Source organism: Variovorax sp. Soil_C_19, from assembly GCF_057657255.1.
In genome coordinates this window covers 109602-165137 of sequence record NZ_JBDGIV010000003.1, presented here as the reverse complement: position 1 = coordinate 165137, position 55536 = coordinate 109602, and the positions used below count along the sequence as shown (strand labels likewise).

General features: G+C 68.9%; 51 protein-coding genes (2 of these 51 running past the window's edge). 26 read left to right on the top strand and 25 right to left on the bottom strand.

What is annotated here, in order from left to right:
* Positions 1-271, top strand: the 3' portion of a protein-coding gene (locus AC3A6R_RS08145; RefSeq protein WP_487864226.1) for a DUF1161 domain-containing protein. The gene continues 83 nt to the left of window position 1, outside the view; only the last 271 of its 354 coding nucleotides appear in the window; its start codon lies beyond the left edge, outside the window; it ends in the stop codon at positions 269-271.
* Between the two features lie 36 nt (positions 272-307).
* Entirely contained in the window at positions 308-1150 is an 843-nt protein-coding gene (locus AC3A6R_RS08140) for an alpha/beta hydrolase (protein ID WP_487859533.1), read from the top strand.
* Between the two features lie 29 nt (positions 1151-1179).
* Here AC3A6R_RS08140 and AC3A6R_RS08135 read toward each other — a convergent pair whose 3' ends face one another.
* The 3 genes from AC3A6R_RS08135 to AC3A6R_RS08125 are packed head-to-tail and all read right to left on the bottom strand — an operon-like array spanning position 1180 to position 3609.
* The gene (locus AC3A6R_RS08135; protein WP_487864225.1) at positions 1180-2010 is read right to left on the bottom strand and encodes an urease accessory protein UreD; all 831 of its coding nucleotides are present in this window, start codon (positions 2008-2010) and stop codon (positions 1180-1182) included.
* Positions 2011-2044: 34 nt separating this feature from the next.
* Positions 2045-2578 (bottom strand): nucleoside deaminase, encoded by a 534-nt coding sequence (locus AC3A6R_RS08130; protein ID WP_487864224.1) that lies wholly within the window; start codon positions 2576-2578, stop codon positions 2045-2047.
* On the bottom strand, positions 2575-3609 hold the full coding sequence (locus AC3A6R_RS08125) for an ABC transporter substrate-binding protein (RefSeq protein ID WP_487864223.1): 1035 nt from the start codon (positions 3607-3609) through the stop codon (positions 2575-2577). The genes AC3A6R_RS08130 and AC3A6R_RS08125 overlap by 4 nt, the downstream gene beginning before the upstream one ends.
* A 287-nt stretch (positions 3610-3896) precedes the next feature.
* On the opposite strand from AC3A6R_RS08125, the gene AC3A6R_RS08120 reads away from it, so the two are divergent.
* Complete coding sequence (locus AC3A6R_RS08120) at positions 3897-4976, top strand: aromatic ring-hydroxylating dioxygenase subunit alpha (protein ID WP_487864222.1); 1080 nt, start codon at positions 3897-3899, stop codon at positions 4974-4976.
* A 27-nt stretch (positions 4977-5003) separates the two neighbouring features.
* Here AC3A6R_RS08120 and AC3A6R_RS08115 read toward each other — a convergent pair whose 3' ends face one another.
* Complete coding sequence (locus AC3A6R_RS08115) at positions 5004-6305, bottom strand: D-amino acid dehydrogenase (RefSeq protein WP_487859538.1); 1302 nt, start codon at positions 6303-6305, stop codon at positions 5004-5006.
* Between the two features lie 128 nt (positions 6306-6433).
* Between AC3A6R_RS08115 and AC3A6R_RS08110 the strand changes: the two genes are divergently transcribed.
* On the top strand, positions 6434-6901 hold the full coding sequence (locus AC3A6R_RS08110) for an Lrp/AsnC ligand binding domain-containing protein (RefSeq protein ID WP_487859539.1): 468 nt from the start codon (positions 6434-6436) through the stop codon (positions 6899-6901).
* Positions 6902-6963: 62 nt separating this feature from the next.
* Positions 6964-7365: an OsmC family protein gene (locus tag AC3A6R_RS08105; protein WP_487859540.1), complete on the top strand. Its 402-nt coding sequence runs from the start codon at positions 6964-6966 to the stop codon at positions 7363-7365.
* A gap of 27 nt (positions 7366-7392) precedes the next feature.
* Here the strand turns inward: AC3A6R_RS08105 and AC3A6R_RS08100 are convergent, their stop codons facing one another.
* Positions 7393-7746: a winged helix-turn-helix transcriptional regulator gene (locus AC3A6R_RS08100; protein ID WP_487859541.1), complete on the bottom strand. Its 354-nt coding sequence runs from the start codon at positions 7744-7746 to the stop codon at positions 7393-7395.
* 81 nt (positions 7747-7827) lie between these two features.
* Here AC3A6R_RS08100 and AC3A6R_RS08095 point away from each other — a divergent pair, with 81 nt between their 5' ends.
* From AC3A6R_RS08095 to AC3A6R_RS08085, 3 genes are all read left to right on the top strand, one after another.
* Entirely contained in the window at positions 7828-8736 is a 909-nt protein-coding gene (locus AC3A6R_RS08095; protein ID WP_487864381.1) for an NAD(P)-dependent oxidoreductase, read from the top strand.
* A 73-nt stretch (positions 8737-8809) separates the two neighbouring features.
* Entirely contained in the window at positions 8810-9706 is an 897-nt protein-coding gene (lpxO, locus tag AC3A6R_RS08090) for a lipid A hydroxylase LpxO (protein WP_487864221.1), read from the top strand.
* Positions 9707-9940, top strand: coding sequence for an oxidoreductase-like domain-containing protein (locus tag AC3A6R_RS08085; protein WP_487864220.1), 234 nt, complete (start codon positions 9707-9709; stop codon positions 9938-9940).
* Positions 9941-9955: 15 nt separating this feature from the next.
* Here the strand turns inward: AC3A6R_RS08085 and AC3A6R_RS08080 are convergent, their stop codons facing one another.
* Complete coding sequence (locus tag AC3A6R_RS08080; protein ID WP_487859544.1) at positions 9956-11092, bottom strand: LacI family DNA-binding transcriptional regulator; 1137 nt, start codon at positions 11090-11092, stop codon at positions 9956-9958.
* A gap of 82 nt (positions 11093-11174) precedes the next feature.
* Between AC3A6R_RS08080 and AC3A6R_RS08075 the strand changes: the two genes are divergently transcribed.
* Genes AC3A6R_RS08075 through AC3A6R_RS08055 form a run of 5 tightly spaced genes read left to right on the top strand, consistent with a single transcriptional unit; the run spans position 11175 to position 16746 of the window.
* Complete coding sequence (locus AC3A6R_RS08075) at positions 11175-12116, top strand: 2-hydroxyacid dehydrogenase (protein WP_487864219.1); 942 nt, start codon at positions 11175-11177, stop codon at positions 12114-12116.
* A 47-nt stretch (positions 12117-12163) separates the two neighbouring features.
* A complete protein-coding gene (locus AC3A6R_RS08070) occupies positions 12164-13138 on the top strand; it encodes a Bug family tripartite tricarboxylate transporter substrate binding protein (protein ID WP_487864218.1) in 975 nt (324 codons plus the stop codon).
* 4 nt (positions 13139-13142) lie between these two features.
* Positions 13143-14900 carry an L-arabinonate dehydratase gene (gene araD, locus AC3A6R_RS08065; protein ID WP_487864217.1) on the top strand — a complete coding sequence of 586 codons (1758 nt, stop codon included), beginning with the start codon at positions 13143-13145 and terminating at the stop codon, positions 14898-14900.
* A gap of 47 nt (positions 14901-14947) precedes the next feature.
* Positions 14948-15757: an HpcH/HpaI aldolase family protein gene (locus tag AC3A6R_RS08060; protein ID WP_487864216.1), complete on the top strand. Its 810-nt coding sequence runs from the start codon at positions 14948-14950 to the stop codon at positions 15755-15757.
* Positions 15758-15786: 29 nt separating this feature from the next.
* A complete protein-coding gene (locus AC3A6R_RS08055) occupies positions 15787-16746 on the top strand; it encodes a Bug family tripartite tricarboxylate transporter substrate binding protein (protein WP_487864215.1) in 960 nt (319 codons plus the stop codon).
* Here AC3A6R_RS08055 and AC3A6R_RS08050 read toward each other — a convergent pair.
* Entirely contained in the window at positions 16715-17188 is a 474-nt protein-coding gene (locus AC3A6R_RS08050) for a helix-turn-helix domain-containing protein (protein WP_487859550.1), read from the bottom strand. The genes AC3A6R_RS08055 and AC3A6R_RS08050 overlap by 32 nt on opposite strands.
* 74 nt (positions 17189-17262) lie before the next feature.
* Between AC3A6R_RS08050 and AC3A6R_RS08045 the strand changes: the two genes are divergently transcribed.
* Together AC3A6R_RS08045 and AC3A6R_RS08040 are read left to right on the top strand one after the other, a co-directional pair.
* Entirely contained in the window at positions 17263-18144 is an 882-nt protein-coding gene (locus AC3A6R_RS08045) for a class I SAM-dependent methyltransferase (protein ID WP_487864214.1), read from the top strand.
* Complete coding sequence (locus tag AC3A6R_RS08040; protein WP_487859552.1) at positions 18137-18649, top strand: DUF2938 domain-containing protein; 513 nt, start codon at positions 18137-18139, stop codon at positions 18647-18649. Before AC3A6R_RS08045 ends, AC3A6R_RS08040 begins: the two co-directional genes overlap by 8 nt.
* Positions 18650-18683: 34 nt before the next feature.
* On the opposite strand, the gene AC3A6R_RS08035 is transcribed toward AC3A6R_RS08040, so the two are convergent.
* The 4 genes from AC3A6R_RS08035 to AC3A6R_RS08020 all read right to left on the bottom strand — a co-directional run bounded on the left by AC3A6R_RS08035 (position 18684) and on the right by AC3A6R_RS08020 (position 24007).
* Entirely contained in the window at positions 18684-19451 is a 768-nt protein-coding gene (locus AC3A6R_RS08035) for an ABC transporter permease (protein ID WP_487859553.1), read from the bottom strand.
* 10 nt (positions 19452-19461) lie between these two features.
* On the bottom strand, positions 19462-20325 hold the full coding sequence (locus tag AC3A6R_RS08030) for an ABC transporter ATP-binding protein (RefSeq protein ID WP_487864213.1): 864 nt from the start codon (positions 20323-20325) through the stop codon (positions 19462-19464).
* A complete protein-coding gene (locus AC3A6R_RS08025) occupies positions 20325-21359 on the bottom strand; it encodes an ABC transporter substrate-binding protein (protein WP_487859555.1) in 1035 nt (344 codons plus the stop codon). The genes AC3A6R_RS08030 and AC3A6R_RS08025 overlap by 1 nt, the downstream gene beginning before the upstream one ends.
* A 344-nt stretch (positions 21360-21703) precedes the next feature.
* Positions 21704-24007, bottom strand: coding sequence for an NADP-dependent malic enzyme (locus AC3A6R_RS08020; RefSeq protein ID WP_487864212.1), 2304 nt, complete (start codon positions 24005-24007; stop codon positions 21704-21706).
* A 239-nt stretch (positions 24008-24246) separates the two neighbouring features.
* On the opposite strand from AC3A6R_RS08020, the gene AC3A6R_RS08015 reads away from it, so the two are divergent.
* Positions 24247-25581 (top strand): NAD(P)/FAD-dependent oxidoreductase, encoded by a 1335-nt coding sequence (locus AC3A6R_RS08015; RefSeq protein WP_487864211.1) that lies wholly within the window; start codon positions 24247-24249, stop codon positions 25579-25581.
* Positions 25582-25599: 18 nt separating this feature from the next.
* Here the strand turns inward: AC3A6R_RS08015 and AC3A6R_RS08010 are convergent, their stop codons facing one another.
* The 3 genes from AC3A6R_RS08010 to gcl are packed head-to-tail and all read right to left on the bottom strand — an operon-like array spanning position 25600 to position 29140.
* On the bottom strand, positions 25600-26511 hold the full coding sequence (locus tag AC3A6R_RS08010) for a 2-hydroxy-3-oxopropionate reductase (protein ID WP_487864210.1): 912 nt from the start codon (positions 26509-26511) through the stop codon (positions 25600-25602).
* A gap of 32 nt (positions 26512-26543) precedes the next feature.
* Positions 26544-27332, bottom strand: a complete 789-nt coding sequence (gene hyi, locus AC3A6R_RS08005) for a hydroxypyruvate isomerase (RefSeq protein WP_487864209.1) — start codon at positions 27330-27332, stop codon at positions 26544-26546.
* 14 nt (positions 27333-27346) lie between these two features.
* A complete protein-coding gene (gene gcl, locus AC3A6R_RS08000; protein ID WP_487859560.1) occupies positions 27347-29140 on the bottom strand; it encodes a glyoxylate carboligase in 1794 nt (597 codons plus the stop codon).
* A gap of 112 nt (positions 29141-29252) precedes the next feature.
* Here gcl and AC3A6R_RS07995 point away from each other — a divergent pair, with 112 nt between their 5' ends.
* A complete protein-coding gene (locus tag AC3A6R_RS07995; RefSeq protein ID WP_487864208.1) occupies positions 29253-30155 on the top strand; it encodes a LysR family transcriptional regulator in 903 nt (300 codons plus the stop codon).
* 4 nt (positions 30156-30159) lie between these two features.
* On the opposite strand, the gene AC3A6R_RS07990 is transcribed toward AC3A6R_RS07995, so the two are convergent.
* The 5 genes from AC3A6R_RS07990 to AC3A6R_RS07970 form a co-directional block, all read right to left on the bottom strand.
* Positions 30160-31671: a carotenoid oxygenase family protein gene (locus AC3A6R_RS07990; protein ID WP_487864207.1), complete on the bottom strand. Its 1512-nt coding sequence runs from the start codon at positions 31669-31671 to the stop codon at positions 30160-30162.
* An 8-nt stretch (positions 31672-31679) separates the two neighbouring features.
* A complete protein-coding gene (locus tag AC3A6R_RS07985) occupies positions 31680-32117 on the bottom strand; it encodes a DUF2141 domain-containing protein (protein ID WP_487864206.1) in 438 nt (145 codons plus the stop codon).
* A 163-nt stretch (positions 32118-32280) separates the two neighbouring features.
* Complete coding sequence (locus AC3A6R_RS07980) at positions 32281-33351, bottom strand: AI-2E family transporter (RefSeq protein WP_487859564.1); 1071 nt, start codon at positions 33349-33351, stop codon at positions 32281-32283.
* A 57-nt stretch (positions 33352-33408) separates the two neighbouring features.
* Positions 33409-34122, bottom strand: a complete 714-nt coding sequence (locus tag AC3A6R_RS07975; RefSeq protein WP_487864205.1) for a GntR family transcriptional regulator — start codon at positions 34120-34122, stop codon at positions 33409-33411.
* Positions 34123-34127: 5 nt separating this feature from the next.
* A complete protein-coding gene (locus AC3A6R_RS07970; RefSeq protein ID WP_487864204.1) occupies positions 34128-35462 on the bottom strand; it encodes a C4-dicarboxylate transporter DctA in 1335 nt (444 codons plus the stop codon).
* Between the two features lie 429 nt (positions 35463-35891).
* On the opposite strand from AC3A6R_RS07970, the gene AC3A6R_RS07965 reads away from it, so the two are divergent.
* The 5 genes from AC3A6R_RS07965 to AC3A6R_RS07945 are packed head-to-tail and all read left to right on the top strand — an operon-like array spanning position 35892 to position 41067.
* Positions 35892-37979 (top strand): TonB-dependent receptor, encoded by a 2088-nt coding sequence (locus tag AC3A6R_RS07965; RefSeq protein ID WP_487864203.1) that lies wholly within the window; start codon positions 35892-35894, stop codon positions 37977-37979.
* Between the two features lie 19 nt (positions 37980-37998).
* A complete protein-coding gene (locus AC3A6R_RS07960; protein ID WP_487859568.1) occupies positions 37999-38289 on the top strand; it encodes a DUF3649 domain-containing protein in 291 nt (96 codons plus the stop codon).
* Positions 38290-38295: 6 nt separating this feature from the next.
* A complete protein-coding gene (locus AC3A6R_RS07955) occupies positions 38296-39918 on the top strand; it encodes a PepSY-associated TM helix domain-containing protein (RefSeq protein WP_487864202.1) in 1623 nt (540 codons plus the stop codon).
* Complete coding sequence (locus AC3A6R_RS07950) at positions 39915-40199, top strand: DUF3325 family protein (RefSeq protein ID WP_487864201.1); 285 nt, start codon at positions 39915-39917, stop codon at positions 40197-40199. The genes AC3A6R_RS07955 and AC3A6R_RS07950 overlap by 4 nt, the downstream gene beginning before the upstream one ends.
* Before the next feature lie 10 nt (positions 40200-40209).
* Entirely contained in the window at positions 40210-41067 is an 858-nt protein-coding gene (locus tag AC3A6R_RS07945; protein ID WP_487864200.1) for an aldo/keto reductase, read from the top strand.
* A gap of 28 nt (positions 41068-41095) precedes the next feature.
* Here AC3A6R_RS07945 and AC3A6R_RS07940 read toward each other — a convergent pair whose 3' ends face one another.
* From AC3A6R_RS07940 to ppc, 5 genes are all read right to left on the bottom strand, one after another.
* Positions 41096-42592: a nucleobase:cation symporter-2 family protein gene (locus AC3A6R_RS07940; RefSeq protein ID WP_487864199.1), complete on the bottom strand. Its 1497-nt coding sequence runs from the start codon at positions 42590-42592 to the stop codon at positions 41096-41098.
* Positions 42593-42750: 158 nt separating this feature from the next.
* The gene (locus AC3A6R_RS07935; RefSeq protein ID WP_487864198.1) at positions 42751-43506 is read right to left on the bottom strand and encodes a GntR family transcriptional regulator; all 756 of its coding nucleotides are present in this window, start codon (positions 43504-43506) and stop codon (positions 42751-42753) included.
* A gap of 49 nt (positions 43507-43555) precedes the next feature.
* On the bottom strand, positions 43556-44293 hold the full coding sequence (locus AC3A6R_RS07930) for an aspartate/glutamate racemase family protein (protein ID WP_487864380.1): 738 nt from the start codon (positions 44291-44293) through the stop codon (positions 43556-43558).
* A gap of 32 nt (positions 44294-44325) precedes the next feature.
* Positions 44326-45819: an NCS1 family nucleobase:cation symporter-1 gene (locus AC3A6R_RS07925; RefSeq protein WP_487859574.1), complete on the bottom strand. Its 1494-nt coding sequence runs from the start codon at positions 45817-45819 to the stop codon at positions 44326-44328.
* Between the two features lie 247 nt (positions 45820-46066).
* Positions 46067-48934, bottom strand: a complete 2868-nt coding sequence (gene ppc, locus AC3A6R_RS07920; protein WP_487864197.1) for a phosphoenolpyruvate carboxylase — start codon at positions 48932-48934, stop codon at positions 46067-46069.
* A gap of 145 nt (positions 48935-49079) precedes the next feature.
* Between ppc and hemC the strand changes: the two genes are divergently transcribed.
* Genes hemC through AC3A6R_RS07900 form a run of 4 tightly spaced genes read left to right on the top strand, consistent with a single transcriptional unit; the run spans position 49080 to position 53119 of the window.
* Positions 49080-49943: a hydroxymethylbilane synthase gene (gene hemC / locus AC3A6R_RS07915; protein WP_487864379.1), complete on the top strand. Its 864-nt coding sequence runs from the start codon at positions 49080-49082 to the stop codon at positions 49941-49943.
* A gap of 7 nt (positions 49944-49950) precedes the next feature.
* Entirely contained in the window at positions 49951-50730 is a 780-nt protein-coding gene (locus AC3A6R_RS07910; RefSeq protein WP_487859577.1) for a uroporphyrinogen-III synthase, read from the top strand.
* On the top strand, positions 50727-51830 hold the full coding sequence (locus tag AC3A6R_RS07905) for a uroporphyrinogen-III C-methyltransferase (RefSeq protein ID WP_487864196.1): 1104 nt from the start codon (positions 50727-50729) through the stop codon (positions 51828-51830). Before AC3A6R_RS07910 ends, AC3A6R_RS07905 begins: the two co-directional genes overlap by 4 nt.
* On the top strand, positions 51830-53119 hold the full coding sequence (locus tag AC3A6R_RS07900) for a heme biosynthesis HemY N-terminal domain-containing protein (RefSeq protein WP_487864195.1): 1290 nt from the start codon (positions 51830-51832) through the stop codon (positions 53117-53119). The genes AC3A6R_RS07905 and AC3A6R_RS07900 overlap by 1 nt, the downstream gene beginning before the upstream one ends.
* Before the next feature lie 100 nt (positions 53120-53219).
* Here AC3A6R_RS07900 and AC3A6R_RS07895 read toward each other — a convergent pair whose 3' ends face one another.
* Positions 53220-55536, bottom strand: partial view of an Rne/Rng family ribonuclease gene (locus tag AC3A6R_RS07895; protein WP_487864194.1) — the 3' portion only. The gene runs 938 nt beyond the window's last position; only the last 2317 of its 3255 coding nucleotides appear in the window; the start codon falls outside the window, past its right edge — the gene reads right to left on this strand; its stop codon occupies positions 53220-53222.

Sequence of the window (55536 nt, the reverse complement as noted above, 5' to 3'; positions counted from 1 at the left end):
CGAAGCGCTGCGCGCGCAGATCGAATCGAAGATCGCCGCGGCCGGCGTGGCGCGCTTCTCGGTCGTCACCCTCGATTCCGATGCGCAGGCCCCCGGCCAGGTGGTCGGCAGCTGCGAACTCGGCAGCAAGAAGATCGTCTACCAGCGCGAAAGTGCATCGGTAGCGGCTGCGTCGACACCAGCGGCTGCGCCATCGCCGTCGAACGACGAAGCGATCCTGACGGAGTGCAAGGACGGCACGGTGTCGGTCGGTGGCGATTGCCGCAAATAGGCGGCGCCCCCCCTGCATCTCTGGAGCAAACCCCCCTTGTTGTCACGCCAAAAAGCCTTCCGCATCGCACTCTCGGCCTCGGCCGCTACCCTGGGCGCCATCGCGGCCTACTGGACGCTGCTTGCCACGCGGCAGGGGCACATCCTCTTTCACGCCCGCAAGCTCCCGGTGGTCCATTTGTCGGACGCGTTCTCGACCTATTCACACACCGTGCCCGGGGGCATGGTCCGCGGCTACGTCTATCACCCGCAGGGCGAGGCTGCGCTGAAGGACCTGTTCATCTATTTCGCGGGTCGCGGCGAAGACGTGCGCGCGACCGCGCAGGCGCTGCACTGGCTGCCCGAAGGCTTCGGTTTTGCGGCGGTCAACTACCGCGGCGTGGCTGATTCCCAAGGCCATCCGTCGGAGATCGCATCGGTCGCCGACGCGGTGCAGTTCGCCCGGCACCTGCACAAGGCCTTCCCGGGCGTGCGTCTGCATGTGGTGGGGCGCAGCCTCGGCACCGGCGTGGCGATCCAGCTCGTCGCGCACCAGGACCAGTTCGCAAGCCTGCAGCTGGTCACGCCGTACGACTCGATCCTCGAGGTGGCCAAGCGGCGCTTTCCGCTGGTGCCGTTGTCGCTGCTGCTGCGCAACCGCTTCAACTCGCTCTCGCACTGCAAGGAAGTGGCGGCCAAGACGCAGGTCCTGCTGGCGGAGCGCGACGACGTCGTGCTGCCCGAGCGCTCGCAGAAGCTCATCGCGGCCTGGCCGACGCCGGTTTGCGTGCAGACGGTGCCGGGTTCCGACCACCACAGCATCATGCGGCTCGAAGCGACCTGGCTGCACCTCATCGACTTTGCGTTGACCGCGATCATCCCCGAGCCCAAGGCGGCATAGCCAGGCGCAGGCGCTTCGGGGGAGCGTCTTCAAGTGCTCCAGATGCGCGGCGAGCTGGCGGGCAGGCGCCAGAGTTCGGCGCGCCATGCCTGCCACACCTGCCGCAGCAGCTGCATGGCGGGCTCGACCACCGGCGCGAGCACGCGCAGCACCACGACTTCGGCATGCGGGCTTGTCGCGCCCGCGCTCTCCTGCAGGCCGCCGGCGTCGATGGCGGCGCGTGCGAGCGCCAGCAGCGCCTCGCGCCGCGCGCGGTCGGCCGGCGTGCCCGCGACGAAAAACAGCGACGCGATGCAGCGGTGGCCGCCGAAGCCCAGCGGGCTTTGCAGCAGCCGCTGATCGGCCGCGTCGATGCGGCCGCGCTCGAGCCACACGCCGGGCACTTCGATGTGCTGGAGGTAGCTGCCGCGTTCGAACGGCTGGCCGGCGTTGGGCAGGCCGAGGGCCGTCACGTCCCAGCCGATCATCTCGGCACCGGGAGCGGCCTCGATGACGAGCCGGTTCTCGGCCTGGCAGCCGCTGTAGCAGATCGCCTCGAGCGGCAGCCATTCGAGCCGCGCACCCGGTGCGAGCCGGATGCGCGTGCGCTGCAATGCGAGCTCGCCCTCCGAGCGGTAGAAGCGCGAGGCGCCCGGTGTGGTGACGAGGCCGTGGCTCCCGTCGGCCGCGTCGATCTCGATGTCGAGCGTGTCGCCGCCGACCAGCCCGCCCGGCGGATGCACCAGCACGTTGTGGCAGACGGCATCGCCTTCGGGGTAGAGGCTCTGCAGGATCCGCAGCGGTCCGTCATGGCGAAAGCGCGCCACGCTGCGCGCGGCTTCCTGCCGGTAGTCGAGATGGAGATGGGCGTGCCAGGGCATCCAACGAGTCTATGCGGGCGCGCCTTCCTTGCCGCTATTTCCAGGCACCGTCGTGGGCGGCGCTTGCTTCGTCGACCAAGGCGGGTCCGATGCACTCGATCGGGTGCGGCGAAGCGCGGAACACGTCGCGGCACGAGAGCTCGGCGTCGCGCTGGTCCTGCCGCTCGCCGCGGAACGCGCGAAGCCGTTCGGCATCGATGCCGAACACCACGCGGCCGATGTTCGACCAGAAGATCGCGCCCGCGCACATGACGCAGGGCTCGCCCGACGCGTAGATCGTGGCGCCTGCCAGTTCCTCGCGCGTGAGGCCGCGCCCCGCGAGCGCGCGCAGCGCGTTGACCTCGGCGTGGGCGGTGCAGTCGCCGGTCTCGCTGTTGCTGTTGGCCGCCTCGGCGAGCACCTCGCCGTCGGCCGAGACGATCACCGAGCCGAACGGCCGGTTGCCGCGGCGGCGCGCCGCATGCGACCAGACGATCGCCTTGCGCAGGTAGCGCTCGTCGCGTTCGTCGAGCGTGGCTTCCTCGGGAAGCGCGGTGTGGGTGGTGGTGGTGAGATTGCTGAAGTTCATGCCTTGGGAAGGTTGCGTTCGTTGCGCGATGGCAGCATCGACGTGTTGAAGATGGCGTCGGACGCGGGCTTGACCTTGAGGCCGAAGACGTCGACGACCTGGTCGACCTGCTGCTCGAGCGTGAGCTTGCGGATGTCGCCGAGGCCATGGCTGCGCGCGTCGGCCGCGCCCACGTACTGCGCCGTGACGCCCCAGCGCGTGAGTTCGATCTTCTCGTCGAGGATCGGTTCGCGTTGGCGCATGGCGGCGATGCTGGGCGCTGGATTGGCGAAGGTCTCGACGATGGCCTGGTTGGTCGCGCGCAGGAAGGCCGCGACCACCCCGGGATTCTGCGCGATGAGGTTGCTGCTCGCGAGGATCGCGTTGCCGTAGAGGTCGACGCCGGCGTCCGAATACTTGAGCACCGAGAGTTCGTCCTGCTTCATGCGCGCGAAGAGCGAGATCGCCGAGTCGTGGAAATAGGTGGCGGCATCGACGTCGCCGCGCACCATCACGTTGTCGCGCGCCGAGAAGTCGGTGGTCTGCCACTGGAAGGCATCGCTTCGCATGCCCTGCCTGCGCGCCACCATCGGCCATGCGCGGCGGGTGGCCTCGACGGCGGCCGCGGCCACCTTCTTGCCGGCGAGGCTCTTGAAGTCGCCGGTGATGCCGCGGTCCTTGCGGCCGATGATCACGAAGGGTGCACGGTTGTAGTACTGGTACACGGCCTGCACCATCGGGGTGCCCGGATTCTGTGCATTGAACTCCACCAGCGAGCTGATGTCGCCGAGGCCCATCTGGTACACGCCGCTCGCGATGCGCGTGATCGAGGCAACCGAGCCGGCGCCGGTGTCGATGGCTACGTCGAGGCCTTCGTCGCGGTAGTAGCCCTTGCTGTGCGCAAGGAAGAACGGCGCAGTCTGCCCGTTTATGCGGAAGTCGAGCGTGAACTTGATGGGCGTGAGCTTGTTGTTGCTGCCCTGCGCGAACACGCGAGGGGCAGCGACGCTGGCGGCGGTGGCTGCTGCGGCAAGAAAGAGTCGGCGTTGCATGGTGGGGCTCCGGGGTCGGTCGTCTTGTGATCCCTCCCGCGGTGGCAGGGAGGCCTCGCAAGAGCAATTTCCGGGCGGGCGCACGTGAATGGTGCGTGCGCTGCTGAACGCTTCTACTCTTGCAATGGCTATTGCACGACGCATGCCAGCGCGAGCCTTCCCGAGCGGGCACAATGCGGGCGCGCAACTTGCAAGGCTGGTCGCGCAGAGTAGAAGCGTTCAGCCTCGCGGCGGGAAATTGCTCTTTCAGGTTCGTCCGTACCCACGTGCAACAGAAGGAGTCCCGCATGCTCGTTTCCCGACAACCCGTCTTCCGCAAGTTCTGGCATGCCGTCATGCCGCTCACTGAACTTGCCACCGGTCCGAAGCCATTCAAGCTGCTGGGCGAGGACATCGTTCTCTTCATCGACGCCGAGGGCCAGCCCGCGGCACTGCGCGACCGCTGCTGCCACCGCACCGCCAAGCTCTCGAAGGGCTGGTGCGTCGACGGCGAAGGCAAGGCCTGCGGCCAGGGCGCGATCCAGTGCGGCTACCACGGCTGGACCTACGACCGCAGCGGCCAGGTGATCCGCATTCCGCAGTACGAGCCCGATCGCAAGATCTCGCCCGAGTACCGCACCACCGCCTACCGCTGCACCGCGCGCTACGGCTATGCCTGGGTGGCGCTGGAGGAGCCGGTCGCCGACATTCCGGCGATCCCGGAGTTCGGCGATCCGGGCTACCGCACGATCTTCCAGTTCTACGAGGAATGGCAGACCAGCCCGTTGCGTGCGCTCGAGAATTCGTTCGACAACTCGCACTTCAGCTTCGTGCACCGCGCCACCTTCGGCGTGGCCGCGAGCCCGAAGCCGAGCCGGTACGAACTGGTCGAGAACGAGGGCGGCTTCCATGCCGAGACGGTGATCGAGGCGGCCAATCCGGCCAGGTTCCATGCGATCAGCGGCGTGACCGACGCGATCACCACGCGCCACATGCGCAATGCCTACTTCATGCCGTTCTCGCGCCGCCTCGACATCGAGTACCCGAGCGGCGTGCGCCACATCATCATCAACTGCTTCACGCCGATCGACGACACGCGCATGCAGCTGTGCCAATGGCTGTTCCGCAACGACGCCGAGGCCGACTGCCCGGCGCAGATGCTGATCGACTTCGACGAGGAGATCACGCGCGAGGACAAGGACATCCTCGAGTCGACCGACCCCGACGCCGTGGTCGACACGCGCCGCCGCGGCATCGAGTATTCGATGGACTCGGACCGGCCCGGCATGCTGATCCGCAAGCACCTGATGCAGCTGCTGGCGCGGTTTGGCGAGGCGGAGGTGTACCGGGGAATTGACCAGGCGGTGGTGGTGGCGAAGGCTGCCTGAAGCCCGTACCCGGGCAGCCCGCTTTTCTCAGGCGACTGCAGTGGCAGGGCGCCTGCTCCCCATGCGTGCCGAACCCGCCTGGTAGCGGTCCATCGCAAGCCCTTCGGTGCGGATCTCGGGGCGCTGGCCCGTCACGATGTCGGCAATGAGCTTGCCCGAACCGCAGGCCATGGTCCAGCCGAGGGTGCCGTGGCCGGTGTTGAGGAACAGGTTGGCAAATCGCGTGGCGCCGACGATCGGCGTGCCGTCGGGCGTCATCGGGCGCAGGCCGGTCCAGAAGCTGGCGCGCGGCAGGTCGCCGCCGGGGAACAGGTCACTCACCACCTTCTCGAGCGTGGCGCGGCGCGCGGGATTGAGCCGCAGGTCGAAGCCGCCGAGCTCGGCCATGCCGCCCACGCGGATGCGGTTGTCGAAACGCGTGACGGCCACCTTGTAGGTCTCGTCGAGCACGGTCGATTGCGGCGCCAGCGCCTCGTCGACGAGCGGCACGGTCAGCGAGTAGCCCTTGACCGGGTACACAGGGATGTCGAGGCCGAGCGATGCGAGTGCGGGGCGCGAGTAGCTGCCGAAGGCCATCACGTACCGGTCGGCCGTGAGGATCTTGCCGGCCGTGGTGCGCACGCCCGTGATGCGGTCGCCCGCCATCTCGAGCGCGGCCACTTGCTGGCCGAAGCGGAAATCGACGCCCAGGCCGCGTGCGATCTCGGCCAGCCCGCGCGTGAAGAGATGGCAGTCGCCGGTCTCGTCGTTGGGCAGGCGCAGCCCGCCCGTGAGCCGGTCGCGCGCGCCGGCGAGGGCGGGCTCGACGCGCGCGAGCGCATCGCGTTCAAGCAGCTCGTAGGGCACGCCGCATTCCTCGAGCACCGCGATGTCGCGCTGCACCGCGTCGAGCTGCGCCTGCGTGCGAAAGAGCTGCAGCGTGCCGCCGGTGCGGTGCTCGTAGGCGAGGCCGGTCTCGGCGCGCAGCTGCTGCAGGCAACCGCGGCTGTACTCGGCCACGCGCATCATGCGTTCCTTGTTGACTGCATAGCGTTCCGGCGAGCAGTTGCGCAGCATCGCCGCCATCCAGCGCAGCTGGAACAGCGTGCCGTCGGGGCGCACCGCCAGCGGCGCATGCTTCTGGAACATCCACTTGAGCGCCTTCAGCGGAATGCCCGGCGCCGCCCATGGCGTCGAGTAGCCCGGCGACACCTGGCCCGCATTGGCGAAGCTGGTTTCCTCGGCCGTGCCGGCCTGCCGGTCGAGCAGGGTCACTTCGGCACCCGAGCGTGCGAGGTAGTAGGCCGTCGTGGTGCCGATCACGCCGCCGCCGAGAACGATGACTTTCATGGGTATGTACCGGTATGAAGGTGAATAGCTAGAATTTATGCTTCAAAATGGAGTGGATTTCATCGAATTTTTGGTCTACCCAGTGAAAACAACTGCCGAAAGACGGGCAACGCCCCGCGCCAAGTGAAATGCCCGAACTCGACCGCATCGACCGCAAGATCCTCGACGTGCTGCAGCGCCAGGGCCGCATTTCCATGACCGAACTCGCCGAGCGCATCGGGCTGTCGGCTTCCCCCTGCACCGAGCGCGTGAAGCGAATGGAGCGCGAGGGCGTCATCAGTGGCTACCACGCCCATGTGTCGCCCGAGGCGCTCGGCAAGACGCTGCTGGTGTTCGTGGAGATCAAGCTCTCGGCCAAGTCGGGCGACGTGTTCGACAAGGTGCGCAAGGAACTGCTGCACATGCCCGAGGTGCTCGAATGCCATCTGGTGTCGGGCAGCTTCGACTACCTCGTGAAGGCGCGCCTCGGCGGCATGAGCGAATACCGGCACCTGCTCGGCGACATCCTCAAGAAGCTGCCGGTCGCGGCCGAGTCGCACAGCTACGTGGTGATGGAAGAGATCAAGGAAACGCTGGTGCTGGCAATGGACCGGTAAGCAGGGCTGGTGCCTCGGCGGCTACCATCGCCGGCCTGATCCAAGCACCCAAGGACCGCCCCATGAGCCTTTCGATCCGCCGCGACGGCACCACCGGCACGCGCCACATCCTCAAGATCCGCAACCACGAGATCGCCATCGATGCCTCGCCCGCGGGCGGCGGCAGCGACGCAGGCCCCGAGCCGCACGATCTCTACGATGCCTCGCTCGCGGCCTGCAAGGCGCTCACCGTGCTGATCTATGCGCGCCGCAAGGGCATTCCGGTCGAAGACATCGAGGTGGCGGTCGACCGCGACGACAGTGAGGAGCGCAAGGGCGTCTACCGCCTCGACACGAAGCTGCGCGTGAGCGGCGATCTCAGCGAGGCGCAGCGCGACGAACTGATGCGCGTGGCCGCCAAGTGCCCGGTGCACAAGCTCATGACCGAGGTGAAGACCGAGATCCAGACCGGCTGGGCCGACTGAACCTGCGCCGGCCCCGCGGACGGGCCGTCAGGCTTCGGCCGACGCGAGCTTCCGTGCCGCCGCCACGCGCTTGGCATGGCGGTCGCCCCAGTCGGCCAGCGGACCGAGCGCCGCATTCAGCGTGGCGCCGAGCTTGGTTTCCGAATACTCGACGCGCGGCGGCACCTCGCGGAACACCTCGCGCGCGACGATGCCGTCGGTCTCGAGCTCGCGCAGCTGCTGGATCAGCATCTTCTCGCTGATGCCCGGCAGCATCCGCCTGAGCTCGCCGAAGCGGCGCGGCTGCAGGTGCAGCTCCCAGAGGATCAGCGCCTTCCATTTGCCGCCGATGACCTCGAATGCGGGCCCGATGCCGCAGACGTAAGGCTTCTTCGATGCCATGTCGTTCGTTCCAATACTGCTGTTTTGGTAAGTACCTCACTTTATTGTAGGTACTTGACCGAGTGAAAGCCACATCAGACGATACACGCCTCTTCACATCGCATTGAGAAAAACGTCATGAAGCAAAAGCAGATCACCGTCCTGGGCCTCGGATCGATGGGCCAGACCCTTGCCAGCCTGTACATCGCGCAGGGCTACGAGGTCACCGTATGGAACCGCAGCGCCGCCAAGGCCGAAGCGCTCGTGGCGCGCGGTGCCACGCTGGCGCGCAGTGCGGCCGAAGCCGTGCGCGCAAGCCCGGTGGTGTTGATGTGCGTCTACGACTACCGCGCAGCCGATGCGGTCCTCGCCATGGACGGCGTGGCCGCCGCCATGGACGGGCGCCTGCTGGTGCAGCTCACCACCGGTAGCCCGCAGGACGCGAGGGACGCCGAGGCCTGGGCGCACAAGCAGGGCGCGCGCTACCTCGAGGGCGCGATCCAGGCCGCGCCAGAGCAGATGGGCCAGCCCGACACGCCGATCCTGATGTCGGGCGCCGAGCCCGTGTTCCGCGCGTCCGAGCCGATGCTCGGTGTGCTCGGCGGCGGCATCGTCTACCTCGGCGACAAGTCCAGCGCCGCCGCCGCGATGGACCTCGCCACGCTGTCGACCGTCTACGGCACGCTGATCGGCTTCGTGCACGGCGCGCGCGTGGCCGAGCACGAGGGGTTCGACGTGGCGGAGTACGGCCGCATCGTGGCGGGGATCATGTCGACCTTCGCGGGCTTCCTGCAGCACGAGGCCAAGGTCATCCAGTCGGGCGACTTCGCGATCTCGCAAAGCCCGATGCGTATTTCGGTCGAGGCCACGCAGCGCATCCTCGACACTGCGCAGCAGGCCGGCATCAACACCGAGTTCCCTGCCTTCGCGGCGGGGCTGTTGAGGCGCGCCGATGGTGCGGGGCTCGGCGGCGAGGAGTTCGCGGCGCTGATCAAGCTGCTTCGGCGCTGAAAAGGCCGCCATCGGTCGGGACAAGTGTGAAGAACTACACTACCCGCCCGCTCCACAAGACACTTTTCAACAAATGAAGTGGGTCATCCTCGCCATCTTCGCGCTCAGTGCGCTCTACGTTCACTTTCGCGGCCAGGTCCGGCACCGCTTCTTCAGGCAGCTGTCGGACCATTCCACTTTTCTCGCACCGCTGAACGTGTTCATGTACATGTTCTCGAAGGTGCCGGGCACGCCGTATCTCTCGCCCGCGCAGTTCCCCGAGATGCGCGTGCTCGAGGAGAACTGGGAGGTCATCCGCGAAGAGGCACTCGCCATGCGCAACGGCGGCAGCATCAAGGCGTCGAACCAGTTCAACGACGTGGGCTTCAACTCCTTCTTCAAGAGCGGCTGGAAGCGTTTCTATCTGAAGTGGTACGACGATGCGCATCCGTCCGCGGCCGAGCTGTGCCCGCGCACCACCGAGCTGCTCAAGGGCATCGGCACCATCAAGGCCGCGATGTTCGCCGAGCTGCCGCCCGGCAGCCGCCTGGTGCGCCACCGCGACCCGTTCGCCGGTTCGCTGCGCTACCACCTGGGTCTGTGGACGCCCGGCACCGAGGGCTGCTACATCGACGTGGACGGCCAGCGCTACCACTGGCGCGACGGCGAGGCGGTGGTGTTCGACGAAACCTACATCCACTATGCCGAGAACACCACCGAGCATGACCGCGTGATCCTGTTCTGCGACATCGAGCGTCCGCTGAAATACCGCTGGGCCAGCGCGGTGAACCGCTGGTTCGCGAAGAACCTGCTGGCCGCTGCGGCATCGCCCAACGACGCCGGTGACAAGACCGGCGGCCTCAACCGCGCGTTCAAGTACATCTACCAGGTCCGCGTGCTCGGCAAGCGGCTCAAGGCCTGGGACAAGCGGGCGTACTACCTCGTGAAGTGGACGATCTTTGGCGGCCTCGCGCTCTGGATTTTCTGGTAGGTGACTGCCCCTGTCCTCGACCTCATCGCGCCGACCGACCTGGCCAGCGCCCAGGCGCTGATTGCGCGCATCCAGTCGCTGCTGCGGGCGCGGAACATCGCCATGCGTGTGCCGCCGCCTGCGCCCACCACCTGCTGCGGCCGCGGCTGCAATGGCTGCGTGTGGGAAGGCTGGCTGGGCGCCGTCGCTTACTGGCGCGACGAGGCCTCGCTGCTGCTGCAGCAGGACGAATGACCGCGCCGCCGGCGCTCAGGTGCCGGCGATGCGCGAACTCTCGCGCACGATCAGCTGGCACGGCACGATGTGCAGCGCGGGCGGCGCATCGGGTTGCTTGTCGGCCTTCAGCTGCAGCACCACCTGCGCGGCCTTGAGCCCGATGGCATAGGGCTCGGGGCGCACCGTCGTGAGCGACGGATGCAGCCGCGCGGCGATCGGCGCATCGCCGAAGCCGGCGATCGCGAAGTCCTGAGGAAAGCGGATGCCGTGTTCCGGTGCTTTCAGGATGGCGCCCACGGCCATGTTGTCGCTGGCGAAGATCACGGCCTGGGGCCGCTCTGCCGCGCTCTGGTGTGCCAGCCGCTCCAGGATTTGGGCGCCAGCGTCGAACTCGTCCGTGAGGGTAGAGACTTCGATGTCGGGCACCAGCCCCGCGGCCTTCATGGCTTCGGCATAGCCGAGCGCGCGCTGCTGCGCGCGAAAGTCCTCGGGCGCGCCGCGCAATGCGAAGCGAATGCGCCGCGCACCTTGCGCCAGGAAGTGCCGGGCCAGCTCGATGCCGATGTCCGCATGCGGAAAGCCGACCTGGTGAAAGGGCCGTCCGGGCACCACGCCCCAGGTCTCGACGATGGGGCAGCGGCAGGCCTGCAGTAGCGCATCGGACTCCGGCGTGTGGTCGTCGCGCGTGAGGATCAGCGCGCTCGGGTGCCACCCGACGAAGGCGCGGATGGCCCTCTCCTCCAGCACCTCGGAGTACTCGGTGTTGGCCAGCAGCAGTTGCAGGCCCGACGCCTCGAAGCCGTCGGCCATGCCCTTCACGAGCGACGCGAAGGTCAGGCTGCCGGTGTTCTGCATCACGGCACCGACCACCCGGCTTTCGGCCGACGCGAGACGCCCGGCCATCTGGTTCGGCACGTAGCCGGTCTCGAGAATGATCTGGCGCAGCTGCTCGCGGACGCGGGGAGACACCTTCTCGGGCGCATTGAAGTAGCGCGACACGGTGATCGACGACACGCCCGCGAGCGCGGCCACGTCGTGGATGGTGTGGGTGCCGAGCTTGCGCCGGGGCGTGCGTGCGCGTGCCGGCGCCGACCCTTCGGCCGCACCTTCCGGCCCGCCGGGTGGCGGCTCGTGGTTTTCCCTTGATCCAGTTCGAACGGGTTGACGCATGGCTGGCGCGAAATATACAGTCGCGGCAATGTTACCGGTGACATTACCTGTTTTTCCACCGGCTCACCTGCCGATCCTCTCCATGCCCCGACCCGTTCTCCTCGTCATCATTCCGCTCCCACCCGAGCTGCTGCAGCCGCTCGAAAGCGCCTGCGAGATCGTGCGCTGGAGCGCGCTGCCCGCGCCGCTCGATTTCCTGCGCCAGCGCGGCGCCGAGGTGCGGGTCGTCATCACGAACGGGCTGATCGGCCTGCCCGCGGGCAGCGCCGAGCACCTCACGAAACTGGAACTCATCGCCTGCAACGGCGTGGGCTACGACGCGATCGACGTCGAGGGGGCACGCCAGCGCGGCATCGCCGTCACCCACACGCCCGGCGTGTTGTCGGCCGACGTGGCGGACCTCGCGCTGGCGCTGCTGCTCGCGGTGTTCCGCCAGGTGCCTGCGGCCGACCGGCATGTGCGCGACGGCGCATGGGCGCGAGGCCCGCTGCCGCTGGGACGGCGGCTCGCAGGCAGCCGCATCGGAATCGTCGGGCTGGGCAACATCGGGCGCCTGATCGCGCGCCGCTGCGTCGCCTTCGACACCACGGTCGGCTATGCCGGCCGGCGCCAGCAGGCCGACGTGCCCTACGCGTACTTCGACTCGCCCAGGGCGCTCGCCGCGTGGAGCGACGTGCTGATCGCCGCCACGCCCGGCGGCGCGGCCACACGCCACCTGGTATCGGCCGAGGTGCTCGATGCGCTCGGGCCCCAGGGCGTGTTCATCAACATCGCGCGTGGCTCGGTGGTCGACCAGGAGGCACTGGTCGAACGCCTGGTGTCGGGCGGCATCGCCGCGGCGGGCCTCGATGTCTTCGCCGACGAACCGAACGTTCCGGCGCCGCTGCTGGCCATGCCGCAGGTGGTGCTGACGCCGCACATCGCCAGTGCCACCCACGAAACCCGTCGTGCCATGGGCGCACTCGTCGTGGCCAACGTCGAGGCGTGGGCCGGGGGCAGGCCGCTGCCGACCCCGGTGCCCTGAGACCGCGCGCACCCATCCATCACCGACCCGACAGGAGCCATCGCACCATGCACCCGATCACCCGAATTGCCATTGCCGCGCTCGCCGGCGCCGCCGCGCTCTGCGCCAATGCCCAGGACAATTTCCCGAACCGTCCGCTGACCCTCGTCGTGCCGTACCCGGCCGGTGGCGTTGCCGACACCATCGCGCGCCCGCTGGCACAGGCGCTGGGCAAGCGGCTCGGGCAAGCGGTGGTCATCGACAACCGGGCCGGCGCCAACGGCAACATCGGCTCGGCCCATGCGGCCCGGCAGCAGCCGGCCGACGGCTACACGATCCTGCTCGGCTCGACGAGCACGCTGGCGGTGAACCCCCACCTCTACAAGTCGATGGGCTACGACCCCGTGAAAGACCTCCAGCCCGTGACGCTGACGCACCAGATGCCCAACGTGCTGGTGGTCGGCGCGGGCACGCCGTACAAGACCCTCGCCGATGTGACCGCCGCCGCGAAGGCCGCGCCGGACACGCTGGTCTTCGGTTCCGCCGGCAACGGCAACTCGATGCACCTCGCGGGCGTCGTGTTCCAGGAGAAGAGCGGCGCGCGACTCATTCATGCGCCGTACAAGGGTGGCCCGCCCGCGCTCAATGACGTGCTCGGCGGCCAGATCCCGATGATGTTCCACAACCTGCCCGCGGTGGTGTCGTTCCGCGAGGCCGGCAAGGTGCGCGTGCTCGCGGTGGCCGACACCAAGCGTTCGCCGGTGCTGCCCGACGTGCCGACCATGGCCGAGGCCGGCGTGCCGGGCGTGGTGTCGATCGTGTGGAACGGCCTGCTGGTGCGGCGCGGCACGCCCGCGCCCATCGTTGCGCGGCTCAACACCGAGCTGCGCGCCGTGCTCGAGTCGCCCGAGTTCCGCAAGCCGCTCGAAGCGCAGGGCTACGAAGTCCTGTCTTCCACGCCGGCCGAGTTCGAGGCGCTGCTGAAGAAGGACCTCGCCGCCATGGCCACCACCGTCAAGCAGGCCGGCATCCAGCTGGACTGAGGCAATGACCGTTCCGAAACGCAAGACCCTCGCCGAACTGCGCAGCCAGCGCTGGTTCGCGAGCGACGACATCCGCGGTTTCGCGCACCGCCAGCGCATGCAGCAGCAAGGCCTCGCGCGCGAGGAGTTCATGGGCCGGCCGGTCATCGGCATCATCAACACGTGGAGCGAGCTGTCGCCGTGCCACGCCCATCTTCGCGAGCGCGCCGCGGCCGTGAAGCGCGGCGTGCTGCAGGCGGGAGGCTATCCGTTCGAGCTTCCGGCCATGAGCCTGGGCGAGGTGATGGTCAAGCCCACCACGATGATCTACCGCAACTTCCTCGCCATGGAGACCGAGGAGCTGCTGCGCAGCCTGCCGCTCGACGGTGCGGTGCTGATGGGCGGCTGCGACAAGACCACGCCGGGGCTCGTGATGGGCGCGTTGTCGATGGACCTGCCGGCCATCTTCTGCCCCGCGGGGCCGATGCTCAACGACCGCTACAAGGGCCAGGCCGTGGGCGCCGGCACGCACACCAAGAAGTACTGGGAAGAGTACGTCATGGGCAACATCGAGCAGCCCGAGTGGATCGCGCTCGAGGCCAAGATGACGCGCGCGCCGGGCACCTGCAACACCATGGGCACGGCCAGCACCATGACCTCGATCATCGAGGCGATGGGGCTGTGCTTTCCGGGTGCCGCAAGCGTGCCGGCCATGGACGCCGGCCACACGCGCATGGCCTGGGCCTGCGGACAGCGCGCGGTCGAAATGGTGTGGGAAGACCTGCGGCCCTCGCGCATCGTCACCCGCGCCGCGCTGCTCAATGGCGTGGCGGCGTACATGGCGCTCGGCGGCTCCACCAATGCCGCGGTCCACCTGCCGGCCATCGCCGGCCGCGCAGGCATCGCGCTCGGCCTGGACGACCTCGACGAGATGGCGCGCCGCGTGCCCGTGCTGGCCAATCTCTTTCCTTCGGGCAACCGCCTGATGGAAGATTTCTTCTACGCCGGCGGACTGCCCGCGCTCCTCAACAAGATCAGCGCGCAGCTGGACCTTTCGGCGCTCACCGTCACCGGCCGCAGCCTCGGCGAGAACATCGCGGGGCGCACCTGCACCGACGACGACGTGATCCGCGACGCCGGCGCGCCATTGATCGCCGCGACACCCGAGTGCCCCGAGGCCGGCATGGCGCTGGCCGTGGTGCGCGGCAACCTGTGCCCCGACGGCGCGGTACTCAAGCCCTCGGCCGCGTCGCCGCACCTGCTGCGCCACAGCGGGCGCGCGCTGGTCTTCGACTCGAATGCCGAGATGCTCGCGGCGGTGAACGACCCCGCCCTCGACGCCGACGAGAACACCGTGCTCGTGCTGCGCAACGGTGGGCCGGTCGGCGCGCCCGGCATGCCCGAATGGGGCAACCTGCCGATCCCGAAGAAGCTGCTCCAGCGTGGCGTGCGCGACATGCTGCGCATTTCCGACTCGCGCATGAGCGGCACGCACTACGGCACCTGCGTGCTGCACGTGGCGCCCGAGTCCGCGGTCGGCGGCCCGCTCGCGCTGCTCAGGACGGGCGACATCGTGACGCTCGACATCGGCGCGAGGCGGCTGGACATGCAGGTTTCCGACGACGAGCTCGCCGCCCGGCGCGCGGCATGGGTCGCTCCGCCCCGGGCCCATGCACGCGGCTATGCACGCATCTACCAGCAGGAAGTGACGCAGGCCGACAAGGGCTGCGACTTCGCGGTGCTGGCCGGCAATGCGCCCACGGCAGAGCCGTCCATCTACTGACGCATTCCAGCGTTTTTTCCTTTTCAACCCTTCACACCCCCAGCACCATGTCCTCGACACCCGACCTGCTTTCCAATCCTTTCCGCCAGCGCCTGCAGCAGCCCGGCACGCCGCTCGGCACCTGGCTCATGTCCGGCACCGCGAGCACCGCCGAAGCCATGGGCCACGCCGGCTTCGAGTGGCTCGTGGTCGACCAGGAGCATGTGCCGCTCGACGAGCGCGACACCCTGCACGTGCTGCAGGCGATTGCCGGCACGCGCGCTGCGCCCGTGGTGCGTCTCGCGGCCAACGACATGGTGCTGTTCAAGCGCGCGCTCGACATGGGCGCGCAGAGCGTGATGGTGCCTTTCGTCGACTCGGCCGACGCAGCGCGGCGCGCCGTCTCGTACGCGAAATACCCGCCAGAGGGCCAGCGCGGTTTTGCGGCCATGTTCCGCGCGAGCGGCTACGGCACCGTGAAGGACTACGGCAAGCGCGCCAACGATTCGGTGTTCACCATCATCCAGCTCGAGACGCAAACCGCGGTGGCCGCGCTGGAGGACATCGCGGCGGTCGAGGGCGTCGACGCGCTGTTCCTCGGCCCGGGCGACCTGTCGGCCAACATGGGGCACATCGGCAACATCCTGCACCCCGAGGTGCAGGCCGTCATCGCCGACGTGGCTGCGCGCTGCCGCAAGGCCGGCATTCCGTGCGGCATCGTCGGCCCCACGCCCGAGGTGGTGGCGAGCTTCGTGACCATGGGCTATTCGTTCGTGGCCGTCGCGTCCGACATGGGAATGATGGTGCGCCAGGCCACGGCCTTCATCGACGCGATCCAGCCCAGCCTTGCGCGCGGTTTCGACAGCGCCGTGTATTGAGCCGTTCACCGAATCCAGGGAGACCCTTCATGATCTCGAAGAAATCTGCATGCGCGGCCGCCGCCACGCTCGTCCTGTGCCTGTCTGCCACCGTGCAGGCCCAGCCCGCCTACCCCTCGCGCCCCGTGACGCTCATCGTGCCCTTCGGGCCGGGCGGCACCTCCGACATCATGGCGCGCTTTCTCCAGCAGCCGCTGGCCGAGCAGCTCGGCGTGCCGGTGGTCATCGACAACAAGGCCGGCGCCGGCGGCGCCATCGGCATGACGGCGCTGAAGAATGCGCTGGCCGACGGCCACACCATCGGCCTGTCGGTCATCGGGCCCGAGGTCCTGCAGCCCGCGCTGCGCAACACCGGCTACACCCATACCGACTTCGACCACCTCTGCGGCACCTACGACGTACCGCTGATGATGATGGTCAAGCCCGATTCGCGCTTCAAGACGCTCGGCGACGTGATGGCCGCGGCCAAGGCGCAGCCCGGTGAGCTGGCCTACGGCTCGTCGGGCACCGGCACGGTGCTGCACCTGTCGATGGCAATGCTGCTCGACCAGGCCAAGGCCACCGGGCTGCACGTGCCCTACAAGAGCTCCGGCGAGATGGTGACCGGGCTGCTGGGCCAGCACGTGGCGCTGTTCAACGAGACGCCGACCGTCTCCACGCAGTACAAACTGCGCGGCCTGGCGGTGCTGGCGAAGCGCCGGCTGCCGGCCTATCCGGAGGTGCCCACCGCGGCGGAGACGGGCTTTCCGCTCGAGGCGTCGGTCTGGGGCGGCCTGATCGCCCCCAAGGGGCTCCCGGCGCCGATCCGCCAGAAGCTCGAAGCCGCATGCCAGAAGGCCGCGCACACCCAGGCCTACACCGCCAAGGCCGACCAGGCGAACACGCCGCTGGTGTGGCGCGACGGCAAGGCCTTCGAGGCCTTCGTGCAGGCCGAGCAGGCGCGTTACACCGGCCTGATCAAGAACCTCGGGCTCGCCGAGAAGCAGTAGGCACCGGCGCAGCCGGCACGGCGGGCGCTTTCCGGCGCCGCCCGCCGATCGCCCCCGATGCGGCAGCGCCCACGATGCGCCGGAAGGTGGCGCATTCCATGTGGCTCGGCGCCGGGCATACCGCCGCATGCCGCAGGCCGTCGCGCATCGCGGCCAAGCCGCGGATCGTGCGGTCGATCTCGTCCGCCTTGGCCGCGAGCATCCTTCGGTCGATGTCGGGCCGGCCGTCGGGCGCGAACATCGCGGCGATCTCGTCGAGCGAGAAACCGGCGGCGCGGCCCAGCGCGATCAGCGCCAGCCGTTCGAGCACGCGCTCGTCGAACAACCGCCGAAGCCCGCGCCGGCCGGTGGAGGTGATCAGGCCCTTCTCGTCGTAATACCGCAGCGCCGATGCCGGCAGGCCGGAACGTTGTGCCACCTCGGCAATGTCCAGATGTTTCATCCCTTGACCTCAAGTCGACTTGAGCTTGCATAGTGCAGGTTCCGCTTCTCCAAGGCAAGTGAAAGGACCACACCATGAACGACATTCCCGAGGCCGACAGCGAACAGGCAAGGCTCTGGAACGGCCCCGCGGGCCGCGCCTGGGTCGACACGCAGGAACTGCTCGACGGGCTTTTCGAACCGCTCGCGGCGCCGCTCGCCGAGGCCGTGCCCGCGGGCGCCGCCAGCCGCGTGCTCGACGTGGGCTGCGGCACGGGCGCCGTCACGCTGGCGCTCGCGCGGCGGCTCGGCGCCAGGGGGCACTGCACGGGCATCGACATCTCCCGGCCGATGCTAGAGGCCGCCCGCGCGCGCGCCGGCCGCGAAGGCCTTGCGGCCAGCTTCATCGAGGCCGATGCGCAGGCGCATGCGTTCGAGCCCGCGGGTTTCGACTCGGTCGTCTCGCGCCTCGGCGTCATGTTCTTCGGCGACCCGGTTCGGGCTTTCTCGAACCTGCGGCGGGCCGCGAAGGCGGGCGCTGCGCTGCGCTTCATCGCCTGGCGCGGCGCGGCCGAGAACCCGTTCATGACGACCGCCGAGCGGGCCGCGGCGCCGCTGCTGCCTGGCCTGCCACCGCGCCGGCCGGGCGCACCGGGGCAGTTCGCCTTTGCCGAGCGCAACCACATGGCCAGGGTTCTCGAGGACAGCGGCTGGACGGGCATCGACGTGCAGCCGGTGGAGTTCGCCTGCCGCATGCCCGAGCCGAGCCTGCCGACGTACCTCGCCCGGCTCGGGCCCGTGGGCCTCGCGCTCGACCAGGCGGATGCCGCCACGCGCGAGCGCGTGATCGAGACCGTGCGCGCCGCCTTCGCGCCTTACGTCCATGGGGTCGAGGTGCGCTTCACGGCCGCCTGCTGGCAGGTCGATGCGCGTGCGCGTTCTGCGCCGCCTGCGGTGATGAAGGTCGGCCATGCCTGAGCCGCTCGAATTCATGCTGCGCGCGCTGCTGATCGGCGGCGGCGCGACCGTGGCGATGGACGTGTGGGCGCTGGTGCGACAGCGGCTGCTCGGCCAACGCGCGCTGGACTATGCGCTGGTCGGACGCTGGCTCGGCCACCTCGCGCGCGGGCGCTTTCGCCACCATCCCATCGGCGCCTCGCCGCCGATCGCGGGCGAGCGCCTGCTCGGGTGGAGCGCCCACTACGCGATCGGCATCGCGTTCGCTGCCGTGCTGCTCGCGGTCTGGGGGCTCGGCTGGGCGCGCGGGCCGACGCCGGGGCCGGCGCTCACGGTCGGCATCGGCAGCGTGGCCGCGCCGTTCTTCGTGATGCAGCCGGCCCTGGGATTCGGCGTGGCGGCCAGCCGCTCGCCACGGCCCTGGGCGGCGCGCTGGCAGAGCCTTGCCACGCACGCGGTGTTCGGGCTCGGTCTCTACGGTTCGGCCTGGCTCACCAAAGGTTGGCGCCTGCCGCTCGCCGACTAGTGCCTGCAGCGCCCGCGGCTGCAGGGGCCGCGCGTCAGGCCTGCGATCCGCGGTGGGCCCAGCCCGTGGTGTGCTTCTCGACCACGCTGAAGAGTTCGTACATCAGCATCGCCATCGCGCCCACCACCATCAGGCCCGCGAAGGCCAGGCCCATCTGCATGGCCGAGCCGGCCGAGATCAGCAGGTAGCCGATGCCCTCGTTGGCGGCGGTCATCTCGCTGACCGTGGTGCCGACGAAGGCCAGCGTGATCGCGACCTTGAGCGAGCCGAAGAAGTAGGGCATGGAGCGCGGCAGCCCGATCTTGACGAGCACGTCCCAGCGCTTGGCGCCGAGCACGCGCAGCACGTCCTCCAGTTCGGGCTCGAGCGTGGCGAGGCCGGTGGCGATGTTGACCATGATCGGGAAGAAGCTGATCAGGAAGGCGGTGAGGATCGCGGGCCCGATGCCGATGCCGAACCACACCACGAGGATCGGCACGAACGCGGCCTTCGGCAGCGCGTTGAAGGCCGTCATGAGCGGATAGATCGCGGCATAGGCCAGGCGCGAGCTGCCGATCACGAAGCCCAGCAGCACGCCCACCACGATCGCCAGGCCGAAGCCCGCCATCGTGACCCAGTAGGTGCGCCAGGCATGGCCCGCGATGATTCCCTTGTATTCCCAGAATTGCTCCCAGATGCGCAGCGGACTCGGGAAGATGAAGTCCGACACGCCGAAGCCCGCGCAGATCACCTGCCACAGCAGGATCACCGCCACGAGCAGCAGCCAGGGCGACCAGCGTTCGAGTTGCTTGGTGTTCTTCATGGCCGCTTCCTCAATGTGCCGCCGCTGCCGCGGGGGCAGTGGCCGTCGTGCCGCCGCGGATCGCACCGATGTGGCCGCGGAGCTCCAGCACGATGTCGGTGAATTCCTTGGTGTAGGTGAGTTCGAGTTCGCGAGGGCGCGGCAGCTCGATCTCGCGCTTGACCACGAAGCGGCCCGGGCTCTTGCTCATCACGTAGACCGTGTCGGCCAGGAACACCGACTCGCGCAGGTCGTGCGTGACCAGGATCACGTTGAACTGCTGCTCGGTCCAGAGGTCGCGCAGGATGCACCAGAGCTCCTCGCGCGTGAAGGCATCGAGCGCGCCGAACGGCTCGTCGAGCAGCAGCATCTTGGGCTCGTGGATCAGCGCGCGGCAGATGCTCGCGCGTTGCTGCATGCCGCCCGACAGCTGCCACGGGAACTTGTCTTCATAACCGGCAAGGCCCACCTTCTGCAGCAGCTTGCGGGCGCGCTCCTCGTACTCCTTGCGCTTCGCCTTGAAGCTCGAGCGGTAGGGCTCGACGATCTCCAGCGGCAGCAGCACGTTGTCGACCGTGGTGCGCCACGGCAGCAGCGACGGCGCCTGGAACGCCATGCCCGAGATCTTGAGCGGCCCGGTCACGGGCTGGCCGTCGATGCGGATCTTGCCCATCGACGGCATCTTCAGCCCCGTGGTGAGCTTCATGAACGTCGACTTTCCGCAGCCCGAGGGGCCGACGATGGCGATGAACTCTCCGCGCGTCACCTGCAGGTCGATGGCTTCGACCGCGAAGTGGTTGGCGCGCAGCAGCTCCTCGTTGTAGGCGAGCCAGACGTCCTGGAATTCGACGAAAGGGGCGGCAGCGGCGGCGTTGTTGTTCGATGCGCGCGCCATCACTTGCGAAGGACCCCGCTCAACTCGGCCGCGGGCGGCAGCATCGCGGCCGTCCACACGGCTTCGGGGACCACGCGGGTCTTGGTGTTGAAGGCGTCGGACACCTGCGAGGCCATCAGCGACAGGCGGCCCGCGTTCACCGCGCCGAAACCGTCGGCGCGCGCGTCGGGGCTGTTGATCACGGTGTCGATCGCGAGCTGCAGGCGGCGCGTCTCGAGCTGGCTGTTGATGATGCCGTCGCGCGCCTTGACCGATTCGATCGCCATGGCCGGATTGGCGATGACTTCCTTCGCGCCCTTGGCAAACGCCGCGAGGAATCTCTTCACCGCCTCGGGGTTCTCCTTGAGGAGCTTCGGCGACGCGATGATCACGTTGCCGTAGAGCTTCACACCGAAGTCGGGGTAGGGCAGGATCACCACGTCGGCCGCCTTGGCGCCGCGCGCCTCGAGGTTCAGGAGCGACGTGAAGGTGAAGCCGGTGATCGCATCGATGTCGCCGCGCACCAGCATGGTTTCGCGCAACGTGGGGTCCATCGCGGTCCAGTTGACGGCGCCGATGTTGTTGGCCTTGGCGAAGATCGGGAACGCGCGGCGGCCCGCGTCGAACACCGGCGCGCCGAGCTTCTTGCCTGTGAGGTCGGACGGCTTGGTGATGCCGCTCTTCTTGAGCGCCATGACCGAAGCCGGCGTGTTGTTGTAGACCATCATCACCGCGACCGGCTTGTTCGGGCTGTCGGGGTTGTTGGCGTGGAATTCCATCAGCGCCGCGAGGTCGGCGAAGCCCATGTCGTAGGCGCCCGAGGCCACGCGCGTGACCGTGCCGCCCGAGCCGTTGCCCGCATCGATCGTCACGTCGAGGCCTGCCGCCTTGAAATAGCCCTTGGCCGCGGGATGGAGGAACAGCGCGGCCGGTCCCTCGAAGCGCCAGTCGAGCTGGAACTTGATCGGCGTCGTGGTCTGGGCCAGGGCCGGCGAAAGGCCGAGGCCGAGTGCCGAGGCGGCGAGGAAGGACTGGAGCAGTTGGCGCTTGTTCATTGCGAGATCCGTAAATGTGAATGCTTCGGCATTCAAGCAAAAACGGTGCCCGCACGCGATTGGTGCGAACCCTCTTCGGTCACGGGCGTGGTGCATGGCATGCACCGGTGCGGGGATTGCGCTGGACGATCGAAGGTGCAGGCACCAAAGCCGGGCCTCCATGGCAAACTCGCCGCCACAACAACGTCGCTGCAGCGACGGTCTCCAGGGAGGAATGCCTATGTCATCGAATCGACGGCCCGGTCGCGGCCGGTGGATGGAGCGGCCGGCCGTGCGCCGTTTCTTGTGGCGCCTGGCGCTGGGCCTCGGGGCCGTGACGCGTCAGGCGGCGCCGCGGCGCGCCGTTACTTCAACGCCGTGTTCGCCTTGGCCACAGCCAGCGCAGTCATGTTGACCACGCGCCGAACGGTCGACGACGGCGTGAGCACATGCGCCGAGGCGGCGCCGCCCAGCAGGATCGGGCCGACGGTGATGCCGTTGGCGCCCGTCATCTTCAGCACGTTGTAGAGGATGTGCGCCGAGTCGAGGTTGGGGCACACCAGCAGGTTGGCCTCGCCGCTGAGCGTGGTCTCTGGAAGCGCCATGCGGCGCACTTCCTCGGACAGCGCCGTGTCACCGTGCATCTCGCCGTCGCATTCGATGTCGGGCGCCATCTGCGCGAACAGGTCGCGCGCCAGGCGCATCTTGCGCGCCGAAGCGCGCTCGGAGGTGCCGTAGTTCGAGTGCGAAAGGAAAGCGACCTTCGGCGGCAGCCCGAAGCGGCTCACCTCCTCGGCCGCCATCAGCGCGATGCTCGCGAGCAGTTCGGCGCTCGGGTCCTCGTTGACGTTGGTGTCGGTGATGAACACCGTGCGCTTGTCGAGGGTGAGCGCGTTGAGCGTGGCAAAGCCCGGCGCGCCGCGCTTCAGGCCGATCAGGCTGCGGATGTGCTCCAGGTGTGCATCGAAGCGGCCGACCAGGCCGCAGATCATCGCGTCGGCGTCGCCCAGGTGCAGCATCAGCGCGGCGATGATGGTGTTGGAGCGGCGCACCATCGACTTGGCCGCCTCGGGCGTGGCGCCGCGCCGGCCCATGAGCTTGTGGTAGCTCTCCCAATAGGTGCGAAAGCGCGGATCGTCCTCGGGATCGACGATCTCGAAGTCGGTGCCGGGGCGGATGTGCAGGCCGGCTTTTTCGATGCGCGCCTGGATCACGGCGGGGCGCCCCACCAAAATCGGCTGCGCCAGGCCTTCGTCGACGGCCCACTGCGCCGCGCGCAGCACGCGCTCGTCCTCGCCTTCGGCATAGGCCACGCGCTTGGCGGCCGCGATCTTGGCGGCGCCGAACACCGGGCGCATGAACATGCCGGTCTGGTAGACGAAGCGCGTGAGGTGCTGGCGATAGGCCTCCATGTCCTCGATCGGGCGGGTTGCCACCCCCGACGCCTCGGCCGCCTTGGCCACGGCCGGCGCGATGCGCAGGATGAGCCGCGAGTCGAAGGGCTTGGGAATGAGGTAATCGGGCCCGAAGGTCAGTTCCTGGCCCGCATAGGCGGTGGCCACTTCCTCGCTGATGTCGGCCTTGGTGAGTTCGGCGATCTCGCGCACGCAGGCGAGCTTCATTTCCTCGGTGATCTTGCTCGCGCCGCAGTCGAGCGCGCCGCGGAAGATGTACGGGAAGCACAGCACGTTGTTGACCTGGTTCGGGTAGTCCGAGCGGCCGGTCGCGATGATGCAGTCGGGCCGCACGGCCTTGGCCAGCTCGGGGCGGATCTCGGGCTCGGGGTTGGCCAGCGCCAGGATGATCGGCTGGGCGGCCATCGACTTCACCATGTCGGCGGTCATCACGCCGGGCGCCGAGCAGCCGAGGAACACATCGGCACCGTCCACCACGTCGGCCAGCGTGCGCGCGCCGGTGTCCCGCTGCGCGTAGCGCGCCTTCGACTCGTCGAAGCCGCCGGCGCGGCCGGTGTAGATCAGGCCCTTGGAATCGCAGGCGAAGATGTTCGCGGGCTTCGCGCCCAGCCCGACCATCACGTCGAGGCAGGCGATGGCGGCCGCGCCGGCGCCCGAGACGGCGATCTTCACGTCCTCGATCTTCTTGCCCACGAGCTCCAGGCCGTTGATCAGCGCCGCGGCCGAGATGATGGCGGTGCCGTGCTGGTCGTCGTGGAACACCGGGATGTTCATGCGCTCGCGCAGCTTCTTCTCGATGTAGAAGCACTCGGGCGCCTTGATGTCCTCGAGGTTGATGCCGCCGAGCGTGGGCTCGAGCGCAGCGATGATGTCGACCAGCTTGTCGGGGTCGGTCTCGGCCAGCTCGATGTCGAACACGTCGATGCCCGCGAACTTCTTGAACAGGCAGCCCTTGCCTTCCATCACCGGCTTGGCGGCCAAGGGGCCGATGTTGCCGAGGCCCAGCACCGCGGTGCCGTTGGTGACCACGCCCACGAGGTTGCCGCGCGCGGTGAATTCGGCCGCCATCGACGGATCGGCCGCGATGTCGAGGCAGGGGTAGGCCACGCCGGGCGAGTAGGCGAGCGACAGGTCGCGCTGGTTCAGCAGTGCCTTGGTCGGCGTGATCGAAATCTTGCCCCGGACCGGAGCGCGGTGGTATTCGCGCGCTGCTTCGCGAAGTGCTTCTTCTGCGGGGGAGAGAGGTGCAGCCATGAAATGTCTCCTTGTTTCTGTCGGGCAACGAGGCTACCGCAAAACCAGCGCCGGATCGGGACCGGGGAATGCCGAAAACGCCTGAACCCATAGCGAAAGGGGCGGGCGGTTCGCTACACTCCGCAACCTGTAAACCGGGGCCGGATTCTGTCGGCCGCGGTTACGTTTTTTTGCCGCGCCGCAAGCCAGCGGGCCGGCCATCGTCCACAACAACACACGAACGAGAACGAGGGCAGCGCATGACACCCGGACCTTTCACCACCGCCGAGCCCGACGTCGTGGTCATCGGCGGCGGCCCTTCGGGCTCCACCGTGGCCGCGCTGCTGGCCGACAAGGGCCACGACGTGGTGCTGATCGAGAAGGCGCAGCATCCGCGCTTCCACATCGGCGAATCGCTGCTGCCGATGAACATGCCGCTGTTCGACCGGCTCGGCGTGCGCACCGAAGTGGAGGCCATCGGCCTGCGCAAGCATGGTGCCGAGTTCGTGTCGCCCTGGCACGACCACAGCAGCCACTTCCATTTCGGCGAGGCAATGGACAAGAGCTTTCCGTATGCGGTACACGTGCGCCGCTCGGAGTTCGACGAGCTGCTGTTCCGCCATGCCGGCAAGCGCGGCGCGCGCACCTTCGAGTGCCAGCGCGTCACCGGCGTCGACATGGACGCCGGCAAGGGCACGCCGGACAACCGCCCGCTCGTGAAGGTGAAGGCCGACGACGGGACCGAGACCCAGTGGCGCCCGCGCTTCGTGATCGACGCGAGCGGGCGCGACACGCTGCTGTCGAACCAGTTCGACGTCAAGCAGCGCAACCGCAAGCATGCGAGCGCCGCGCTCTACGGCCACTTCGTGAATGCCGAACGCCGGCCCGGCCGCTTCGAGGGCAACATCACACTGTTCTGGTTCGACCACGGCTGGTTCTGGTACATCCCGCTGAAGGACGGCACCGTGAGCGTCGGCGCCGTGGCCTCGCCCGCGTACTTCAAGCGCCGCAAGGGCACGCTCGAGGCGTTCCTGATGGAAACCATCGCGCTCGCGCCCAAGCTCGCGGCGCGCCTCGCGAACGCCACGCTGGTCGACGGCGTCACCTCGACCGGCAACTACGCCTACGACTCGAAGTTCTGCCGCGGCGACCGCTTCATGATGGTGGGCGACGCCTACGCCTTCGTCGACCCGATGTTCTCGTCGGGCGTCTACCTCGCGATGAACAGCGGCTTCGAGGCGGCCACTGCGGCCGACCACTGGCTGCGCGGCGAGGCGAAGGCGGCCGAGCGCGCGTTCCGCCACTACGAGAAGGTGATGAAGCACGGGCCCCGGATGTTCTCGTGGTTCATCTACCGCATCACCTCGCCGGCCATCCGGCGGCTGTTCATGAACCCGCGCAACATCTGGCGCATGCAGGAGGCACTGCTGTCCATCCTGGCCGGCGACCTGTTCCGCAACACGCCGATCGGCCCGCGCTTCTGGGGCTTCAAGGTGACCTACTACGCGTCGTGCCTCGGCATCCTGCCGCAGGCCGTGAAGACCTGGGCCTGGCGCCGGCGCAACCTCAAAGAGTCTCTCGAAGCGAAAGCTTAGCTCGCCCCCGCTGCGTGCTCAGTCGGGCGCCACCGTGTGCTGGGCCAGCGCCTCAAGCGCGCGCACCAGCGCCGAGTGGTCCTGCTGGCCGTGGCCGAGCGCCGCGCAGGCGTTCATCAGCTGCGCCGCACCGGCGGTCTGCGGCAGCGCGACGCCGAGTGCGCGGGCACTTTGCAGCGCGAGGTTCAGGTCCTTCTGGTGCAGCGAGATTCGGAAGCCCGGCGCGAAGGTGCGCTTGATCATTCGCTCGCCGTGCACCTCGAGGATGCGCGAACTCGCGAAGCCGCCCATCAGCGCCTGGCGCACCTTGGCCGGATCGGCACCGGCCTTCGAGGCGAACAGCAGCGCCTCGCCCACGGCCGCGATGTTGAGCGCCACGATGATCTGGTTGGCCACCTTGCAGACCTGGCCGTCGCCCACGCCGCCCACCAGCGTGACGTTCTTGCCCATCTTCTCGAGCAGCGGGCGCACGCGCCCGAAGGTGCCTTCGTCGCCGCCGCACATGATCGTGAGGCTCGCGGCCTTGGCGCCCACTTCGCCGCCCGAGACCGGCGCGTCGATGTAGCCGCAGCCGAGCGCGAGGATGCGCTTCGCGAAGCCCTTGGTGGCGATCGGGTCGATGGAGCTGCAGTCGACCACGATCTTGCCGCGCGAACCCTCGAGACCCTCGGCCACGCCCTGCGTCCCCGGTTCGCCGAACAGCACCTTCTCCACGTCGGGCGTGTCGGGCACCATGATGAAGATCACGTCGGCCCGGCGCGCCACCTCGGCCGCCGAGCCGCAGATCGTGGCTTTCGAGATGAAGGGCTCGGGCGTGTTGCCTTGCGTGTTCACGAAGAGCTCGTGGCCCGCGTCGAGCAGGTGCCCCGCCATGGGTGCGCCCATGATGCCGAGGCCGATGAATCCGATTTTCTGTTGCGTTGCCGACATGTCTTTCTGTCCTTGAATGTTGTTGTCCGTGTTCACTGCGGTGCGGCGGCCAGCGCCTCGCGCCAGCCCAGGCCTTCGGCGGTGGTGGCGCGCGGCTTGTACTCGCAGCCGATCCAGCCGTCGTAGCCCAGCGCGTCGATGTGCGCGAAGAGCCAGGGGTAGTTGATCTCGCCCGTGCCCGGCTCGCCGCGCCCCGGGTTGTCGGCGAGCTGGATGTGGCCGATGCGCGCGAAGTGCTTCGTGAGCGTGTTGCCCAGTTCGCCCTCGGTGCGCTGCGCGTGGTAGATGTCGTACTGCACGCGCAGGTTGGCCGAGCCCACCTCGTCGATCAGCGCGACTGCCTGGTCGGTGCGGTTGAGGAAGAAGCCGGGAATGTCGAAGGGATTGATCGGCTCCACGAGCAGGCGGATGCCGGCCGCCCCGAGCTCGCCCGCGGCCAGGCGCAGGTTCTCGACCACGGTCTTGTGCGCCGCGTCGTGGCCCACGCCCGCCGGCACCTTGCCGACCAGGCAGTTCACCTGCGGGCAGCCCAGCGCCGTGGCGTAGTCGATCGCCATCGCGATGCCTTCGCGGAACTCGCCGGTGCGGTCGGGATGGCAGGCGATGCCGCGCTCGCCCTTGTCCCAGTCGCCGGCCGGCAGGTTGTGCAGCACCTGCGCAAGGCCGTTGGCGCGCAGGGCGGCCGCGAGTTCCTTCTTCTCGAACGGATAGGGGAACAGATATTCCACCGCCTCGAACCCGGCCTTGGCGGCCGCCTCGAAGCGCTGCATGAACGGCAGCTCGGTGAAGAGCATCGTGAGATTGGCTGCGAACTTGGGCATGGCGTGGCTCCTCGTCAGTCCAGCATCTCGGCCGCCACCGCCGTGGGCGCGTCCGCCGGCGTCTCGGCCAGCGGTTCGAATTCGGCGATGTTGTCGATCTCGGTGCCCATCGCGATGTTGGTCACGCGCTCCAGCATCACCTCGATCACCACGGGCACGCTGAACTCGGCCATCAGCGCCTCGGCGCGCTGGATCGCCGGCGCGATCTCTTCCTGCTTGTTCACGCGGATCGCCTTGCAGCCCAGGCCCTCCACCACCTTGAGGTGGTCCACGCCGTAGCTGCTCTCGATGCCGGCGTCGGGGCCCGCATTGATGTTGTCGAAGGCGAGCTGCACGCAGTAGTCCATCTCGAAGCCGCGCTGCGCCTGGCGGATCAGGCCCAGGTACGAGTTGTTGACCACGATGTGGATGTACGGCAGCTTGAACTGCGCACCCACCGCGAGCTCTTCGATCATGAACTGGAAGTCGTAGTCGCCCGAGAGCGCGACGATCTTGCGCGTAGGGTCGGCCGCGCGCACGCCCAGCGCGGCCGGGATGGTCCAGCCCAGCGGGCCGGCCTGACCGCAGTTGATCCAGTTGCGCGGGTTGTACACGTGCAGGAACTGCGCCGCGGCGATCTGCGACAGCCCGATGGTGCTCACGTAGCAGGTGTCGTTGCTGAAGTTGTTGTTCATGCACTGGTACACGCGCTGCGGCTTCATCGGCACGTCGTCGAAGTTGGTCTTGCGCAGCATCGTCTTCTTGCGCTCGATGCAATCCTTGGCCCAGGCGCGACGGTCGGTGAGGCGGCCGGCGGCCTTCATCTCCTCGGCCACGGCCACGAACTGCTCGAGCGCGGCCTTCGCGTCCGACACGATGCCGAAGTCGGGCGTGAACACGCGGCCGATCTGAGTGGGCTCGATGTCCACGTGCACGAAGGTGCGGCCCTTGGTGTAGACGTCGACCGAGCCGGTGTGGCGGTTGGCCCAGCGGTTGCCGATGCCCAGCACGAAGTCCGAGGCGAGCATGGTCGCGTTGCCGTATCGGTGGCTGGTCTGCAGGCCGCACATCCCGGCCATCAGCGGATGGTCGTCGGGAATAGCGCCCCAGCCCATCAGCGTGGGAATCACCGGCACGCCCGTGATCTCGGCAAAGCGCACCAGCAGGTCGCTCGCGTCGGCGTTGATGATGCCACCGCCGGCCACGATCAGCGGGCGCTCGGCGGCGTTGAGCATGCCGATGGCCTTCTCGATCTGCGCACGCGTGGCGGCCGGTTTGTAGGGCACCAGCGGCTCGTAGGCATCGATGTCGAATTCGATCTCGGCCATCTGCACGTCGAACGGCAGGTCGACGAGCACGGGGCCCGGGCGGCCTGAGCGCATCAGGTGGAAGGCCTGCTGGAACACCTGCGGCACCTGGCCCGGCTCGCGCACCGTGACCGACCACTTGGTGACCGGCTTGGAGATCGACTCGATGTCCACCGCCTGGAAGTCTTCCTTGTAGAGCCGTGCGCGCGGCGCCTGGCCTGTGATGCACAGGATCGGGATCGAATCGGCCCAAGCCGAGTAGAGGCCCGTGATCATGTCGGTGCCTGCGGGGCCCGAGGTGCCGATGCACACGCCGATGTTGCCGGCCACCGCACGCGTGTAGCCCTCGGCCATGTGCGAGGCGCCCTCGACGTGGCGCGCGAGGATGTGCGAGATGCTGCCGCGCTGGCGCAGCGCCGAGTACATCGGGTTGATGGCAGCGCCGGGCACGCCGAAGGCCTGCGTCACGCCTTCTTTTTCCATCACCAGCACGGCGGCCTGGACCGCTTTCATTTTTGCCATGGGACTGTCTCCGTTGAAGTGGTCCCACTGTAGGAAGCGATGCCCGTTCGAAGAAGACAGCTGCAGGCCATAAAAGCTATTCCGTGGCGGAATAACTGACTACGATGCGTGGATGGACAGACTCTTGGCAATGGAAATGTTCGTGCGCGTGGTCGAGACCGGCAGCTTCTCGAAGGCGGCGCGCGAGTTCAACACCACCCAGCCCACCGTGACCAAGCAGGTCGCGGCCATCGAGGCGCGGCTGAAGGTGCGGCTGCTGAACCGCAACACGCGCGGCGTGAGCCTCACCGAGCCGGGCGCCCTGTACTACGAGAAGTGCAAGACGATCGTGCGCGACGCCGAGGAGGCCGACAGCATCGTGCAACTGCGGCAAAACCAGGCGCAGGGCCTCCTGCGCGTGGGCACCTCGGTGGCGTTCGGGCGCCGCGTGGTGGTTCCGCTCGCGCTCGAGTACATGCGCCGCCATCCGCAGGTGCAGCTCGACCTGAGCTTCGAGGACCGCTACGTCGACCTTGTCGCGCAGGGCATCGACGTGGCGATCCGCATGGGCAAGCTGGCCGATTCGTCGCTCGGCGCGCGCTACCTCGGCACCAACCCGTGGGCCATGGTCGCGGCGTCCGGCTACCTGAAGAAGCACGGCACGCCCCGGCGCGCGCAGGACCTGAGCGCGCACGTGGCGCTGATCTACAGCAGCGTGGTCGGCGACGAGTTCTGGCGCATGCACACGCCCAAGGGCGAGGCGGTCACCGTGCCGGTCTCGGGCCGCTTCCGCTCGAACAACTTGTCGGCCGTGCTGGCCGCCGCGCGCGACGGCCTCGGCATCGCGCTGATGCCGCGCTACGTGGCGAGCGAGTCGCTCGCCGCGGGCAAGGTGACCGAAGTGCTCGGCGACCATGCGCTGCCCGAGCAGGAGATCCACGCCGTCTTTCCGTCACCCAAGCTGGTGCCGGGGAAGGTGTCGGGCTTCGTGGCGTTCCTGCAGGGGCGCTTTGCCGAGGGCTGGTGGGCGGGCTGATCCGTCAACCCGCCACGAACGCCCCATGCAGCCCGAGCGGCAGTGCATACGGCAGCGTGGCCTGCGCAACCGGGCCCGCCGCCAGCGCATCGGCCGCGAAGCACGAGAGCAGCGTCTTCTGTTGGCCGAAGTCGAGCGCGGTGCCCAGCACCCAGCCCGGGCCCTGGCCGTCCGGCACGAAGACATGCTCCTCGACCATCGCCTGCCGGCCATAGCTGTAGCGCTGGCTGCGGCCGGTTTCGACGTCGGTCAGCGCCACGGCGGTGAAGCCGGGCCGGTCGGGCAGGGCCGCGGTCGCATGGACCACGCGGCGGTGGCGCAGGCCGGTGCGGCGCGGATCGATGCGCGGAAACTCGGCGTCGAACGGCAGCGTGGTCTGCGTGGCGCGGCCCGTTCCGAGGTTCAGCGTCGCGACCGTCAGCTGCGGCGTGGGGCGCTTCACCCAGCGCGCGCGCATCAGTTCGCGGCTGGTGGTGAACACGGTGGCGGCGGTGTCCGAGCGCACGTAGTCGATGTGGATGCGCGTGCCGCCCGGCGCCTGCTCCTCCCAGGCGTTGCCGACATGGAACAGGAAGCCCGCTGGCAGCGCCAGCGTGTGGCGGCGCGCCCAGTCCTGCTTGTCGATCACCAGCACGCGCATCCCGAGCTCGGGGCGCCAGACATGCGCATCGAGAAAGCTCGCACCGGCTTCCTTGCGCTTCGGGTCGTACACCAGCGGCGGCATCAGGAAGACGAGATGCTGCGCGGTCACCGCGAAGTCGTGGACCATCGGCAGGTCGGGAACGGTGATCGCGCTGGCGCGGCGCAGCGCACCGTCGGGCGCGATCTCGTAGAGCGCCAGCAGGTCCTGGCCCGCGCCGATGCCGAAGTTCCATACCGTGCCGTTGGGGTCCACGCGCGGATGGGCCGAGAAGGGCATGCCCGCGAAGTCGGGGCGCCAGGTCTTCAGGCCCAAGGTGTCGAGCGTGCGCCCATCGAGCCGCGTGGCCGAGCCGCCTTCCCACAGCGCAAGCAGCTCGCCCTGCAGCGGCAGCACGCTGGTGTTGGCCACGTTGATGCTGTCGGGCGAGGCCGGCGGCTCCGCGCCCGGCGGCACGGTGCCGAAGGCCTCGGCGATGCGGCGGCCGGCGCGCAGCTCGGCCACGCGCTTGGGCGTGGCGACGTAGCGGCCCTGGTGCAGCACCTCGCGGCCATCGATCGCGAAGCGCTGCACCATGCCGTCGCCGTCGAACCAGTGGTGGTAGCGCTGGCCGCCGAGGTCGTGCCCGGCGGGGCCGTTGCGGAAAAGCGTACCCGCGACGGCATCGGGGAAGCGGCCGCGCACCGCGGCGCGCACCGGCGGGAAGTCGGCCGGCGGCGTGGCGAAGCCGGATTTCCAGCGCGCGGGGGCGGCCTCGTACGCGGCCTGCCAGTCGTCGGGCGCCGCAGCATGCGAGAGCGTGGGCAGCCAGGCAGGCGCACTGGCCGTGGCCATCAGGCGCAGCAGGAGCGCGCGCCGTTGAAGCGGGGGTGCCATGGCGAACCTCAGCGCAGGTGGATGACGGCCGGAACGTCGTCGGCCTCGACGGGCAGTGCGGCGGCGTCGAACGCCGGCGCGCCGCGGTTTCCCTTGGCGTCGTTCGAGAAGCCGTAGCGTTCGAGCGGCAGGCCCATGGGGTTGGCGTCGAGCTTGCCATTGCCGTTTTCGTCGGCGAACACGCGCAGCGCATAGCGCCCCGGCGCAAGGTTCGCGAAGCGCAGCCGGGCCTCGCCACCGCGCAGCATTGCGGTCTGTGCGGCCACGGGCTTGCCGCCGCCCGCGAAGGCTTCGGCGCTGTCGTACAGCGCGGCATACAGCGTGGCCTCGGCGGCGGGGCCGTCGGCCACGCGCAGGTTCAGGTCGGCGGCCATCACGGCCAGCGGCGAGAGGAGCAGGGCGGCGCAGAACATGCGCGGCCGGGGGAGCTTGGAGCGGAAGTTCATCAATCGGACCTCGTCGAAAGTTGGAGGTCCCGACCATCGCGCAGCGCGCGTTCGCTTCCCAGCGGCATGCGACGAAACGCCGCCTGAAGGGCGCGGGATGCGCTTCGCCGGTGCGAGGCGAAGCTGCAATGAATGCGCGGCCGGACAGCCGGCCGCGGCGGGCTCAGCCCTGCTTTGGCGGCACTTCCAGCTTGTCGGACGCCACGAACAGGCTCCAAGCCGCCATGAACAGCGCCGCAATGACCGGCCCGATCACGAAGCCGTTGATGCCGAAGAGCGCCATGCCGCCGATGGTCGACATCAGCACGATGTAGTCGGGCATCTGCGTGTCCTTGCCGACGAGCACGGGGCGCAGGATGTTGTCGACCAGCCCGATAACGAACACGCCCACGAAGATCAGCACGCCGCCTTGCCAGAACTGGCCGGTGGCCAGGAAGTAGATCGCCACCGGCGCCCAGATGAGCGCCGCGCCGACTGCCGGAAGCAGCGACAGGAAGGCCATGAGCACGGCCCACAGCAGCGCGCCCTGCACACCGAGAAACCAGAACGCCAGGCCGCCGATCGTGCCCTGCGCGATCGCCACCGCCACGTTGCCCTTCACCGTGGCACGGATCACGGTGGTGAACTTGTTGAGCAGGTACTCGGTGTGCGGCTGCGCGAGCGGAACGGCTTGGCGCATCGACTTCGACAGGCTGGCGCCGTCGCGCACCAGGAAGTACAGCAGGTACAGCATCACGAAGAAGCTGACCACGAAGTCGAAGGTGTTCTGCCCGATGGTGAGCGCCTGGCCTGCGATGGCCTGGCTGCCTTGCGCGGCGCCCGCCGAGATGCGCGCCTGCCAGGCGCCGGTGTCGCCGAGGTTGAAGCGGTTGAAAATATTCCAGATCCATTGCGGCAGCGCGTCGAGGATCTGCTGGAAGTAGGCCGCGAAGTTGATCTGCCCCGAGCGGATCTTCTGCGCCACCAGCGCCACTTCCTGCACCAGCGACACGCCGATCATCGCGAGCGGAAGGATCACGATGAACAGGCAGATCGCCAGCGTCGACAGCGCCGCGGCATTGCGCTTGCCCGGCATCTTCCTGAGCAACCACTTGTAGAGCGGCGTGAACAGGATCGCGAGCGAAACCCCCCAGAGCACCGCGCCGAAGAACGGCATCAGCACCCAGAGGAAGGCAACCGTGACGATGGCGAGGAGGGCGAGGAAGACGCCGCGCTGGAGTTGGGGTGTGTTCATACGTGAACCGCACTGTAGCTCAGCCCCGCGGCCCGGCCATGTCGGCCGGGGCCCTAGTCAGCGCCGTGTGCGCGCCGGCAGGGCCACGGGCGCCAGCGTGGCGCGCAGCCGGGCCGGCGCGTCGGGTGCGGCGGGCGGCGCCACCTCGAGCGCCCGCTCGACGTTGCCGATGTGGTCGATCATGAGCCGGCGTGCCGCATCGGTGTCGCCGGCCTCGAGCGCCGCGACGATTGCGCCATGCTCGGCGCACGACTGGCCGGCCTCGTGCTTCGACTGGTAGAGCGTGGCGGCCAGCGTGGTGCGGGCCGTCAGGTCGCGCAGCACGTCGACCAGCAGTTGGTGCCCCATCTGCTCGGCCAGGCAGACGTGGAAGTCCGCCAGCAGGAAGGCGCGCGTGGCGGCGTCGGCGCCCTCGATCGCGCGCTGCTCGTCGGCGATGTGGTCGCGCAGCTTGCGGATCGCCGTCTGCAGCGGCCGGCCTTCGCTCTCGGCGAGGATGCCCGCCTCGACGATGCGGCGCGCCGAGAACGCATCGCGCGCTTCCTCGGCCGAGGGCTCCACCACGTACCAGCCGCGGCGCGACTGTACTTCGACGAAGCCGCGCGCCTGCAGCTGCATCAGCGCCTCACGCACCATGGTGCGGCTGACCGCGAAGTTCTCGGCCAGCGCCTGCTCGCCGAGCCGCTCGCCCGGCGCGAGCTTCTGCGCCAGGATCGCTTCGACCACGCGCTCGGCGATGGCGGTGGGGGTAACGTCGTTGGCGGGGGCCATCGCGGTCAGTGGCTTGCCGCGCCGGCGGCGGCGATCGGCGCGGTGGCGGGAGTTTCGTCGGCTGGCACCTCGTCGGGCACGTAGGTGCCGTCGAGCACCGCATGGGCGCGCTCGCGGTCGATGTCGCCTTCCCAGGCCGCGACCGCCACCGTGGCGACGCAGTTGCCGATCAGGTTGCCGAGCGCGCGCGCAATGCCCATGAACCAGTCCACCGAGAGCACCAGCACCAGCCCGATCGCCGGAATGGCGGGTATCGCATGCAGCGTGGCCGCGAGCACCACGATGGCCGAGCCCGGCACGCCGTGCGCCCCCTTGGAAGTGACCAGCGCGATCGCCAGGATCGTGAGCAGGTCGCCCATGCCGATCGGCGTGTTGGTGGCCTGCGCGATGAATACCGCCGCCAGCGTGATGTAGATCGAGAAGGCGTCGAGGTTGAACGAGTAACCGGTGGGAATCACCAGGCCGACCGTCGAATCGCGGATGCCCATGCGGCGCAGCTTCGCCATGATCTGCGGCAGCACGCTGTCGGACGAGGTGGTGGCGAACACGATCGCGAGTTCCTCGCGCAGGTAGCGCAGCAGCTTCCAGAGGCTGAAGCCCGAGATGCGCATGACCGCGCCGAGCACCACGAACACGAACACCAGCACCGCGCCGTAGAACAGCACCACGAGCATGCCGAGCTGCTTGAGCGAGCCGATGCCGTACTTGCCGACCGTGAAGGCGATGGCGCCCAGCACGCCGAGCGGCGCCAGCTTGATGATGATGCCCATGATCTTGAACAGCACCAGCGAGAGCGCGTCCACCACCACCGCCACCGGCTTGCCGCGTTCGCCGAGCAGCGCCAGCGCGCAGCCGAACAGCACCGCGAACAGCAGCACCTGCAGCACGTCGCCGGTGGCGAAGGCGTTGACCACCGTGGTGGGGATCAATTTCATGAGGAAGTCGACCGTGCCGCCGCTCGTGAGCTTGTCGGCGTTCGAGGCGTAGGCGCTCATGGCGGTCGCGTCGAGCTGGCCCGGATCGACGTTCATGCCCACGCCGGGCTGGAACACGAAGGCCAGCACCAGGCCCATGGCCAGCGCGATGGTGGTGAGCACCTCGAAGTAGATCAGTGCCTTCACGCCGACGCGGCCCACGCGCCTCAGGTCGCCGGCGCCGGCGATGCCGTGCACCACCACGCAGAACACCAGTACCGGAATGATCATCTTGATCAGCTTGATGAACGCGTCGCCGAGCGGCTTGAGCTTGACGGCGAATTCCGGCACGAAGAGGCCGGCCAGCACGCCGAGCACCAGCGCGATGACGACCTGGCCGAAAAGGGATTTGGCGAAGCGGGGCATGGAAGGCTCCTTGGAGGAAGGGACGATGTTTGCATGCAAGGCTAGGGTTTCTTGCATACAAGAAATGTAGGCAACAAGGCCTTTGCGTTTCAGAGGGTATTCCCGGCGCCGCGCTGATTCAGACGGGCGTGCGTCTCGCGATCGCAACGTTCCATGAAAACGCATGTGAATGAGAGGGGATTTAGCAGGATCGGCTTACATCTGTTTATAGAATCGGAATTGTTCTCGTTGCGATTGGCATTTGCGGGCGTGCTGGAACTCTCGCGTTGCACGTTCCGGGCCACCGCGGGCTCCCGTTCCCATTCCCGTTCCCGTTCCCTCCTGCTCTCCTCGCTTTCATCTCCCATGCCTTCGCCGACCGCTTCCTCACTCCGCTTCGCCCTCACGCCTGTGGTTCGTCTCCTGCGCCAGGGGCTTGGCGCTTCGCTCTTGCTGGCCGCCGCCAGCGCCGCCGCGCAGACCCCGGCGCCCACGGGCTCGCAGCAACTGCATGAAGTGACGGTGTTCGGCGAGGCCGAGGCCATTGGCGGGCTGCAGAAGACCTATTCGGGCGGCCAGTTCGCGCGCGGTGGCAGCCTGGGCATCCTGGGCATCACCGACCTGATGAGCGTGCCGTTCAGCACCACCAACTACACGGCCGAGCTGATCCAGAACCAGCAGGCGCTGAGCGTGGCCGACGTGGTGATGAACGACGCGTCGGTGCGGCCGCTCACCTCGCGCGGCGGCTTCGGCGACGACTTCCAGATCCGCGGCTTCACCGTGCCCAACGGCGACATCGGCATCAACGGTTTGTTCGGGCTGACGCCCACGACGCGCGTGCCGCTCGAGATGATCGAGCGCGTCGAGGTGCTCAAGGGACCGGGCGCGCTGGCCAACGGCGTGGCGCCCACCGGCAGCGTCGGCGGCAGCATCAACGTGGTGACCAAGCGCGCGGCCGACGTGCCGCTCACGCGCCTGACCACCACCTACATGAGCCGCGCCCAGTTCGGCACGCACCTCGACGTGGGCCGCCGTTTCGGCGAAGAGAACCAGTGGGGCGTGCGCTTCAACGGCGTGCTGCGCGGCGGCGAAGGCAACATCGACGACGGCAAGCAGGAACTCGGCCTCGGCTCGCTGGGCCTGGACTACCTGGGCACGCGGCTGCGCTGGTCGCTCGACGCGATGGCCAGCAAGGGCGACACGCGCGAGTTCCGCCCGCAGACCAGCTTTGCGGCCGGCATCACGCAGATTCCCGAGCCGCCGCCGGCGCGCCTGAACTTCTATCCGGGCACGCGGCTGGAAGACAACGTGAAGACGGTGATCTCGCGCGCCGAATACGACATCAACGACAGCACGACCGTCTACGGCAGCGTCGGCTACACCGACTTCGACTACATGCAGGTGTTCCCGAGCGGCCGCCCCAACGCGCTCGGCAACTTCAACGTCTCGAACGCCTACTACGACTTCGACAGCAAGAGCACCGCGGCCGATGCCGGCGTGCGCACGCGCTTCAAGACCGGCAGCGTGGGCCACACGCTCGCGCTCGGCGTGAACCTGCTCGACCAGGAATCGGGCTACTTCTACGCGCAGTCGGCCCGCACGAACCCGTCGAGCCTGTACTTCCCCGCGCCGCTGCCCCCCGTGACGGTGCCGCGCACGGCGCCGGTCAAGTCGAGCGAACTGAAGCAGACCAGCGTGGTGCTGGCCGACACGATGTCGTTCGCCAACGACCGCGTCCTGGTCACGCTGGGGCTGCGCGACCAGACCATCGAGCAGGAGAACTTCTCGCAGACCACCGGCGCCTCGACGAGCCGCTACAAGGCGAGTTCGGTCACGCCGCTCGCGGGCCTGGTCTTCAAGCCGGTGAGCAACGTCTCGCTCTACACCAACTACACCGCCGGCCTCACGCGCGGCGGCACGGCCGGACCGGGCACCGCCAACGTCGGCGAGACCTTCGCGCCGCAGAAGTCGAAGCAGTACGAGGCCGGCGTGAAGATCGACTGGGGCCAATTGACCACCCAGGCCGCCGTCTACCAGATCACCCGGCCGAGCAGCCTGACCGATCCGGTCACCAACGTCTACAGCTTCGGCGGCGAGCAGCGCAACCGCGGCCTGGAGCTCACGGCCTACGGCGAAATCCAGCGCGGCCTGCGCGTGATGGCCAGCGCGGCCTTCAACGACGCCAAGCTCACGCGCACGGCGGGCGGTGTCAACCAGGGCAACGACGCCGCCGGCGTGCCCGACCGCACCTTCAATCTGGGGCTCGACTGGGACCTGCCCGGCGTGCCGGCGTTGAGCCTGAACGGCCGCGTGATCCACACCTCGTCGGTGTACGCCGACGCCGCCAACGTGCTGCGCGTTCCCGCGTGGACGCGGCTGGACATCGGCGCGCGCTATGCGACCAAGGTGGCGAACAAGCCTGTGATCTTCCGCGCCAACCTGGAGAACGTGTTCGACAAGAACTACTGGGTCACCAGCACCTACGTTACGGTTGGCGCGCCGCGCACGCTGATGCTGTCGGCGTCGATCGACTTCTGACGCAAGGACGGTGAGTGCAATGCGCTGGGGAGTCCGCGGCGTCGGTCCGTTGATCTCGCGCATCGTGGCCGCCGTGTTCGGCGGCTACGCGGTGGCCGCGCTCGCGAGCGTGGCCACCGTCGCGCTGCCCGTGAGCCAGCCACAGGGGGTGCTCGCGGGCATGCTGCTGAGCTTCATCGTCTACACGGCGGCGGTGGTCTGGGTGTTCGCGGTGCGCAGCGCGCGCCGTGCCTGGGCGGGCCTGCTGGTGGCCACCGCCTTGCTGTCGGTTCCTGCATGGACGGTCTGGTCCGCAAGCCCTGCGCCCTGAGCCGCCATGTCGAACGAATCCCTCACGCCGCAGAAAGCCCCAGGCATCCGCCAGACGATGTCCGACCTGCACATCTGGGTCGGCCTGCTGCTCGGCTGGGTGCTCTACGCGATGTTCCTCACCGGAACAGTGAGCTACTTCAAGGACGAACTCTCGCAGTGGATGCGGCCTGAGCTGCCGCACCAGGCCCAGGTGCCCGATGCCGCCGCGGTGGCGCAGCGCGTCGCCGATGCGCTGGCCGTCGCCGCGCCCGGCAGCCCGCAATGGAGCATGCGCATGCCCGATGCGCGCAACAACAGCGTCGACGTGTTCTGGCGCAACGCGCAGCGCGAACCCGGCAGGCGCGGTTTCACCGAAGCGCACCTCGACCCCGCGACCGGCGCGCGGATCGCGGCGCGCGAGACGAAAGGCGGCGACTTCTTCTACCGCTTCCACTTCCAGTTTCACTACATGCCGGTGCCGTGGGGCCGCTGGCTCGCGGGGCTGGCCGCGATGTTCATGCTCGTGGCCATCGTGAGCGGCGTCATCACGCACAAGAAGATCTTTATCGACTTCTTCACTTTCCGCTGGGGCAAGGGACAGCGCTCTTGGCTCGATGCGCACAACGCGCTCTCGGTGTTCGGGCTGCCTTTCCACTTGATGATCACGTACACGGGGCTCGTCACGCTGATGGCGATGTATATGCCGTGGGGCCAGCAGGCGGCGATCAAGACCCCGGCCGAGCGGCAGCAGCTGTCGGCCGAACTCCGCGCCTTCGTCCCGCCCGGCAAGCCCAGCGGCAACGCGGCGCCCCTGGCGCCGGTCGACGCCATGGTGCGCCAGGCGCAGGCCGCCTGGGGGGCGGGCAACGTGGGCCGTGTCGCCATCACGCACCCCGGCGATGCCGCGTCGCGCGTGGCCGTGTCCCGCGGCGACGCAGGCCGCGTGTCGATGAGCCCGCAGGCCATGCTGTTCGAAGGCACCACGGGCAAGCTGCTCGAGGCGCGCGACCGGGTAGGCCCCGCTGCCGAAACGCGCGGGGTTCTGTATGCGCTGCACCTGGGGCGGTTCAGCGACCTCGAATTGCGCTGGCTCTACTTCATCGTCAGCCTCGCTGGCACCGCCATGGTGGGCACCGGACTCGTCATGTGGACCGTCAAGCGCCGCGCGAAGCTCGCCGATCCGGCCCGGCCGCATTTCGGCTTCTGGCTGGTCGAACGGCTGAACATCGCATCCATTGCGGGGCTGTCCGTCGCCATGGCGGGCTTCCTCTGGGCCAACCGGCTGCTGCCGGTGCAGCTTGAGCGGCGCGGCGATTGGGAAGTGCATGTGTTCTTCATCGTCTGGGGTGTTGCGCTGCTGCATGCGCTGCTGCGCCCTGCGAAGCGTGCCTGGACCGAGCAGCTCTGGACCGGGGCCGCAGCGCTCGCGCTGCTGCCGGTGCTCGGCGCATTCACCACCGACCGGCCGTTGTGGCAGAGCCTTGCCGACGGCGACTGGGTGTTCGCGGGCATCGACCTGGCGCTCTGGGTATTGGCAGCGCTGCATGCCGCGCTGGCCGTGCGTACCGCGCGCCATCGCGGGCGCGCGCCCGCCGGCAGGCGTTCCGCGACACCTCGCGCGGACCAGCGCATCGGCGATCCCGCATGACCCACGTGCTGATGCTGCTGTCGAGTGCGGCCGGCTTCGCGGCGCTGGCGCTCGCCACCGAACGCCAGCAGGACGAACTGCTCGGGGGCGCGCTGTCGGCCAGCGCCACGCGCGCGCTTCGGGCCGCGGGCTGGGCCCTGCTCGCCGTGTGCCTTGCGGCAGCCGTCGGGCAGTGGGGCTGGGGCCTGGGCCTCGTTGCGTACAGCGGCCACACCAGCCTGGCCGCGGGTCTCGTGTACATCGGTCTTGTCGCCGTAGCGCGGAAGCGGGGCCGGCGCTAGCATTGGCCGGATGCGAACACTTTCACTTCCGGGCGGTGGCGAGATGCCGGTGCTGGGCCTGGGCACCTGGCGCATGGGTGAGGTGGCGAGCCGGCGTGCAGCCGAGGTGGCCGCGGTGCGCGAGGCCATCGCGATGGGCTGGCGCCTGATCGACACCGCCGAGATGTACGGCGAAGGCGGCGCCGAGACCGTGCTGGGGCAGGCCCTTGCCGAGTCGCTGCGCGCCAACGAGGTGCGGCGCGACGAGCTCTTCATCGTGAGCAAGGTGTATCCGCACAACGCGAGCCGGCGCGGCACGCCCGAGGCTTGCGCGCGCAGCCTGCAGCGGCTGGGCCTGGACACGATCGACCTGTACCTGCTGCACTGGCGCGGCAGCCATCCGCTGGCCGAGACCGTGGAGGCGATGCAGTCGCTCGTGGCCAGCGGGCGCATCGTGCGCTGGGGCGTGAGCAACCTCGACACCGAGGACATGCAGGAACTCGCGCCGCTGGTGCGCGGCGGCCCGCCCTGCGCGGCCAACCAGGTCTACCTGTCGCTCGGCGAGCGCGGTCCCGAGTTCGACCTGCTGCCCTGGCTGCGCGAGCGCGGCATGCCGTTGATGGCCTACAGCCCGATCGACCAGGGCGCGCGGGCCGGCGACAAGGCCCTGGCCGAACTCGCGGCGCGCCTGAACGTCACGGCGGCGCAGCTCGCGCTGGCGGCCGTCATCGCCCGGCCGGGCGTGGCCGCCATCCCGAAGGCAGTGCGCAGTGCCCACCTGCGCGACAACCTCGCGGCCGCCGACCTCGTGCTCGATGCCGAGGTGCTCGCCGAACTGGACCGGCTGCATCCGCCGCCATCACGCAAGCGGCCGCTGGCGATGATCTGAACCAGCGCGCGGTGGCTACGTTCGGCGGTCAGTGCGCGTCCGCGTGCTTTGCAGCCGCGATGACCGCCTCTTCGTCGTGCTTCGCGCCGTTGAGGAACAGGTTCAGCAGCACCGCCGCGATCGACGCCAGCAAAATGCCCGACTCGACCAGCGAGTGAATGGCATGCGGCATCCATTGCTTGAAGTTGGGCGCGATCAGCGGAATCATGCCGACGCCGATCGAGACCGCGACGATCATCGCGTTGTGGCGGTTGTGCTTGAAGTCCACGCCCGAAAGGATGCGGATGCCCGTGGCCGCCACCATGCCGAACATCACCAGGCCCGCGCCGCCGAGCACCACGGTGGGCAGAGATTCGACCAGCGCCGCCATCTTGGGCAGCAGCCCGAGCACGACCAGGATCACGCCGCCCGCCACGCAGACGTAGCGGCTCTTGATGCCCGTGACTGCCACCAGGCCCACGTTCTGCGAGAAGCTGGTGTAGGGAAAGGTGTTGAACACGCCGCCGATCAGCGTGCCCAGGCCGTCGGTGCGCAGGCCCTTGGCCAGGTCCTTCTGGGAGATCTTGCGTTCGGTCATCTCGCCGAGCGCGAGGAACATGCCGGTCGATTCGATCATCACCACGATCATGATCAGCGTCATCGTGAGGATCAGGATCGGATCGAACTGCGGCATGCCGAAGTGGAACGGCAGCACCAGGTCGAACCACGCGGCCTTGCCGACCTTCTCGTAGGTCATGAGGCCCGTGGCCGTGGCCACCACCGCGCCGATCACGATGCCCAGCAGCACCGAGATGTTCGCGACGAAGCCCCTGGCGTACTTCACGATCAGAAGAATCGACACCAGCACCAGTGCCGCCACGCCGAGGCCCGGCAGGTCGGCGTAGCGCGGGTTGGGCACCGTCGGCATGATCGCGAAGCCCTTGGGCACTTCGGGGATCGAGCTGCCGGGCGAGGTGACCTGCGCGAGCCACTTGGCGTACACCGGATCGACCAGCGCGGGCGCGGTGGGCCCGACCGGGTTGCCGAAGATCCAGTTGATGCCCACGCGCATCAGGCTGATGCCGATCACCGCGATGATCGTGCCCGTGACCACCGGCGGAAAGAAGCGCAGCATGCGGCTCACGAAGGGCGCGATCAGGATCGAGATGATGCCCGCACCGATGATCGCGCCGAACAGCAGCTGCGCGCCGCTCTGTCCCGGATTGGCATTGGCGATGGCCACCATCGGCGCGACCGAGGCGAAGGTCACGCCCATCATCACCGGCAGCCGGATGCCGAACCACTGCGTGGCACCGAGCGCCTGGATCAGCGTGGCGATGCCGCAGCAGAACAGGTCGGCTGAGATCAGCAGGGCTACCTCGTCGGGCGAGAGCTTGAGCGCACGGCCGACGATCAGCGGCACGGCCACGGCGCCCGCGTACATCACCAGCACATGCTGCAGGCCCAGCGCCGTGAGCTTGCCTGCGGGCAGGCGCTGGTCCACCGGATGAACTGTTGAAACAGTGGAAGAGGTCTCGGCCGTCATCGTGTATCTCCTGGCGCAGCAAGGGGAGAAAAGGCGCAGACGGCGCGTCGCGGCGTCCACAAAGTGTGTACGCGAAACTGTATACAATTTATGCGGCGATACGGATGCAGGAAAACCCGCATCGCAGCGCGCAATGGTGTCGGGCTGTTCCGGTGCTCCTAGGCGAGCAGGGCCTTCACCAGGTCGAGCTGGCGGTCGGGCTTGTCGGTGCCCAGCTCAAGGCTCGCTTCGATGCGTTCGAGGTGCTCGGTCATGCAGGCCACAGCGCCTTCGACATCGCCCTTGCGGCAGATGCGAAGAAAGTCCGAATGCTCGTCCGACGAGCAGTGCGGATCGTTCGACGAGTGATACAGCATCGCGATCAGCGAGCTGCGCGCCACCAGTTCGCGCACCAGTTCCGTCAGCGTGTGGTTGCCCGTGGCTTCGGCCAGCGCCACGTGAAAGTCGCCCAGCACCTTCTCGCGCACCGTGCCCATGGCGGGGCTCTGGCGCAGCGCCGTGCGCTCGAACTTGATGTGCTGCTCAAGCACCTGGTAGTCGCGCGGCCGCGCATTCGCGATGAAGAGGCGGACCACTTCGCTCTCGAGGATGCGGCGCACCGCGAACACCTCGCGCGCCTCCTGCACCGTGGGCTGCGAGACGAAGGCGCCCTTGTCGGGGATCATCTCGATCAGCTTGTCTTTCGACAGCATCAAGAGCGCCGCCCGCACCTTGGTACGGCTCACCGAGTAGACGCGGCCCAGCGCTTCTTCGCGCAGCCACGTGCCGGGCGGCAGGCGCTTCTCGACGATGGCGGTGGCGATGTCCTGGGCGATGCTCTCGATGGAGCTTCCCCTGTCGGCAGCCGCGCCGCTTTCGGCGGGTGCGGCGATCGTTTCGGGAAGAGCAGGGGTTTTGGAGCTGGCGCGGGGCATGCGGAGATTGTGGCTCAGCGTTCGGTGCCTTCGCCTGCACCAGCTTGCATCACCCGCGCAGCGTGAAGCCTTCGAGCGCGCCCATCATGGTCTTGGGCAGTGGCCGCGCGAGCTCGCCGCGCTTGCTGGTCTCGAGCTTCAGCGTGACGAGCGATTCGATGAGCTTGGTGCCTGCGGCCACGCCGTCGATCACCGGCACGCCCAGCAGCCCGGCGATGTGCTCGCACAGGTCGGTCATGCCGGCGCAGCCGAGCACGATGCAGTCGGAGCCGTCTTCGTCGAGCGCGCGCCGGCATTCATCGACGATGCGCTCGCGCGCGTTGGAGCCGGGCTCCTCGAGCTCGAGCACCGGCAGCTCGCAGGCGCGCACGTTGGCGCAGAAGCGTTCCATGCCATAGATCTCGGCGAGGTGCCAGGCCTGGCCCATGGTGCGCCCGAGCGTGGTCACCACGCTGAAGCGGCTGGCGACCATGCTCGCGAGGTGCATCGCGGCTTCGGCGATGCCGACCACCGGCCCGCGCGCCAGTTCGCGCGCGGCCTTCAGGCCCGGATCGCCGAAGCAGGCGATCACGTAGCCGTCGATGCCGTCGCGCTCGCCGGCCGCGATCTCCTGCAGCAGGCCCGGCACGGCCAGCGCCTCGTCGTAGTGGCTCTCGATCGAGACCGGTCCCATCGCGGGGCTGACGGCCACGATCTCGGTGCCGGCGTGCGCTACCGCGCGGGCGCAGGCACCGATCTTCTCGGTCATGCTCCAGGTGGTGTTGGGGTTGATGATCTTGATGCGCACGTGGCGGCCTTCCTTTTCTTCGGTGCGTGGGGTCAACGGGCTTTGATGGTGTTGCGATTCAGCAGGACGTAGATGACGAAACCGAGCGCCATGCCGATGAACCAGGCGTAGTTGGCCGCACCGCGCAGCGTCGGCACCATCACGCACAGGATCGGCACGAGCGCGGACGGGATCATCGCCTGGATGGCCTTCGGGTTGTAGCCGCCGCTGTACCAGTACTCGCCCTTCTCGCTCATGGTGTAGAGCGCGTCCACGTCGATGCGCTGCTTGCGCACGATGTAGTAGTCGGCAATCAGGATGCCGAACAGCGGGCCGATGAAGGAGCCGAGCACGTCGAGCGTGTAGTGGATGACCTCGGGGCTGTTGTAGAGGTTCCAGGGCGTGAGGAACACCGAGCCCACCGCAGCGATCATGCCGCCGGTGCGCCAGCTGATGTGCTGCGGCGCCACGTTCGAAAAGTCGAAGGCCGGCGAGACGAAGTTGGCCACGATGTTGATGCCGATGGTGGCGATCATGAAGGTCACCGCGCCCAGCACCACGGCGGTGGTGCTGTCGATCCTGCCGACCGTGTGCACCGGGTCGGTGATGAGTTCGCCGAAGACCGGCAGCGTGGCCGCCGTGGTGATCACGGTCAGCAACGAGAAGAACACGAAGTTGATCGGCAGGCCCCAGAAGTTGCCCTTCTTCACCGCCTCGAAGCTCTTGCCGTAGCGCGAGAAGTCGCCGAAGTTGAGCATCGGGCCGCTGAAGTAGCTCACTACCAGCGCGGTGGCCGAGAGCATCACCGGCAGTGCGTCCCAGCCCTGGAACTTGATGCCGCCGAGATTCAGGTCGATGTTCTGCCAGCCGGCCTTCCACACCAGCCAGCCGCAGAGGATGGCCATCACCACGTACACCGCCGGGCCGGCCCAGTCGATGAACCGGCGGATGGCTTCCATGCCGTGCCAGAACACGAGCGCCTGCAGCACCCACATGACCATGAACGCCAGCCAGCCCAGCGCCGAGAGGCCCACGAAACCGTGCTGGGCCACGTCCGCATACGGTGCGAGGTTGGGGAACATGTGCAGCGCCAGCACCATGAAGGCCGCCGATGCGAGATAGGTCTGCACGCCGTACCAGGCCACCGCGATCAAGCCGCGGATGATCGCCGGAATGTTGGCGCCGAGCACGCCGAACGACGCGCGGCACACCACGGGGTAGGGCACGCCGGTCACCTGGCTGGGCTTGGCCACCAGGTTGCAGAACACCTGCACGATCACGATGCCCACGAGCAGCGACACCAGCACCTGCCAGCTCGACAGCCCGAGCGCGAACAGGCTGCCGGCCGTGATGTAGCCGCCCACGCTGTGCACGTCGGACATCCAGAACGCGAAGATGTTGTACTGGCCCCAAGTCTGCTTCTTCAGAGGCGCGAGGTCCTCGTTGGTCAGGCGCGGGTGGTAGCCGGGCTTGATGAGGGCGTTCGATTCGGCGTGCGGCCCGGTGCTGCCGGACCCGATCGGGGCCTCGCTGGCGACTGTGCTCATGGTCTTACCTCTTGGAGTGGGTGGTTGGGAAGCCAGTTGCGACGCAAATTTGCGCCCGCTTTGAGTTCGTTATTTGTATACAAAAACAGGATGCAATCAAGGTCATCCGAGAATTCATATATCCGTACATTCCCTGAGAACTGTCAACGGATCGGCCCACGGGCGTGCGCCCGCCGCCCGCGGGGGCGCGGGAGCAGGACAAGAAGAGGGAGGGGCCGCCGCGTGCTGCCGCGCGCGGCGTCGGGGCTCAGCCCGTGTTGCGCAGGCCGGCGGCCACGCCGTTGATCGAGATGTGGATGCCGCGCTGCAGCCGTTCGCCGCCGTCGCCCGCGCGGTAGCGGCGCATCAGTTCGACCTGCAGGTGGTGCAACGGGTCGATGTAGGGGAAGCGGTGGCGCACCGAGCGCTGCATCTCGGCATTGCCTTCGAGCCGCTGCTTCGCGCCGGTGATCAGCGTGAGCGCATCCGAGGTGCGGTGCCATTCGGCATCGATCATCGCGAACACCTTCTGGCGCAGCTTGCGGTCGGTCACGAGCTCGGCATATCGCGAGGCCAGCGCGAGGTCGCTCTTGGCCAGCACCATGTCCATGTTCGACAGCAGGGTGCGGAAGAACGGCCACTGCGCATACATGCGCCGCAGCACCGCAATGCGCTCCTTGCGGGCCGCCGGCGTGGCGGCTGCCGCGAGGAACTGTTCGACGCCCGCGCCGAAGCCGAACCAGCCCGGGATCGTGAGCCGGCACTGGCCCCAGCTGAAGCTCCACGGCACGGCGCGCAGGTCGTCGATCTTGTGGCTCGGGTTGCGCGAGGCGGGGCGCGAGCCGATGTTGAGTTCGGCGATCTCGCGGATCGGCGTCGAGCCGAAGAAGTAGTCGCCGAAGCCCGGCGTCTCGTAGACCAGCTTGCGGTAGGCCGCCATGCTCGCGCTCGAAAGCTCCGCCGCGGCCGACATGAAGGTGGCGGGCGCGGATTTGCCCTGCGGCAGCAGCGTGGCCTCGAGCGTGGCGGCCACCAGCGTCTCGAGGTTGCGCCGGCCGATCTCGCGGTTCGCGTACTTGGAGCCGATCACCTCGCCCTGCTCGGTGAGCCGGATCTGCCCGCGTACCGTGCCGGGCGGCTGCGCGAGGATCGCCTGGTAGCTCGGGCCGCCGCCGCGTCCCACCGTGCCGCCGCGGCCATGGAACATGCGCAGGCGGATCGGCGGGCGCCCGCTGCTCGCCGAAGCCTTCTTCTTCTTGTCGTTGAGCTCGTCGAACAGCGCCACCAGCGCGGTGCCCGCGCGGTAGAGCTCCCAGTTGCTCGTGAAGATGCCGCCGTCCTTGTTGCTATCGCTGTAGCCGAGCATCACGTCCTGCTCGCCGCCCGAGCGCTCGACGAGTTCGGCGATGCCGGGCAGGGCATAGAACGCGCGCACGATCGGCGCGGCGTTGCGCAGGTCTTCGATGGTCTCGAACAGCGGCACGACGATCAGGTCGCAGACCGCGTTGTCGCTCAGGCTGCCGCGAAGCAGGCCGACTTCCTTCTGCAGCAGCAGGGCCTCGAGCAGGTCGCTCACCGTCTCGGTGTGGCTGATGATGTAGTGGCGGATGGCCGCCGCGCCGTAGCGCGCGCGGGCCGTGCGCGCGGCCGCGAAGATCGCGAGCTCGCTGGTGGCGAGCGGCGAGTACTCGGCATCGGGCACGCGCAATGGGCGCGCGTCGTCGAGCAGTTCGAGCAGCAGTTTCTGCTTGGCCTCTTCGGTCAGCGACACATACGCCGGCGCGATGCGTGCGGTGGCCAGCAGCTCGGCGACCACGGCCTCGTGCTTGTCGGAACTCTGGCGCAGGTCGACGGTGGCCAGATGGAAGCCGAACACCTCCACCGCGCGGATCAGCGGCCGCAGGCGCGGCGCGGCAAGCACGCTGCCGTGCTTCTCGCCGAGCGACTCCTCGACGGTGCGCAGGTCGGCCAGGAACTCCTCCGCCGCGGCGTAGGGGTTCTGCGGCGGCACCGCATGCCGCGCGGCCTCGCCGCCCGTGAGTTCGCGCAGCGTTGCCGCGAGGCGCGCGTACACGCCGGTGAGCGCGCGGCGGTAGGGCTCGTCCATGCGGTGCTCGCTCGTGTCGGGCGAGCGTTCGGCCAGCGCCTGCATCTCGACCGACACGTCGACCAGCGTGGCCGACAGCGAAAGCTCGCCACCCAGGTAGTGCACTTCGGTGAGGTAGTGGCGCAGCGCCAGCTCGGCCTGGCGGCGCAGCGCGTATTCGAGCGTATCGGCCGTCACGTTGGGATTGCCGTCGCGGTCGCCGCCGATCCATTGGCCCATGCGCAGGAAGGTCGCCACCGAGGGCGTGATGCCGCCCTGGCCCAGGGCTTTCTCGAGGTCGGCGTAGACGCGCGGGATCTCGCGCAGGAAGGTGGCCTCGTAGTAGCTCAGCGCGTTCTCGATCTCGTCGGCCACGGTGAGCTTGGAGAAGCGAAGCAGGCGCGTCTGCCACAGCTGCGTGACGCGGGTGCGCATCTGCGTTTCGTTCTCGGCGAATTCGATCGGCGTCAGCGCGTCCTTCGCGCCGGCATAGGCGCCCTGGCGCAGCTTGATCTCGTCGCGCGCCGTTAGCAGCTGCGCGATCGCGCGCTCGGCGTCGAGGATGCTCTTGCGCTGTACCTCGGTCGGGTGCGCGGTCAGCACCGGCGACACGTAGCTGTGGGCCAGAGAGGCGACGATCTGCTCGGGCTTCACGCCGGCCTTGCGGATGCGCGCCAGCGCGGTCTGCAGGTCGCCGTCGGCGCTCTCACCGGCACGTTCCGCTTCGGTGCGGCGGCGGATCTGGTGCCGATCTTCGGCCAGGTTCGCAAGATGGCTGAAGTACGTGAAGGCGCGGATCACGCGCACCGTCTCGGCGGCACTGAGGCCCTTGAGCAGGCTTTTGAGCGCGCGGTCGGCGGCATGGTCGGCATCGCGGCGGAACGCCACCGAGAGCGTGCGGATCTTCTCGACCAGGGCATAGGTCTCCTGCCCTTCCTGCTCGCGGATCACGTCGCCGAGGATCCGGCCCAACAGCCGGATGTCGTCGATCAGGGGCTGGTCTTCGGCTTGCCGGCGCTTGGCGGGCGCAGGGGTCTTGCTGGCTTTCATTCGATGCTTTTTCCTGGACGTGAAAGAAGACGCCGCCTGCGTTGCTGCGGCGCAACATGCTAGCATTCCGGCCGTCCGAACTCGTACTTTTTTGGGAGCGATCTTGAGCCCTATCGTGATCGCCACGCGCGAAAGCCGGCTGGCCATGTGGCAGGCCGAACACGTGCAACAACTGCTCCAGGCGCGGGGCCAGACGGTCACCCTGCTGGGCATGACCACACGCGGCGACCAGATCCTCGACAAGTCGCTCAGCAAGGTGGGCGGCAAGGGGCTCTTCGTGAAGGAGCTCGAGCTCGCGCTCGAGGAAGGCCGCGCCGACATCGCGGTCCATTCGCTGAAGGACGTGCCGATGGACCTGCCCGAAGGCTTTGTGCTGGCCGGCGTGCTGGAGCGCGAAGACCCGCGCGATGCGCTGGTGTCGCCGCACTACGCCTCGCTCGATGCGCTGCCGCAGGGCGCTGTGGTCGGCACCTCGAGCCTGCGCCGCGTCGTGCTGCTGCGGGCGCTGCGACCCGACCTGCGCATCGAGCCGCTGCGCGGCAACCTCGACACCCGCCTGCGCAAGCTCGACGAAGGCCAGTACGACGCGATCGTGCTTGCGGCGGCCGGGCTCAAGCGCCTCGGGCTCGAAAGCCGCATCCGCGTCGCATTCGAGCCCGACACCATGCTTCCGGCCGCGGGGCAGGGCGCCCTCGGCATCGAGGTGCGTGCCGACCGTGCCGAGCTGATCGCGTTGCTCGGCACGCTGTCGCATCCGCGCGACTGGCTCGCCACCGCCGCCGAGCGCGCCGTGAGCCGCGCCATGGGCGGCAGCTGCTCGATGCCGCTGGCGGCCCATGCGCGCTGGCAGCCCGATGGCGCGCTGCGCGTCGATGCGGCCTGGGGCGACCCCGAGGGGCGTGCCGCGCTGGTGCGCGTGCAGGCCGAAGCGCCGGTGGCCGATCTTGCGCAGGCCGGCACGGTGGGCGAACGCGCGGCCGCGCTGCTGCGCCAGGCCGGCGCGCGCTGAGCGTCCGATGGCCGCGAAGCCCGTCATCGTGACGCGGCCCGCGCGCGAGGCCGCGCAATGGGTCGACCTCTTGCGTGCCGCCGGGCTTCGGGCCGAGGCGCTGCCGCTGATCGTGATCGAACCCGCGCTCGACACCGCCCCGTTGCACGCCGCGTGGAAGCGCCTGTCCGGCTATGCCGCACTGATGTTCGTGAGCGCCACGGCCGTCGAACATTTCTTCGCCCACGCGGGCGAGGGCGTGCCCGGCTTGCCGCCCGGCCTGCGCTTCTGGGCCACCGGCCCCGGCACCACGCGTGCGCTGCAGCGGGCCGGTGTGCCCGACCATGCCATCGACGCGCCGCCTACCGATGCGGAACGCTTCGATTCCGAGGCGCTCTGGTCCCTTGTGAAGACCCAGGTCGGTGACGGCGTGCGCGTGCTGATCGTGCGCGGCGGCGACGCGGCCGGGGCGCCGAGCGGGCGCGACTGGCTCGCGAAGGAGATCGACGCCGCCGGCGGCCTGCGCGACACGGTGGTCGCCTACCGGCGGCTCGCGCCCAGTTTCGACGACACGGCGCGTGCACTCGCGCGCGAAGCCGCCGCGGGCGGCGCCATCTGGCTCTTCAGCAGCTCCGAGGCGATCCGCAACCTGTGCCATGCCATGCCCGGCATCCCATGGGACGAGGCCCGCGCGGTGGCCACGCACGAACGCATCGGTGATGCGGCGCGCGCCGCGGGCTTCGGCGCCGTGCGCGTGTGCGCGCCCCTGCGAGAGGCGTTGATCGCGTCGATAGAATCGTTCTCATGAGTGCTGCGTCCCCGCCCGACGACTTCTCCCCCTCGCCGTCCGCCGCCGATGCGGCCGCGCCGTTGCCGGCCCCGGTGTCGATGTCGCAGACGCCGGAGTCGTTGGCCGCAGCGGCAAGAACGCTTTCGCGCATCGCCCTCGGCCTGCTGGCGTTCGTGGCCCTGGCTGCGCTGGTGATCGCCATCGCGCTGTGGCAGCGGGTCAGCGGCATGCAGGAGCAATTGGCTCGCCAGAGCGCCGAAGCGCAGGCCCAGTCGCTCGAGGCGCGCACGCTCGCGCGCCAGGCCATGGACACGGTGCGCGACACCGCGGCCCGCGCAGCCCTCACCGAGACGCGGGTGGCCGAAGTCGCGCTCCAGCGCTCGCAACTCGAGGAACTGATGCAGAGCCTCTCGCGCTCGCGCGACGAGAACCTCGTGGTGGACATCGAATCGGCCATCCGCCTGGCCTTGCAGCAGGCCCAGGTCACGGGCAGCGTGGAGCCGCTGCTGGCGGTGATGAAGTCCGGCGACCTGCGCATCGCGCGCGCAGCGCAGCCCCGGCTCGCGCCGCTGCAGCGCGCCATGCAGCGCGATGCCGATCGCCTGCGCAGCAGCGCGAGCGCCGACAACGGTGAAGCGCTGCGGCGCATCGACGAGCTGATGCGCGGCGTGGACGACCTGCCGCCGCTGAACGCCGTCGCCATGCGCGGCAGCGGCCTCAACGCCTGGCAGCCCGAACCCATTCCGGCCGACGCGCCCTGGTGGGAAAAGGCGCTGTTGACCGTGCGCGCCGAACTCCGCTCGCTGGTGCGCGTGGGCCGCATCGAGCGGCCCGAAGCCGTGCTGCTGGCGCCCGACCAGACCTACTTCCTGCGTGAGAACCTCAAGCTCAAGCTGCTCAATGCGCGGCTCTCGCTGCTGTCGCGGCAAATGGACACCGCGCGCAGCGAACTCGCGGTGGTCGCCAGCGCGCTGAACCGCTATTTCGATCCCGCCTCGCGGCGCACGCAGGCGGCGGCCACGCTGCTGCAGCAGCTCCAGACCCAGGTGAAGGCCACCGAGCCGCCGCGCATCGACGAAACGCTGGCCGCGCTCGCAACCGCCGCAGCGGGGCGCTGATGAGAGCGGCGCTCTGGCTCCTCGGCCTGTTCGCCATCGCGGCAGCGGTGGCCCTGTTCGCGGGCAACAACCAGGGCACGATCACGGTGTTCTGGCCGCCCTGGCGGGTCGATCTTTCGCTCAATCTGGTGCTGCTGATCCTGTTCGCGGTCTTCGCATTGCTTCACCTGGCATTGCGCGGCCTCGCGGCGTTGTTCTCGCTGCCGACGCAGGCGCGGCAGTGGCGGCTGCAGCAGAAGGAACGCACGCTGCATGCGGCCGTGCTCGACGCGATGGTGCAACTGATCTCTGGGCGTTTCTCACGCGCGCGCAAGGCCGCGCAGGCCGCGCTGGTGCAGGAGAAGACGCTCGCGGCACTCGACGCGCACCTGCCGCAGGCGCAGCAGGTGCGCGTGCTCGCCCATCTGCTCGCGGCCGAAAGCGCGCAGGCATTGCAGGACCGGCCCGCACGCGATGCGCACCTGCAGCAGGCGCTCAACGAAAGTACCGATCGCACCCTGCTCGCGAGCCCCGAGACGCGCGAAGGCGTGCAGTTGCGCGCCGCCCGCTGGGCGCTCGAAGACCGTGATCCGGCGGCCGCGCTTGCGCGTCTTGAAGAGCTGCCCCAGGGCGTTCAGCGGCGCACGCTCGCGCTGCGCATCCGCCTCAAGGCGGCGCGCCAGGAAGGGCGCTCGCTCGAGGCCCTCGAAACTGCACGCCTGCTCGCCAAGCACCGGGCCTTCTCGGAAGCCGCGGCGCGCAGCATCGTGCGCGGCCTGGCCACCGACCTGCTCTCGGGCGCGCACGATCCGGCCCAACTGCTGCGCGCATGGTCGGAACTCGAGCCGGCCGAGCGCGAGATGCCCGAGATCGCGATCCATGCCGCCCAGCGCATGGTGGCGTTGCGCGGCGACCTGTCGGTGGCGCGCGGCTGGCTGCTGCCGGCCTGGGAGCGCATGGTCGCGCAACCGCACGGCCTGGGCGACGCGTTGCGCGTCAAGCTCGCGCGGGCGCTCGAGGCCGGCTTCGATTCGGTCGATCCCGAATGGCTGGCGCGCATCGAATCGGCCCAACGCAACAATCCACGCGACCCGAACCTGCAGTACCTCGCGGGCATGGCCTGCATGAAGCACCAGCTCTGGGGCAAGGCGCAGCAGCTGCTCACGCAGGCCGGCCAGACCCTGCAGGACGCGGACCTCTACCGCCGCGCCTGGCTCGCCATCGCCGAGCTGGCAGAAGCGCGCGGCGACGAAGCGCAGGCGGCGGCGGCCTGGAAGCGCGCTGCGCAGGGGCAGACCGACAAGGCCTGAGCGGGAAACGAGAGAGCCCAAAAAAAACGGCGCCTCATCGGCGCCGTTTTTCGTTGTTGGCCACCGGGCCTCGCGACCCGGTGGCTTGCTCGCTGCTGCGTCAGTTCACGTTTTGCGCGTCGGAGGATGCCGCTGCCTTCTCGAACGGCAGGCTCATTGCGCCGAGATCGCGGCGGGTTTCGACCAGCACCAGCGGACCTTCGTCGAGCACGACGGCCGGCGGACGTTCGCGCGGCACGTGCACCGGCTTCGGCTCGGCCGCCATGGCGGCGTGCGCCTGCGCGATGCGCTCGGCGTCGGAGTTCACCCATTGCAGACCCGACTTTTCGGCGACCTGCGCCAGTTCGTCGAGCGGCAGCTGGAAGGGTTGGACCTTCGGCAGCGCCCGGCCGCTGGCAGCGGGCTGGCTCGGTGCGAGGCTTGCGACGGGCGCGGGTGCAGCCACCGCAGCCACTGGCGCGGGGGCTGGTGCCGGTGCGGGCGCAGGAACCGTTGCCGCTGCTTCGGCCGCAGCCGCTTCCGCGGGGCGGTCGAAGTAGCTGCGTCGTGCCGGTGCGTCTTCGGCGACAGCGCGCTCGGCCGGCACCTGCGCAGCAGGCATGGCCTCGCCGGCCTCTGCAACGGCAGCGCCGTCGGCCGATGGCCTGGCTTCGCTCTCGTCGCGCGGGGCGCGTTCGCGTCGATCGCGGCCGTAGCGGTCACGCGAACGACCACGGCGCTCTTCGCCATCGCGACGCGGCGCTTCGCCTTCGGTGCCGGCTGCGAGTTCAGCCGGCTCGGCTGCACCGCGCTCGGCATCGTCCGGCGTGGCGGCTGCTTCGCTGTCGCTGCCGAAGCGCGGCTGGCCATCGCCACGGCGCTCGCCGCGGCGGCCTTCGCCGCGCTCGCCACGCGGGCCACGCTCGTCGCGGCCGCTGCGCGGTGCGCGTTCGGGCTGTACGCCGTCCTGCGGTGCGGCGGCGTTGTCGCCGTCGGTGGATTCGCGCGCCATCTCGGTGTCGTTGCGCTGCGGCTGTTGCTCGCCGCGCTCGGTGCGTTCACCACCGCGCTCGCCACGTTCACCGCGCTCGCCGCGTTCACGGCGTTCGCCACGTTCACCGCCCCGGGCGCGGGGTGCGCGCTCGGCCGTGGTGTTGCCTTCGTCGCCGGCCTCACCGTTGGGCGCGAGCTGCTGGGCTTCGAGGTTGGTGTTGTCGATCGGATCGCCCGATGCCGCGCGGGCACCGCGGCCTTCGCCGTCGCGGCGTTCGCCACGGCCACCGCGGCGCTGCTCGCCCTCGCGCGGGGCACGGGCCTCACGCGGTTCGCGGGGTTCACGCTGCTCGCGCGGTTGGGCGGCGGCGTCGTTGCGGAGTTCGCTGCCGTTGCCGCGTGCCTCGCGCTGTTCGCGTCCTTCGCGGCGCTCGCCACCGCGTCCACCGCGGCGTTCGCCATCGCGCCCGCCCGAGCGGCCACCGTTCTCGCCGGTGCGGCCACCGCGGCGCTGTTCGCCGTCGCCGCGGGCGCCGCGCGCCTCGCCATCGCGGCCGGTGCGGCCGCCGTCACGCCGGGTGGGCTTCGGGGGCTCGACCGGGATCATGGTGCTCGGTGCGGGCGCTGGCGCCGGCGTGCCCGAGAACCAGCCCTTGAGGCGTGCGAAGAAGCCGGTTTCGGCCGGTGCCGGTGCGCTCACGACTGGCGGTGCAACCGGTGCCGGGGCCACGGCCACGGGGGGGCGCACCGGTTCGGGCCGGGGCACCGCCACGGGCGCCGGTGCGTCGGGCAGCACGCCCTTGATGACCGGCGTCTGCTTGTTGGTCGGCTCCTGCGAGCGGCGGGTGACCGAGGTCGGGTCCTCGACCTCGTCGGCCATCTTGTAGCTGGCTTCGATGTGGTCGAGGCGCGGGTCGTCGTGCTTCAGGCGCTCGAGCTTGTAGTTCGGCGTTTCGAGCGTCTTGTTCGGCACCATGAGCACGGTGACGCGCTGCTTGAGCTCGATCTTCGCGATCTCGGGGCGCTTTTCGTTCAGCAGGAACGAGGCCACTTCGACCGGCACCTGCACGTGCACGGCGGCCGTGTTGTCCTTCAGGCACTCTTCCTGAATGATGCGCAGGATCTGCAGCGCGCTGGATTCGGTATCGCGGATGTGGCCCGAGCCGCCGCAGCGGGGGCAGGGGATCGACGAGCCCTCCGACAGCGCCGGCTTCAGGCGCTGGCGGCTCATTTCCATCAGGCCGAACTTGCTGATCGAGCCGAACTGCACGCGGGCGCGGTCTTGCCGCAGCGCATCGCGCAGGCGGCTTTCGACTTCGCGGCGGTTCTTCGACTCGTCCATGTCGATGAAGTCGATGACGATCAGGCCACCGAGGTCGCGCAGGCGCATCTGGCGGGCCACTTCGTCGGCGGCTTCGAGGTTGGTGCGCGTGGCGGTTTCCTCG

Bases quoted from the DNA above. Each gene is read 5' to 3' on its own strand.
- lpxO (WP_487864221.1), top strand. From the start codon at position 8,810: ATGAAGTGGGTCATCCTCGCCATCTTCGCGCTCAGTGCGCTCTACGTT.
- AC3A6R_RS07960 (WP_487859568.1), top strand. From the start codon at position 37,999: ATGCGCTGGGGAGTCCGCGGCGTCGGTCCGTTGATCTCGCGCATCGTG.
- AC3A6R_RS08020 (WP_487864212.1), bottom strand. From the start codon at position 24,007: ATGGCTGCACCTCTCTCCCCCGCAGAAGAAGCACTTCGCGAAGCAGCG.
- AC3A6R_RS08060 (WP_487864216.1), top strand. From the start codon at position 14,948: ATGTCCTCGACACCCGACCTGCTTTCCAATCCTTTCCGCCAGCGCCTG.
- AC3A6R_RS08130 (WP_487864224.1), bottom strand. From the start codon at position 2,578: ATGAACTTCAGCAATCTCACCACCACCACCCACACCGCGCTTCCCGAG.
- AC3A6R_RS08035 (WP_487859553.1), bottom strand. From the start codon at position 19,451: ATGAAGAACACCAAGCAACTCGAACGCTGGTCGCCCTGGCTGCTGCTC.
- hyi (WP_487864209.1), bottom strand. From the start codon at position 27,332: ATGCCCAAGTTCGCAGCCAATCTCACGATGCTCTTCACCGAGCTGCCG.
- AC3A6R_RS08080 (WP_487859544.1), bottom strand. From the start codon at position 11,092: ATGCGTCAACCCGTTCGAACTGGATCAAGGGAAAACCACGAGCCGCCA.
- AC3A6R_RS08045 (WP_487864214.1), top strand. From the start codon at position 17,263: ATGAACGACATTCCCGAGGCCGACAGCGAACAGGCAAGGCTCTGGAAC.
- AC3A6R_RS07905 (WP_487864196.1), top strand. From the start codon at position 50,727: ATGAGTGCTGCGTCCCCGCCCGACGACTTCTCCCCCTCGCCGTCCGCC.
- AC3A6R_RS07925 (WP_487859574.1), bottom strand. From the start codon at position 45,819: ATGAGCACAGTCGCCAGCGAGGCCCCGATCGGGTCCGGCAGCACCGGG.
- AC3A6R_RS08075 (WP_487864219.1), top strand. From the start codon at position 11,175: ATGCCCCGACCCGTTCTCCTCGTCATCATTCCGCTCCCACCCGAGCTG.
- AC3A6R_RS08110 (WP_487859539.1), top strand. From the start codon at position 6,434: ATGCCCGAACTCGACCGCATCGACCGCAAGATCCTCGACGTGCTGCAG.
- AC3A6R_RS08070 (WP_487864218.1), top strand. From the start codon at position 12,164: ATGCACCCGATCACCCGAATTGCCATTGCCGCGCTCGCCGGCGCCGCC.
- AC3A6R_RS08010 (WP_487864210.1), bottom strand. From the start codon at position 26,511: ATGTCGGCAACGCAACAGAAAATCGGATTCATCGGCCTCGGCATCATG.
- AC3A6R_RS07945 (WP_487864200.1), top strand. From the start codon at position 40,210: ATGCGAACACTTTCACTTCCGGGCGGTGGCGAGATGCCGGTGCTGGGC.
- AC3A6R_RS08120 (WP_487864222.1), top strand. From the start codon at position 3,897: ATGCTCGTTTCCCGACAACCCGTCTTCCGCAAGTTCTGGCATGCCGTC.
- AC3A6R_RS08125 (WP_487864223.1), bottom strand. From the start codon at position 3,609: ATGCAACGCCGACTCTTTCTTGCCGCAGCAGCCACCGCCGCCAGCGTC.
- AC3A6R_RS08135 (WP_487864225.1), bottom strand. From the start codon at position 2,010: ATGCCCTGGCACGCCCATCTCCATCTCGACTACCGGCAGGAAGCCGCG.
- AC3A6R_RS08100 (WP_487859541.1), bottom strand. From the start codon at position 7,746: ATGGCATCGAAGAAGCCTTACGTCTGCGGCATCGGGCCCGCATTCGAG.
- AC3A6R_RS07950 (WP_487864201.1), top strand. From the start codon at position 39,915: ATGACCCACGTGCTGATGCTGCTGTCGAGTGCGGCCGGCTTCGCGGCG.
- AC3A6R_RS08115 (WP_487859538.1), bottom strand. From the start codon at position 6,305: ATGAAAGTCATCGTTCTCGGCGGCGGCGTGATCGGCACCACGACGGCC.
- AC3A6R_RS08050 (WP_487859550.1), bottom strand. From the start codon at position 17,188: ATGAAACATCTGGACATTGCCGAGGTGGCACAACGTTCCGGCCTGCCG.
- AC3A6R_RS07910 (WP_487859577.1), top strand. From the start codon at position 49,951: ATGGCCGCGAAGCCCGTCATCGTGACGCGGCCCGCGCGCGAGGCCGCG.
- AC3A6R_RS07955 (WP_487864202.1), top strand. From the start codon at position 38,296: ATGTCGAACGAATCCCTCACGCCGCAGAAAGCCCCAGGCATCCGCCAG.
- gcl (WP_487859560.1), bottom strand. From the start codon at position 29,140: ATGGCAAAAATGAAAGCGGTCCAGGCCGCCGTGCTGGTGATGGAAAAA.
- AC3A6R_RS07940 (WP_487864199.1), bottom strand. From the start codon at position 42,592: ATGACGGCCGAGACCTCTTCCACTGTTTCAACAGTTCATCCGGTGGAC.
- AC3A6R_RS07975 (WP_487864205.1), bottom strand. From the start codon at position 34,122: ATGGCCCCCGCCAACGACGTTACCCCCACCGCCATCGCCGAGCGCGTG.
- araD (WP_487864217.1), top strand. From the start codon at position 13,143: ATGACCGTTCCGAAACGCAAGACCCTCGCCGAACTGCGCAGCCAGCGC.
- ppc (WP_487864197.1), bottom strand. From the start codon at position 48,934: ATGAAAGCCAGCAAGACCCCTGCGCCCGCCAAGCGCCGGCAAGCCGAA.
- AC3A6R_RS07935 (WP_487864198.1), bottom strand. From the start codon at position 43,506: ATGCCCCGCGCCAGCTCCAAAACCCCTGCTCTTCCCGAAACGATCGCC.
- AC3A6R_RS08105 (WP_487859540.1), top strand. From the start codon at position 6,964: ATGAGCCTTTCGATCCGCCGCGACGGCACCACCGGCACGCGCCACATC.
- hemC (WP_487864379.1), top strand. From the start codon at position 49,080: ATGTGGCAGGCCGAACACGTGCAACAACTGCTCCAGGCGCGGGGCCAG.
- AC3A6R_RS08055 (WP_487864215.1), top strand. From the start codon at position 15,787: ATGATCTCGAAGAAATCTGCATGCGCGGCCGCCGCCACGCTCGTCCTG.
- AC3A6R_RS08040 (WP_487859552.1), top strand. From the start codon at position 18,137: ATGCCTGAGCCGCTCGAATTCATGCTGCGCGCGCTGCTGATCGGCGGC.
- AC3A6R_RS08025 (WP_487859555.1), bottom strand. From the start codon at position 21,359: ATGAACAAGCGCCAACTGCTCCAGTCCTTCCTCGCCGCCTCGGCACTC.
- AC3A6R_RS08015 (WP_487864211.1), top strand. From the start codon at position 24,247: ATGACACCCGGACCTTTCACCACCGCCGAGCCCGACGTCGTGGTCATC.
- AC3A6R_RS07995 (WP_487864208.1), top strand. From the start codon at position 29,253: ATGGACAGACTCTTGGCAATGGAAATGTTCGTGCGCGTGGTCGAGACC.
- AC3A6R_RS07970 (WP_487864204.1), bottom strand. From the start codon at position 35,462: ATGCCCCGCTTCGCCAAATCCCTTTTCGGCCAGGTCGTCATCGCGCTG.
- AC3A6R_RS07900 (WP_487864195.1), top strand. From the start codon at position 51,830: ATGAGAGCGGCGCTCTGGCTCCTCGGCCTGTTCGCCATCGCGGCAGCG.
- AC3A6R_RS07980 (WP_487859564.1), bottom strand. From the start codon at position 33,351: ATGAACACACCCCAACTCCAGCGCGGCGTCTTCCTCGCCCTCCTCGCC.
- AC3A6R_RS07985 (WP_487864206.1), bottom strand. From the start codon at position 32,117: ATGAACTTCCGCTCCAAGCTCCCCCGGCCGCGCATGTTCTGCGCCGCC.
- AC3A6R_RS08030 (WP_487864213.1), bottom strand. From the start codon at position 20,325: ATGGCGCGCGCATCGAACAACAACGCCGCCGCTGCCGCCCCTTTCGTC.
- AC3A6R_RS07990 (WP_487864207.1), bottom strand. From the start codon at position 31,671: ATGGCACCCCCGCTTCAACGGCGCGCGCTCCTGCTGCGCCTGATGGCC.